This is a genomic window from Myxacorys sp. (assembly GCF_059501405.1).
The window spans coordinates 1-57671 of sequence record NZ_JCACCM010000163.1 but is presented as its reverse complement, the minus strand read 5'-3'; the positions used below and the strand labels follow the sequence as shown (position 1 = coordinate 57671).

General features: G+C 48.5%; 53 protein-coding genes, 1 tRNA gene, 1 other RNA gene and 1 riboswitch (1 of these 56 running past the window's edge). Of the genes, 31 read left to right on the top strand and 24 right to left on the bottom strand.

Annotated features, from left to right (window positions below):
* A protein-coding gene (gene pgmB, locus AC5I6P_RS22620) for a beta-phosphoglucomutase (protein WP_495696022.1) crosses the window boundary here: on the top strand, positions 1-2937 show its 3' portion. Its footprint begins 9 nt before the window's first position; the window shows 2937 of its 2946 coding nt (coding positions 10-2946); the start codon falls outside the window, past its left edge; the stop codon is at positions 2935-2937.
* Positions 2938-2949: 12 nt separating this feature from the next.
* Here the strand turns inward: pgmB and AC5I6P_RS22615 are convergent, their stop codons facing one another.
* From AC5I6P_RS22615 to AC5I6P_RS22590, 6 genes are all read right to left on the bottom strand, one after another.
* On the bottom strand, positions 2950-4674 hold the full coding sequence (locus tag AC5I6P_RS22615; protein WP_495696021.1) for an NAD+ synthase: 1725 nt from the start codon (positions 4672-4674) through the stop codon (positions 2950-2952).
* Positions 4671-5015 (bottom strand): HepT-like ribonuclease domain-containing protein, encoded by a 345-nt coding sequence (locus tag AC5I6P_RS22610; RefSeq protein ID WP_495696020.1) that lies wholly within the window; start codon positions 5013-5015, stop codon positions 4671-4673. The genes AC5I6P_RS22615 and AC5I6P_RS22610 overlap by 4 nt, the downstream gene beginning before the upstream one ends.
* On the bottom strand, positions 5012-5302 hold the full coding sequence (locus AC5I6P_RS22605; protein ID WP_495696019.1) for a nucleotidyltransferase family protein: 291 nt from the start codon (positions 5300-5302) through the stop codon (positions 5012-5014). The genes AC5I6P_RS22610 and AC5I6P_RS22605 overlap by 4 nt, the downstream gene beginning before the upstream one ends.
* 46 nt (positions 5303-5348) lie before the next feature.
* Positions 5349-6104 carry an NUDIX hydrolase gene (locus tag AC5I6P_RS22600; protein ID WP_495696018.1) on the bottom strand — a complete coding sequence of 252 codons (756 nt, stop codon included), beginning with the start codon at positions 6102-6104 and terminating at the stop codon, positions 5349-5351.
* Positions 6068-6664, bottom strand: coding sequence for a nicotinate-nucleotide adenylyltransferase (locus AC5I6P_RS22595; RefSeq protein ID WP_495696017.1), 597 nt, complete (start codon positions 6662-6664; stop codon positions 6068-6070). Before AC5I6P_RS22595 ends, AC5I6P_RS22600 begins: the two co-directional genes overlap by 37 nt.
* A 96-nt stretch (positions 6665-6760) precedes the next feature.
* Entirely contained in the window at positions 6761-8122 is a 1362-nt protein-coding gene (locus AC5I6P_RS22590; RefSeq protein ID WP_495696016.1) for a nicotinate phosphoribosyltransferase, read from the bottom strand.
* 588 nt (positions 8123-8710) lie between these two features.
* Between AC5I6P_RS22590 and AC5I6P_RS22585 the strand changes: the two genes are divergently transcribed.
* From AC5I6P_RS22585 to AC5I6P_RS22555, 7 genes are all read left to right on the top strand, one after another.
* Positions 8711-8860: a hypothetical protein gene (locus AC5I6P_RS22585; protein ID WP_495696015.1), complete on the top strand. Its 150-nt coding sequence runs from the start codon at positions 8711-8713 to the stop codon at positions 8858-8860.
* Positions 8861-8976: 116 nt separating this feature from the next.
* The gene (locus AC5I6P_RS22580; protein ID WP_495696014.1) at positions 8977-9114 is read left to right on the top strand and encodes a hypothetical protein; all 138 of its coding nucleotides are present in this window, start codon (positions 8977-8979) and stop codon (positions 9112-9114) included.
* Positions 9115-9576: 462 nt separating this feature from the next.
* Entirely contained in the window at positions 9577-10272 is a 696-nt protein-coding gene (locus AC5I6P_RS22575; RefSeq protein ID WP_495696013.1) for a hypothetical protein, read from the top strand.
* Between the two features lie 49 nt (positions 10273-10321).
* Positions 10322-10737: RNase P RNA component class A (gene rnpB / locus AC5I6P_RS22570), an RNA gene on the top strand.
* A gap of 275 nt (positions 10738-11012) precedes the next feature.
* The gene (locus tag AC5I6P_RS22565) at positions 11013-11627 is read left to right on the top strand and encodes a hypothetical protein (RefSeq protein ID WP_495696012.1); all 615 of its coding nucleotides are present in this window, start codon (positions 11013-11015) and stop codon (positions 11625-11627) included.
* Positions 11628-11751: 124 nt separating this feature from the next.
* Positions 11752-12465 (top strand): ribonuclease III, encoded by a 714-nt coding sequence (gene rnc / locus AC5I6P_RS22560; protein ID WP_495696011.1) that lies wholly within the window; start codon positions 11752-11754, stop codon positions 12463-12465.
* A 28-nt stretch (positions 12466-12493) separates the two neighbouring features.
* Entirely contained in the window at positions 12494-13540 is a 1047-nt protein-coding gene (locus tag AC5I6P_RS22555) for a Gfo/Idh/MocA family protein (protein ID WP_495696010.1), read from the top strand.
* Between the two features lie 17 nt (positions 13541-13557).
* Here AC5I6P_RS22555 and AC5I6P_RS22550 read toward each other — a convergent pair whose 3' ends face one another.
* Entirely contained in the window at positions 13558-15540 is a 1983-nt protein-coding gene (locus AC5I6P_RS22550; protein WP_495696009.1) for an ATP-binding protein, read from the bottom strand.
* Between the two features lie 629 nt (positions 15541-16169).
* On the opposite strand from AC5I6P_RS22550, the gene AC5I6P_RS22545 reads away from it, so the two are divergent.
* Both AC5I6P_RS22545 and AC5I6P_RS22540 read left to right on the top strand, forming a co-directional pair.
* Entirely contained in the window at positions 16170-17363 is a 1194-nt protein-coding gene (locus tag AC5I6P_RS22545; RefSeq protein WP_495696008.1) for a GNAT family N-acetyltransferase, read from the top strand.
* 63 nt (positions 17364-17426) lie between these two features.
* Positions 17427-17810 (top strand): DUF4346 domain-containing protein, encoded by a 384-nt coding sequence (locus AC5I6P_RS22540; protein ID WP_495696007.1) that lies wholly within the window; start codon positions 17427-17429, stop codon positions 17808-17810.
* Between the two features lie 45 nt (positions 17811-17855).
* Here AC5I6P_RS22540 and psb32 read toward each other — a convergent pair whose 3' ends face one another.
* Entirely contained in the window at positions 17856-18545 is a 690-nt protein-coding gene (gene psb32 / locus AC5I6P_RS22535; RefSeq protein ID WP_495696006.1) for a photosystem II repair protein Psb32, read from the bottom strand.
* A gap of 177 nt (positions 18546-18722) precedes the next feature.
* Between psb32 and AC5I6P_RS22530 the strand changes: the two genes are divergently transcribed.
* On the top strand, positions 18723-19157 hold the full coding sequence (locus AC5I6P_RS22530) for a peroxiredoxin (RefSeq protein WP_495696005.1): 435 nt from the start codon (positions 18723-18725) through the stop codon (positions 19155-19157).
* Positions 19158-19346: 189 nt separating this feature from the next.
* Positions 19347-20972: a C39 family peptidase gene (locus tag AC5I6P_RS22525; RefSeq protein WP_495696004.1), complete on the top strand. Its 1626-nt coding sequence runs from the start codon at positions 19347-19349 to the stop codon at positions 20970-20972.
* A 212-nt stretch (positions 20973-21184) separates the two neighbouring features.
* On the opposite strand, the gene AC5I6P_RS22520 is transcribed toward AC5I6P_RS22525, so the two are convergent.
* Positions 21185-21454 (bottom strand): GlsB/YeaQ/YmgE family stress response membrane protein, encoded by a 270-nt coding sequence (locus AC5I6P_RS22520; RefSeq protein WP_495696003.1) that lies wholly within the window; start codon positions 21452-21454, stop codon positions 21185-21187.
* 243 nt (positions 21455-21697) lie between these two features.
* Here AC5I6P_RS22520 and tgt point away from each other — a divergent pair, with 243 nt between their 5' ends.
* Both tgt and AC5I6P_RS22510 read left to right on the top strand, forming a co-directional pair.
* Entirely contained in the window at positions 21698-22807 is a 1110-nt protein-coding gene (gene tgt, locus AC5I6P_RS22515) for a tRNA guanosine(34) transglycosylase Tgt (protein ID WP_495696002.1), read from the top strand.
* Between the two features lie 78 nt (positions 22808-22885).
* The gene (locus tag AC5I6P_RS22510) at positions 22886-23023 is read left to right on the top strand and encodes a photosystem II reaction center protein K (RefSeq protein WP_162545730.1); all 138 of its coding nucleotides are present in this window, start codon (positions 22886-22888) and stop codon (positions 23021-23023) included.
* Between the two features lie 97 nt (positions 23024-23120).
* Here the strand turns inward: AC5I6P_RS22510 and AC5I6P_RS22505 are convergent, their stop codons facing one another.
* The gene (locus AC5I6P_RS22505; RefSeq protein ID WP_495696001.1) at positions 23121-23672 is read right to left on the bottom strand and encodes a glutathione S-transferase family protein; all 552 of its coding nucleotides are present in this window, start codon (positions 23670-23672) and stop codon (positions 23121-23123) included.
* Positions 23673-23696: 24 nt separating this feature from the next.
* Positions 23697-24161 (bottom strand): hypothetical protein, encoded by a 465-nt coding sequence (locus AC5I6P_RS22500; protein ID WP_495696000.1) that lies wholly within the window; start codon positions 24159-24161, stop codon positions 23697-23699.
* A 660-nt stretch (positions 24162-24821) separates the two neighbouring features.
* Here AC5I6P_RS22500 and AC5I6P_RS22495 point away from each other — a divergent pair.
* The gene (locus AC5I6P_RS22495) at positions 24822-25619 is read left to right on the top strand and encodes a tetratricopeptide repeat protein (protein ID WP_495695999.1); all 798 of its coding nucleotides are present in this window, start codon (positions 24822-24824) and stop codon (positions 25617-25619) included.
* A gap of 43 nt (positions 25620-25662) precedes the next feature.
* On the opposite strand, the gene AC5I6P_RS22490 is transcribed toward AC5I6P_RS22495, so the two are convergent.
* From AC5I6P_RS22490 to AC5I6P_RS22475, 4 genes are all read right to left on the bottom strand, one after another.
* On the bottom strand, positions 25663-27012 hold the full coding sequence (locus AC5I6P_RS22490; RefSeq protein WP_495695998.1) for an ABC transporter substrate-binding protein: 1350 nt from the start codon (positions 27010-27012) through the stop codon (positions 25663-25665).
* A 275-nt stretch (positions 27013-27287) separates the two neighbouring features.
* Positions 27288-27376 (bottom strand) — tRNA-Ser (locus AC5I6P_RS22485).
* A gap of 71 nt (positions 27377-27447) precedes the next feature.
* Positions 27448-28539 carry a phospho-N-acetylmuramoyl-pentapeptide-transferase gene (gene mraY, locus AC5I6P_RS22480; RefSeq protein ID WP_495695997.1) on the bottom strand — a complete coding sequence of 364 codons (1092 nt, stop codon included), beginning with the start codon at positions 28537-28539 and terminating at the stop codon, positions 27448-27450.
* A gap of 126 nt (positions 28540-28665) precedes the next feature.
* Positions 28666-28899, bottom strand: coding sequence for a DUF3134 domain-containing protein (locus AC5I6P_RS22475; protein WP_495695996.1), 234 nt, complete (start codon positions 28897-28899; stop codon positions 28666-28668).
* A gap of 300 nt (positions 28900-29199) precedes the next feature.
* Here AC5I6P_RS22475 and AC5I6P_RS22470 point away from each other — a divergent pair, with 300 nt between their 5' ends.
* The 4 genes from AC5I6P_RS22470 to recJ all read left to right on the top strand — a co-directional run bounded on the left by AC5I6P_RS22470 (position 29200) and on the right by recJ (position 33649).
* A complete protein-coding gene (locus AC5I6P_RS22470; protein ID WP_495695995.1) occupies positions 29200-29784 on the top strand; it encodes a PAP/fibrillin family protein in 585 nt (194 codons plus the stop codon).
* Between the two features lie 55 nt (positions 29785-29839).
* Positions 29840-30616, top strand: a complete 777-nt coding sequence (locus AC5I6P_RS22465; protein ID WP_495695994.1) for a PD-(D/E)XK nuclease family protein — start codon at positions 29840-29842, stop codon at positions 30614-30616.
* Between the two features lie 63 nt (positions 30617-30679).
* Positions 30680-31276: a GNAT family N-acetyltransferase gene (locus AC5I6P_RS22460; RefSeq protein ID WP_495695993.1), complete on the top strand. Its 597-nt coding sequence runs from the start codon at positions 30680-30682 to the stop codon at positions 31274-31276.
* 60 nt (positions 31277-31336) lie between these two features.
* The gene (gene recJ, locus AC5I6P_RS22455; protein ID WP_495695992.1) at positions 31337-33649 is read left to right on the top strand and encodes a single-stranded-DNA-specific exonuclease RecJ; all 2313 of its coding nucleotides are present in this window, start codon (positions 31337-31339) and stop codon (positions 33647-33649) included.
* 6 nt (positions 33650-33655) lie between these two features.
* Here recJ and AC5I6P_RS22450 read toward each other — a convergent pair whose 3' ends face one another.
* Together AC5I6P_RS22450 and AC5I6P_RS22445 are read right to left on the bottom strand one after the other, a co-directional pair.
* Complete coding sequence (locus AC5I6P_RS22450; protein WP_495695991.1) at positions 33656-35146, bottom strand: glycosyltransferase family 2 protein; 1491 nt, start codon at positions 35144-35146, stop codon at positions 33656-33658.
* 373 nt (positions 35147-35519) lie between these two features.
* Positions 35520-35957 (bottom strand): FKBP-type peptidyl-prolyl cis-trans isomerase, encoded by a 438-nt coding sequence (locus AC5I6P_RS22445; RefSeq protein WP_495695990.1) that lies wholly within the window; start codon positions 35955-35957, stop codon positions 35520-35522.
* Positions 35958-36057: 100 nt separating this feature from the next.
* Here AC5I6P_RS22445 and AC5I6P_RS22440 point away from each other — a divergent pair, with 100 nt between their 5' ends.
* The 5 genes from AC5I6P_RS22440 to AC5I6P_RS22420 all read left to right on the top strand — a co-directional run bounded on the left by AC5I6P_RS22440 (position 36058) and on the right by AC5I6P_RS22420 (position 41186).
* On the top strand, positions 36058-37563 hold the full coding sequence (locus AC5I6P_RS22440; protein WP_495695989.1) for a phytoene desaturase family protein: 1506 nt from the start codon (positions 36058-36060) through the stop codon (positions 37561-37563).
* A 5-nt stretch (positions 37564-37568) separates the two neighbouring features.
* Positions 37569-38471, top strand: a complete 903-nt coding sequence (locus tag AC5I6P_RS22435; protein ID WP_495695988.1) for a DMT family transporter — start codon at positions 37569-37571, stop codon at positions 38469-38471.
* A 224-nt stretch (positions 38472-38695) separates the two neighbouring features.
* Positions 38696-38968, top strand: coding sequence for a hypothetical protein (locus AC5I6P_RS22430; protein WP_495695987.1), 273 nt, complete (start codon positions 38696-38698; stop codon positions 38966-38968).
* 417 nt (positions 38969-39385) lie between these two features.
* Positions 39386-39541: riboswitch (cyclic di-AMP (ydaO/yuaA leader) on the top strand.
* Positions 39542-39675: 134 nt separating this feature from the next.
* Positions 39676-40326: a universal stress protein gene (locus AC5I6P_RS22425; RefSeq protein WP_495695986.1), complete on the top strand. Its 651-nt coding sequence runs from the start codon at positions 39676-39678 to the stop codon at positions 40324-40326.
* Between the two features lie 416 nt (positions 40327-40742).
* Positions 40743-41186, top strand: a complete 444-nt coding sequence (locus AC5I6P_RS22420; RefSeq protein WP_495695985.1) for a hypothetical protein — start codon at positions 40743-40745, stop codon at positions 41184-41186.
* Here the strand turns inward: AC5I6P_RS22420 and AC5I6P_RS22415 are convergent.
* From AC5I6P_RS22415 to AC5I6P_RS22400, 4 genes are all read right to left on the bottom strand, one after another.
* On the bottom strand, positions 41183-42301 hold the full coding sequence (locus AC5I6P_RS22415; RefSeq protein ID WP_495695984.1) for a histidinol-phosphate transaminase: 1119 nt from the start codon (positions 42299-42301) through the stop codon (positions 41183-41185). The genes AC5I6P_RS22420 and AC5I6P_RS22415 overlap by 4 nt on opposite strands.
* Positions 42302-42577: 276 nt before the next feature.
* Positions 42578-44404: a R3H domain-containing nucleic acid-binding protein gene (locus AC5I6P_RS22410; protein WP_495696074.1), complete on the bottom strand. Its 1827-nt coding sequence runs from the start codon at positions 44402-44404 to the stop codon at positions 42578-42580.
* A gap of 195 nt (positions 44405-44599) precedes the next feature.
* On the bottom strand, positions 44600-45742 hold the full coding sequence (gene ldpA / locus AC5I6P_RS22405) for a circadian clock protein LdpA (RefSeq protein WP_495695983.1): 1143 nt from the start codon (positions 45740-45742) through the stop codon (positions 44600-44602).
* A gap of 167 nt (positions 45743-45909) precedes the next feature.
* Positions 45910-46383 carry an NAD(P)H-quinone oxidoreductase subunit N gene (locus tag AC5I6P_RS22400; RefSeq protein WP_495695982.1) on the bottom strand — a complete coding sequence of 158 codons (474 nt, stop codon included), beginning with the start codon at positions 46381-46383 and terminating at the stop codon, positions 45910-45912.
* A 323-nt stretch (positions 46384-46706) separates the two neighbouring features.
* Here AC5I6P_RS22400 and AC5I6P_RS22395 point away from each other — a divergent pair, with 323 nt between their 5' ends.
* The 6 genes from AC5I6P_RS22395 to rnhB all read left to right on the top strand — a co-directional run bounded on the left by AC5I6P_RS22395 (position 46707) and on the right by rnhB (position 54252).
* The gene (locus AC5I6P_RS22395; protein WP_495695981.1) at positions 46707-47135 is read left to right on the top strand and encodes a hypothetical protein; all 429 of its coding nucleotides are present in this window, start codon (positions 46707-46709) and stop codon (positions 47133-47135) included.
* Positions 47136-47186: 51 nt separating this feature from the next.
* Positions 47187-47636 (top strand): YidH family protein, encoded by a 450-nt coding sequence (locus AC5I6P_RS22390; RefSeq protein WP_495695980.1) that lies wholly within the window; start codon positions 47187-47189, stop codon positions 47634-47636.
* A gap of 293 nt (positions 47637-47929) precedes the next feature.
* Entirely contained in the window at positions 47930-48265 is a 336-nt protein-coding gene (locus AC5I6P_RS22385; protein ID WP_495695979.1) for an STAS domain-containing protein, read from the top strand.
* A 66-nt stretch (positions 48266-48331) separates the two neighbouring features.
* A complete protein-coding gene (locus AC5I6P_RS22380) occupies positions 48332-51010 on the top strand; it encodes a TIGR03960 family B12-binding radical SAM protein (RefSeq protein ID WP_495695978.1) in 2679 nt (892 codons plus the stop codon).
* A gap of 413 nt (positions 51011-51423) precedes the next feature.
* Positions 51424-53571, top strand: a complete 2148-nt coding sequence (gene rne, locus AC5I6P_RS22375) for a ribonuclease E (protein ID WP_495695977.1) — start codon at positions 51424-51426, stop codon at positions 53569-53571.
* A 3-nt stretch (positions 53572-53574) separates the two neighbouring features.
* The gene (rnhB, locus tag AC5I6P_RS22370; protein WP_495695976.1) at positions 53575-54252 is read left to right on the top strand and encodes a ribonuclease HII; all 678 of its coding nucleotides are present in this window, start codon (positions 53575-53577) and stop codon (positions 54250-54252) included.
* Here rnhB and AC5I6P_RS22365 read toward each other — a convergent pair.
* Positions 54238-55170 carry a GNAT family N-acetyltransferase gene (locus AC5I6P_RS22365; RefSeq protein ID WP_495695975.1) on the bottom strand — a complete coding sequence of 311 codons (933 nt, stop codon included), beginning with the start codon at positions 55168-55170 and terminating at the stop codon, positions 54238-54240. The genes rnhB and AC5I6P_RS22365 overlap by 15 nt on opposite strands.
* 98 nt (positions 55171-55268) lie before the next feature.
* Positions 55269-55850 (bottom strand): DUF1997 domain-containing protein, encoded by a 582-nt coding sequence (locus AC5I6P_RS22360; protein WP_495695974.1) that lies wholly within the window; start codon positions 55848-55850, stop codon positions 55269-55271.
* A 196-nt stretch (positions 55851-56046) separates the two neighbouring features.
* Between AC5I6P_RS22360 and pheA the strand changes: the two genes are divergently transcribed.
* Positions 56047-56886: a prephenate dehydratase gene (pheA, locus tag AC5I6P_RS22355; protein ID WP_495695973.1), complete on the top strand. Its 840-nt coding sequence runs from the start codon at positions 56047-56049 to the stop codon at positions 56884-56886.
* Positions 56887-56888: 2 nt separating this feature from the next.
* On the opposite strand, the gene AC5I6P_RS22350 is transcribed toward pheA, so the two are convergent.
* Positions 56889-57545 carry an LON peptidase substrate-binding domain-containing protein gene (locus tag AC5I6P_RS22350; RefSeq protein WP_495695972.1) on the bottom strand — a complete coding sequence of 219 codons (657 nt, stop codon included), beginning with the start codon at positions 57543-57545 and terminating at the stop codon, positions 56889-56891.
* Positions 57546-57671 lie beyond the last annotated feature (126 nt).

The following is a 57671-nucleotide window of genomic DNA, read 5'->3' as shown; positions in this document are numbered from 1 at the left end:
ACCGAACGCCCTCAATCCCTGATTTACAGCGACTGGACGGTGATCGAGCCGAAGTTTGAGCCAGCCCTCCTTCAGACTAGAGAGACTGTATTCACAATTGGAAACGGCTATTTGGGCACACGCGGCAGCTTCGAGGAAGGCTACCCGCAAGCGACACCTGCCACCTTGATTCATGGAGTCTATGATCACGTTCCAGTGGTTTACACCGAATTGGTCAATTGCCCCGATTGGTTACCGTTGGTGATTGCGATCGAGGGCGATCGCTTTCGGCTCGATCAAGGCGAGATTTTGAGCTACCAGCGCAGCTTGAATTTGCAGCATGGCATTTTGAACCGTTCGGTGCGCTGGCGCAGTCCCACTGGAAAAACGATCGATTTACACTTTGAGCGGTTTGCTAGTCTAGCCGATCAGCATGTGCTGGCGTTGCGCTGTCAGATTACACCCGTCGATTTTGAGGGCGAGATTGAAGTCCAAGCGAGTATTAGCGGCTATCCCGAAAATCAAGGGTTCAATCACTGGGAATCGATTGGTCAGGGCACAAACAAACATGGCGTGTGGCTACGGGTGCGAACGCGCACCTCGCGGATTGAACTGGCAATGGCATCGGGCATGACGATGTCGGGAGCGGAGACATCGCCGCAAACAGCAAATGTTCCAGGATATCCAACGCTACTGACTACATTCACAGCATCAGCAGGACAAACAGTAACAATTGAGAACTTGATCACGGTTTATACGTCTCGCGAGGCAGAAGCACCAACACAAGCGGCGCAGACCAAGTTAGCAGAATTACCCAGCTATGACGACCTGCGATCGCAGCACCAAGACGCTTGGGACGGAACCTGGAGAAACAGCGATATCGTGATTGAAGGCGATGTCAAGTCACAGCTTGCGGTGCGCTACAATCTGTTCCAACTCCTGATTGCTGCGCCCAAACACGATGAGCACGTCAGCATTCCCGCAAAAACGCTGTCTGGATTTGGCTATCGCGGTCACGTCTTTTGGGACACCGAAATTTTCATTCTGCCGTTCTTCACCTATACGCAGCCCGCTCTCGCCCGAAACCTGCTCACCTACCGCTATCACACAATCGAAGGCGCACGACGGAAAGCAGCTCACTACGGGTTTAAGGGCGCAATGTATTCGTGGGAAAGCGCTGATACGGGCGATGAAGTGACGCCGCGTTGGGCGTTGCCTAATGATCCTTACGCCGACGATATTCGGATTTGGTGTCGCGATCGCGAGATACACATTAGCGCTGACATTGCCTATGCGTCTTGGAATTATTGGCAAGCCACAGGCGACGATGATTGGATGCGCGATTACGGAGCCGAGATTATTCTAGATACGGCTGTGTTTTGGATGAGCCGCGTGGAGTGGAGCAACCGCGACGAACGCTACGAGATCCGTGAAGTGATCGGCGCAGATGAATACCATGAACACGTTAACAATAGTGTGTTTACCAATCGCTTAGCTCAATGGCATTTAGAGAAAGCGGCCTATGTTTATGATTGGCTACAGCAATGCCATCCACAACGATTAAGCGAACTGAATCAGAAATTAAAAATTACACCAGAGCGGCGATCGCGGTGGCAAGATATCGCCACAAACCTCTGGATTCTTCAAAGCCCATCTGGCTTGATCGAACAGTTTGAGGGATTCTTCGACCTTAAAGACATCAATTTAGACGAATACGAACCCCGAACAAAATCAATTCAAGCGCTCATCGGCATCGAAGAAGGCAATCAGCGACAGGTGCTCAAACAGCCGGATGTGCTGATGTTGCTTTATCTCATGCGCCAATCGCAAGAGCCTCCCTACAGCCTAGAAACGGTCGAGAAAAACTGGAACTACTATGCTCCCCGCACCGATATTACCTATGGTTCTTCCCTCGGTCCAGCCATTCATTCGATTCTCGCGTCTGATTTAGGCAAATCTATTGAGGCATACGATCGCTTTATGCAAGCGGCCTTAGTCGATCTCGAAGATACCCGTGGCAATGCCGCAGATGGCATTCATGGAGCATCAGCAGGCGGCATTTGGCAGGTTGTGGTCTTTGGATTTGGAGGCATTCAATTGGGAGATCAAAGCCCGATCGCTCATTGTCATCTTCCCCCCGGTTGGACTCGCCTCAAGTTTCGTCTATACTGGCGCGGCAAATGGCACGACTTCGACCTCCGGCCCGAGCCTACACTAGAATCTATCCCCTCCCCATCAGACGCTATGACGACACCCAAACTTCCCCATCCCACGCCCAGTCTCCCCGTTCGCGGCGTCATCTTTGACCTCGATGGCGTCCTCACCGACACCGCAGAATACCACTATCGTTCTTGGCAGCGCCTCGCCGATGAGGAAGGCATTCCGTTTAATCGAGACGCGAATGAAGCTCTGCGCGGTGTGTCCCGGCGAGAATCGCTGATGCTGATTGTGGGCGATCGCCCCTATTCTGAAGCGCAATTGCAGGAGATGATGGATCGCAAGAATCGTTACTACGTCGAATCGATCGAACACGTTTCCACGGATGACTTATTACCGGGAGCGTTAACGCTATTAGAAGAACTACGGCAAGCGGGCATCAAAACCGCGATCGGGTCTGCCAGTAAGAATGCGCGACCTGTGGTGGAGAAATTGGGCATCGCCGATCGCGTCGATGCGATCGCAGATGGCTACAGCGTTGAGCGTCCTAAACCTGCCCCCGATCTCTTCTTGTTCGCCGCAAACGCCATTGAGATTGAGCCAGCCCAATGCCTTGTGGTTGAGGATGCGGCAGCAGGAGTTGAAGCTGCTTTAGCCGCAGGCATGTGGGCATTGGGTTTAGGTCCAGTCGAACGAGTCGGAGCGGCACAACTCGTCTTGCCTAGTCTCGCCGGAGTTCATTGGAGTGACTTGCAAGAAAAGTTGCAGCAAGCCTCTACAAAAGAATTCGCCAATTCATAGTTATCCTCTACGCTATGAAGATTGTTTAGCTGGATCAGGCGATTGCTCAGCCTCTAGATGAGCAATCCATCGACTGGCGATCGGCATTCTCCATCCGGTGCCAAAGGCGCGATCGCACACTTTCAATCCGGGAGGAGACTGTTTGCGCTTGAATTCGGCAATTTTGACGAGTTTCGCGACTCGCTCGACGGTCGCAGCATCGTGCCCGGCTTGAACAATCTGCGCGATCGTACAGCGCTGATGAATCAAGCGATCCAAAATATCGTCTAGCACTTCATAGGCTGGCAAGGAATCTTGGTCTTTTTGTCCGGGTCGCAGTTCGGCGCTGGGCGGTTTGCTCAGAACGTTGGGTGGAATCGGAGGATTGTCTTGACGGTTGAGCCATTCGCAGATGGCGTAGACTTTCGTTTTGGGAACGTCTGCGATCGCGGCAAGTCCGCCGTTCATGTCACCGTACAGGGTGCAGTAGCCCACCGCCACTTCTGATTTGTTTCCCGTCGAAACGAGGAGATGACCAAATTTATTCGAGACTGCCATCAGAAGCGTGCCGCGAATCCGGGACTGAAGATTTTCTTCAGCGAGCCCAAAGGACGTTCCGGCAAATAGCTCGTCTAATGTGTCGTCATAGCATTCCATCAACGTTCCGATTGGCAGCGTCTTGGTTTGAATGCCAAGATTTTGTGCCAAGGCGATCGCATCATCGATTGAATGATCGGAACTGTAGGGCGACGGCATAAGAATGCCTAACACATTTTCTGCTCCGACCGCTGAAGCGGCGATCGCGGCAATCAGCGAGGAGTCAATTCCGCCACTCAAGCCCAATACGATTTTAGAGAAGCCGCATTTGTAAGCATAATCGCGCACGCCAAGCACCAAGGCTGAGTAGAGTTCTGCGGCTTCAGTCTCCACATCGGGCACGATGGAACTGGGTAAAAAATCTTGAGACTCAAGACTATATTCGACCACGAGCCAATCTTCTTCAAAGCCACGGGCACGAGCCACAAGAGTTCCGCTGCGATCGCAGACAATGCTGCGTCCATCAAAAATCAAATCATCGTTGCCACCGGCTTGATTAACATACATCATCGGTTGATCAAACCGTGTTGCGCCATGTTGCAGCAACCGTTCTCTTAAGTGTTGTTTCCCGACTGTAAATGGCGAAGCAGAAAGATTCACTGTAAAGTTAACGCCAGCATTGGCAAGATCTGCAAGCGGGTTTAGATCATACGTGCGTTTTCCCCAAAATTCTTCATCGTTCCAAAGGTCTTCGCAGATGGTAACGCCAATGTGAACGGATGCAGAGTTTAGGTCAAGAATAAAATGATTCGCTTGATTGCCAGCTTCAAAATAACGCTCCTCATCAAACACATCATAGGTTGGCAGTAAGCGCTTGTGAAAGTGGCGAATCTGACCGTTCTCCAGTAAAGCGACGCTATTGAATAGTGGTTTTTCACCCGCTTGTCGCGATCGCGCATTCACCTCCACTGTTCCGACTAATACGGCCAATCCGTCAGGAATCGATCGCGCTAATTCCAACAGTTTGGTCGCCATTGCGCTCACAAAACTCGGATCGAGCAATAGGTCGCGGGGTGGATAACCACAGAGCGACAATTCGGGTGTGAGCAAAAGCCGGACTCCCTCTTGAGCCGCTCGACTGGCGGCAGCGAGAATTTTTTGAGCATTGCCGTCGAGATCTCCGATCGTAGGATTGAGTTGTGCGATCGCAATTTTCATCATGATCCTTGGTTTAATTCCTGCAAAATAGCGGTGATTCGTGCTTTAAGTTCTGGTACATCTTGCTTAATTACGCGCCAAACTTCATCTAAATCAACGCGGACATAATCATGAATCAAAACATCTCGAAGCCCTGCGATTCGTTTCCACGGCACGTCAGGATAAGACTGACGCAGGACAGGCGACATTTGCTTTGTTGCTTCTCCAATGATTTCAAAATTCCGGATGACTGCATCTTGAATCATTTCAGTCTGCATGAAGGCATCACGTCCGCTTGAAGTGTAAGACTCAATGCGAGTCATACAGTTTAGAATGTCATCTAAATAAAGACGATCTTCTCTCATAGAGCAATTGCCTCTTCTAGGACGCGATCGCGAATCAATCGGTGCAAGTTTTGAATTTTCGCCACATCCACTTTGCGTCCTAGTAGATCCTGAAGATCCTGAATTAAAGCAATGCGGTCTAATAGGCTTCTGCTTTCTTCAATCTCGACTAGAAAATCGACATCGCTATCGGCTCGTGCTTCGCCGCGTGCCACAGACCCGAAGACCCGCACGTTGTAGGCTCCGTGTTGGGCTGCGATCGCTAAGATTTCCTCTCGTTTGTCGGCTAATAATTCGTCGATTCCCATATTGATTTCTCCGAAGAGAGACACGATGTGTTGTGTTCCTATACGTTTATATAAATACCAACGGCTTGTCTTTAAATGGCGCAAATGCGTCCGCGTCGAATCGGTACAAACTAGCTGGACGACCTGCACCCCGCGATACTTTGACTTTCGTATCGGCTAAAAATCCTAATTTTAGAAGGCGCGATCGAAAGTTAGAATAATCGGAAAAATGCTCGCCTAGAACCGTGGCGTAAAGTTGATACAAATCACTCAACGTAAAGACTTCGGGCAACACGTCAAACGCAACTGGACTATACTCCAGTTTGTTTTTCAAGCGACCATGCCCATATTCCAAAATCTTGTTGTGATCAAACGCTAACTGGGGCAACTGATCTAACGGATACCAAGCAATTCCGCTCACACCATCGGCAATCAGTTCAGCTTCGGCAAATCGTACCAACGCAAAATAGCTGACCGAGAGATAGCGCACCCCATAACTATCTTCTGCCTCTCGCGGATCGCGATCGGGACCGCCAAATGTGTAAAGTTGCTCTAAATACAGATTGCGGACTCGGATCTTCTCTGACAAAATTCGATATGCGGCATCTTCTAGCGATTCGCCTTGGCGCACTAAGGTTCCGGGCAAGCTCCACTGGCCCAAAAATGGTTCCTCGTGGCGCATCACCAGCAGCACGAGGAGCCGATTTTGAGCCGTATCGACCGAAAAGATCGCGTTATCGACGCCGACTCTAAAATCTGCAAGACTCTCTCCTGGCAGTGAACTGGTTAATGAACTGGCTGTTTTTTTAAACGTGCGTCGCATCCGTAAAGTTGCTCCCGATCGATATACTCTTGAACTCGGTGGGTGACTCCCGTTAAATCTTCGTGCTGACGGTACGCTGTCGAGGAAACATCTGGAACGGCAATCGGCGCGATCGCAACCGTTGCCCCTAATTGTCGCAATCGTGCGATCTCACCTGAATTGAGGGAATAGCCCGATCGCGGCACAATCAACACCTTGACTTTCCGCAACAGTTCTTCGGCTCGAAACCAGCTTGAAAGCTGCCGCGCCACATCAACCCCCACCACCAGCGTAAAGTCTGCTCCCTGCCAGCGCTGCTGCGCCCGTTCAACCGTAATTAAGGTACGAGGATGGCTTAATTCTGGATAAACCCAGACATTTTGCCGAGGACGGTGCAAATCTTGAATCAACAGTCGCAGCATTTGAGTCCGATGCTGAAGCGGCGTCTGATGAGCCTTGAACGGGTTATCGGCTGCCCACACTGCAATTTCGTCAAACTGCTCCGAGAGCGATCGCAAAATCGTCAAATGTCCAATCGTTGGTGGATCAGCACTGGTTCCAAACAGGGCAATGTTGAGCATGGGTTTGAACGACGCGTGAAGGATTGTGAATCAGTACTTTGACAGTAGCGCATCTGGCAGGCAAACTCTTTCGGGGGCGAATGTCTACTGCGGTTTCTACGGAGTTGCGCTTGGCACAAATCGCTGGTGAGTGTGTTGGATTAGGTCAGCCAGGCTAGAGGAAAGCTCAACCGGAATTGAGGTAGGCTCATCAAGTTGACGAACCCAAGACGGCAGACTATGGATAGACTTGGCGGTGCGCTCTGCGATCGCGCTTAAGGATTCCGGTTCTTGCACACGATGTCCCTGCTTAAACACAAGCTGTAGAAGTGGAGTGGCTGACAGGGAATCTGAAATCAGCCCCAAGCAATCTTGCGTCACAACCCCCTGTTCCATCTGACGAAACACCTGCTTGCGTCCGGGATACGTAATTTTTCCAGGAGACTCTTTCATCACCGGAATCCCATCGATTTCCACTAACTTATAGACCCCATTTACCGGAGAGCCTGTCACTAACTGAGTTCCTAACCCATATCCATCAATAGGAGCACCTGCCGCTTTTAGCTGAGCGATCTTATACTCATCCAAGTCACCACTCGCAAAAATTGGGACTCCTGGCAACACGTCACGGACTTGCTGAGACAGAGAAAGCAATTCACCCGAGTCAATCCGAACCCCAGCCAAAGATTGATTGCCATCTCTTAAGTAAGTCGACAACTCACGAGCCGCCGCGATCGTATCGTAAGTATCAATCAACAGCGGTGCACCCGGAAAGTGGCGATGAAATGCAGTAAACGCCTGTGCTTCTGTTCCTTGAGTCGCGCTTAATGCCATGACGAGCGCGTGGGCCATGGTTCCAGTTGGCTGTCGTCCTAATTTCTGTGCAGCCAAAACATTAGAGGTCGCATCTAGCCCTGCCGCTAATGCAGCTCGTGCCGCCCAAACGGAGGCTTGAGGACTAAAGGCGCGGCGAGTTCCAAACTCTAGCAAAGTGGACTCGGCACCCGCTGCATCTCGCATCCGAGCTGCACGGGTGGCAACTAGCGTTTGATAGTTTACCGTGTTCAGCAGGTAGGTTTCCACGAGTTGGGCTTGCCACAATGGAGCCTCAATTCTTAGCAGTGGCTCATTCGGAAAGACTGCTGTTCCTTCTGGCATGGCCCATACATCGCCTGTAAAGCGTCCATCTTGCAGCAGCGTCCAAAATTCGGCGGGGGCATGGTCAAACAGTCCGCTAGTTTGAAGAAACTCGATTTGCGCGGCGCTAAAGTGCAGCTTTTTCAAATAATCCAACGCTTGAGCGAGCCCCATGGCGATCAAATAGCCAAATCCCTTAGGCAAGCGCCGTACCGTCAGTTCAAAACTTGCTCTGCGCTGATCCAAGCCCTCACCAACATAGCAAGCCCCCATTGTAAGTTGGTATAAATCGGTCAGCAGGCTGTAATCTTCTGGTTTTATGGTTAATTCTAGGTCTTCCACCCGTTTCTCCTAAATATCAAGGGTTTTATCAACGGAGTCTTGAGGGGCTGGGGAGACTCGCCTTTGTCACCTTACTTCTAAATTATAGTTATTTTAACCAAAAGTCAAGATATGAACTATTATGGTTTGCTCAATCTGGGAGTGCAAAAGAGGCGTAAGAAGGGCTACATCTCCTTAGAGAAGCGATTGGGCGCAAAATACAGTTATAGTGTTTTTTAATAAAATATTCTTGAGAAAGCAGGCGTCTATCGCTTTCACAAGGCTCTAAAATGGCAGCGAGCGACTTTATTATCCCTATTTGAAGAACTTTGCTGAAGAACTTTGCCCATTCATCAGCGCCATATCGAGCAACTGCGCTAGTAGCAACGGGCAATATCGACACTCACTTTCTGCATTGTTTTCTAAAGCAAAGCAAATAGAAACTTCAAACGTTGAAGAAATATGAAAAGTTAGGAGATTAACCTAAACAATTAATGCGATCGCTCGCAGATCAACAGACCACTCTGCATAATTGAAGTATTCAGATAGCCGCGCTACATCAAATCTGAAAATCGCTTCAGTTTAAACTCAAATTCAGAGGTTACCCCTATGAGCGTTCCTAAAGTCATTGATGATGTAATTGTTTACTTTTCAGGTGCAGTCAGTCGGATCTTCGCCCTCAATGACGATCATTACCCAAACACGGGTGTACAGCCCTATAGCGGCGATCCTTACGACAAAAAGCATTCTTCGGACTAGCCAAAAAACGAGCCACAAATAATTCTTTTGGTCTACTAAATCAATCTCCTAACTTGTGCTAAAAGTTGGCAGAAGACGCAAATTCTTCCGCCAATTTTTGTTGTCAGAGTGCTGATATGAATCCTACGACTTATCTTACAGAGAAAGAACTCAACCATGCTTACCATTTGTTAGAACACTACCCAGAAGCACAAGCCGGAATTAAAGTTCTAAAGAGGCATCGCGGAACCCAAAAACGAGCGTTGAAGAATTAGCAGGAGGAGAAGTGCAAAGTCTTGTACTCGCCACTCCAAAGTCGATATGGGAGATTTTATTAGAGCAACTATATTTAAGAGCAACTATATTCAGATGTCTGTGGTAGCAATTCTTCGGATCTTTGCCAGACGAATCGGAATAGTTTACGCAAAATTCTGAACGAATCGCAGTTGCATCCTGAAGGCGCTGCCTTGCTGAGCGGAGCAGTCGTTTACCTTGTACAGCTCTCTGGACTGGCGGTTAGTCCTGCCGTCGCTACAATTCTCGTACTCTACGTTCTTCACCTCGGCATCAATGTTTTCTGCGAGTACACGGCTCAGTTTCGCACATCCTAAACCCCATTCAATCCACCTTAAAAATTACAAGACTTAGAAATTACAAGACTTAGAAATTACAGAACAAAGTAAGCATGGTATAAGGACTAGAGATTCTGCTGTTTCTCCGCTTGCACAAGGTCTAGGATGACTGAACTTGATTTTGTACTGTTAACCGTTTACTTCTTGTGCGTTAGCTATGTGCTTTATCAAATCGTTAACTCATTTAACGATGAATTTACCATCCGCCTCGAACAGGACGACCTAAACCAATACCTTGAAGCCCATCATTTAAAAGACATCGTTGGTGTTAACTTTAGGTTTGACAATCGCTACGAGTTCGACAAACTAAAGCAACTCGCCATCCGAATTCAGAACAAGTCAGAGAACTATCTAATTTATGTCGATTGGGATCACTGCGTCCTTACAGATTTAGACGGGCGATCGCGCCGCGTTGCTCGCTTTTCACCAGGCGGCACGTTAGATGCATTTCAAAATCAAGTCTTCAGCATCATTGCTCCGAAGCAAACATTGCAAGAACTCATCTCTGGCGAAGACCAACTAGTGCGTAAGGGCGAAAGTGGATTTCTAGAAGTCGCGAAGACGGTCATTGACCTTAGCAAACCCGACCCTAAACGAGCGAGCGAAGCCAAACGAAAGCGCTACCGTGACTTCGTGGCAAGTCAGATTAAACTGGAATTTGAATTACACCTTGCCCTCCGAGTGGTAGGAGCAAACACCGCTCCGACGGGCGATCGCGCCCGCATCGTCTGCAAATTCACAATGATTAAACTCGATTGGACGGCGGGACTTCCCTGGAATCCCAAACGAAAACCGTTCTAATTAACACCTCCAAATCTTCGCTGTCTCCGACTACACTGAGCTATGGAGAAGAGGGAGCGAGGCGATTGCGAGCAAGCCACTTGCTTGAGGAAAGTCCGGGCTTCCGAAAGACCGAACCTGCTGGATAACGTCCAGTGCGAGCGATCGTGAGGAAAGTGCCACAGAAACATACCGCCGATAGGGAAGGAGGAAAAGGTTTTCCTATTTCCTCCTTCCCTATCGGTAAGGGTGCAAAGGTGCGGTAAGAGCGCACCAGCAGTATCGAGAGGTACTGGCTCGGTAAACCCCGGTTGGATGCAAGGCAGATGGGGCAACGGTTGGTCTTTTTCCTGTCCCGCGTTGCTGGTGAAATATCCAGCAAAGAGCCGCTTGAGGCATCTGGTAACAGGTGTCCCAGATAGATAATCGCCCTCTAGGAGCATTGCTCTCAAGAGAACAGAACCCGGCTTATGTCTCCCTCTTCTCCACCCCTTCACTCAACGATCGAGAAACTCACGCTAGCAAATCGGTTTCTCAACATTCTTTAAACTGAACCCCACAATATGTAGATTCGGCAAAGTCCTCTTCATGAACGAAAGTGACATTTTCAACCTGAATTACTATAAAGGTTCACAAAAGAAAGGTTCAAATAAAGCGCCCAAGCGTTCCATTAATCTTAAATTAATGGTTCTTAAACCGACTCCGGTTGAGGCGACTGCTCCGAAACAACTTGTGTTCCTACAGCAGTGTAGGATAGGTCTGTGAACAGCCAACTTCCCGTGCTCAATAGCTCAGAATATCTAGAGGTTTCTTCGTCGACTGGTCCGCTATTAGCGATCAGTGAGCAAAAAAAGAGCGGACTCATTCTCTGCAAAGATTATCATGCTGAATTTGCAGGTCCTGGAGCCGCTATTAACTGCTCGGTTGAGCCTGCTTATCGGGCTGTCATTGCGATCGGGTCACCAACCCTAGCTCCGATGTTTACTGTAGAAGATCGCCGCAGAGCCTATGGTCGGCGCATTCAGTGGGGACGCTGGCTGCAAAGAATTGTAGAAAATCCGGAGCCTACAATCAGAGCCGAGAAGCTGCTAGCGGGCTTTGAAGAGTTTTTTGGGCGGCAAGTTGTCGTGAGTTTACCAGGTGAAGTCTTGGCATTATTAGCAGGTGTCTTTCCAGGAACCATTGAAATGGTGCGATCGCAGCACTGGCGCACAAACCGCTTCGATGCCGCAGTCTATTTATCCTGCTCAGATCAACTCAAAGTAACGACCATTTCTCTGGAAGCTGGGCAGCGAGAAGTCACTTCTGTTCCGCTCCTTACTACAGCAACAGTCAGCGAAATTGAGCAAACTTACGCCGTACTTCGGTCTGCCTAGTCGTCCTCAATTGTGGTGAATCGTTAGGTCAACTAAATCGTTAGGTCAAGCACTAGACTATACGCAGTAGGCTAATCCCTTTAGGATGAGAAGAGTCCTCCCCTAATCTGATCCAAACGATCCCATGACCCTTGCATATCCTCGTCGTCAGCAGGAACTTGAGGCGCTAGTGCAGAGACTAGGCTTATCTCAACATTCGTCGCTCCGATGGGACTTGTTAGATTTGTCGCTGACTCACGCGACCTTCTCAGCCGACAAAAACTATGAACAGTTAGAGTTTGTCGGCGATGCAGTCGTTAAGCTTGCCGCCGCAGAGTTTTTGCTAGAAGTTTATCCTGAGCTAAAGGTAGGAGAATTTACAGCGTTGAGATCGGTGCTAGTAAGCGATCATATTCTCTCTCAAATTGCAGACCAGTATGGCTTTGATCGATATCTTCTGGTCGCATCAAGCGCTAAGTTCGACCAAGCAGGGCGAGAATCACGCTTAGCAGATTCGTTGGAAGCCGTGTTAGCCGCGCTCTATCTCAGCACTCATAATTTATCGCTGATCCGCTCGTGGTTGGATGAACACTTTAAGCGGTTAGCGAAAGAGATCCTAGCAGACCCCGCTCGGCAAAATTACAAAGCTGCCTTACAAAACTGGACACAAGCCCACCAAAAGATATTGCCTGAGTATCGCACCATCGAAACTGGGCACACTCACAATGATCCCCACCGCTTCGTGTCGGAAGTGTTAGTTGGGGGGCGGTCTATGGGTCAGGGCAGCGGGCGCTCGCGTAAAGCTGCCGAACAAGCCGCCGCCCAAGTTGCATTTTTAGCGCTGAGTGGTCAGTTGTAGAGGAACGTAGAGGAACAAGGGAAGCTCGATGAAGAAGCCTACTAGAATCGCGGTTTTCGGAGTTGGGCGATGGGGCACTCACCTGCTGCGGAATTTTTTGGAACATGCAGAGGCAGAGGTTGTGGCGGTTGTTGATCCATGTGCTGAGCAGCTTGCGATCGCAGCCCAACGGTTCGAGCTTGATGACCGAGTGTTTGTCACCACACAATGGCAGGATGCTCTAGAGTTAAGCGGCTTAGAAGCAGTCGCGATCGCCACGCCTGCCAAGACCCACTATGCTTTGATTACAGCCGCCCTTAAGCAAGGACTGCACGTTCTAGCAGAGAAACCGCTTACCTTAAGCACCGCAGAATCGGTTCAACTTTGCCGTCTCGCGGCTGAGCAGCACCGTCAACTTGTCGTGGATCATACTTACCTATTTCACCCCGCCGTTTTACAGGGGAGGGGGTTAGTAGAGTCGCTAGGAGACTTGCGCTATGCCTATGCTGCTCGAACTCATCTCAGTCCAGTTCGTCAAGATGTTGATGCGCTTTGGGATTTAGCGATTCATGATATTGCAATTTTAAATTATTGGTTAACCCAAACGCCTTGTGAAGTGCAGGCAAGAGGTCAGGTTTGGCTCCAGCCTAACGCGCTGCCCTGTGAATCATCTAATTTGTTTCCTAACGGTCTTGCTGATACGGTTTGGGCGACGTTAATTTACCCGAGTGGATTTCAGGCAACGCTTCATCTCAGTTGGCTCAATTCAGATAAGCAACGCCGGATGTGCCTGGTTGGTGAGCAGGGAAGTTTAATTTTTGATGAACTAGCAGCAGAACCGTTGATGATTCAGTGGGGACAGTTTGAGCGCCAAGGAAATCGGTTTAGGCCCGTTCATCAACGCCAAGAAGCCATCAAACTGTCTTCTGGAGAGCCTCTAAATCAGGTTTGTGAGCATTTTCTAGCCTGCGTGCGTTGCAATCAACCGTCTGATATCTCTCCCGGTTGGCTTGGGGCGGAACTCGTGCAAATCCTGGTAGCCCTATCAGAGTCGATGCAGCAGGGAGGACGAGTGATGGGCTTAGCCAAGCTCTAAATTGCGTGGGTTGCCTTTCAGCTATTTGGTACACTAACCGGATGTTTCACCTCAGAGTGAGCCTCCTCGATCGCAGGTAAGTCCGGCTTGCTTAGCTCAATTAAGGGCAACCAAATCCGAAAGATGCTGCCATTATTGGGGAAGGAATTGAAGGACAAGGTTCCTCCGTGTAGCTCTGCCAATCGCTTCGTGAGGGCAAGTCCAAGTCCGGTTCCTTCATGCTTGCGAGTCAGGGAAGAATCAATTTGCTGGAAGGGACGGAACAGCAGATGCCACCGTTCTTCAGGAATACCGATGCCTGAATCTGAGATTTCTAGACACAGGTAGGGCGTTTCAGGATTGATTGGGCTGCGATCGGGGCGCGGATCGAGTTGTAGCTGGCGTCCATAGCCCAACCATGCACCGAGTTTGACTTGGCCCCCTTCAGGGGTAAATTTCACAGCGTTGGAGAGCAAATTGATCACCATTTGCCGCACTCGCCGCTCATCCATCAAGACGCGCTCAATCTGGTCATCAAGGTTGATCGTCAACTTCAAACGCTTCATTTCTGCGCCTGGCTGAACCATTTTGAGACATTGATGGCAGAGGTTTTGAATCGAAACCGATTGTAGATTCAGTTCCACTTTTCCGGCTTCGACTTTGGCAATATCTAATAAATCATTGATGATTTTGAGCAAGTGGAGGGCGGCATCGTCCGCTTGCTGAAGAAACTCCAATTCTTCGTTTCGATCGTCGCAGCACCCGTCTCTGACCAAGCGAACGCAGCCAATAATCGCGTTTAGCGGCGTCCGCAATTCGTGAGATGTGGTGGCTAAAAACTCGCTCTTCATCTGATTGGCTTCCTGCGCCTCTTGCCAAGCTGCTTCAAGTTCTTTAGCGCGATCCTCCAGCCGATCAACCATATTGTCGAGAGCTTCTGCCAAGAGGTTCAGTTCTCGAACTTTGAAATCTTTGGGGGCGCGATCGCCAGCATACCGATGCCGAATTTGCATCGCATAATCGCTCAACTGCTCGATCGGACGTGCTAGGTCTCGCGTGAGATACAGGGTCGAGAGCAGAATTGCCGTCAGCAATCCCAGAGTCAGAATAATTAGGACTTGCTTAATCTCTTCTAGGCTATAGAGAGCCGTATCCAGCGAGATGGTTGCCAACACCGCCCAGTTCCGGGTTTCCGTGGCACTTAGGGCAATGGGGACAGCGCTGTAGCCTGCGAGCCATTCAGCCCCTCGTTCTTCAAATGCAAAGAGGGAGAGAGCATCTTGTTTTCCAGCGATCGCATTTGCGACTAAACTCTTTAACCGCTCTGCATCGACTTCCTGGTTGACGTTGCGCCCCACCTGCTCTGCGATCGGATGGGCCAAGATTTCGCCGTCTTGGTCAATCACCACCGTATAGCCAGTAATGCTGTTCGATTCGGGTTCGGGCTGCGGATAGAGTGCCGTCTTAGCGCTCAGGGCATAGCGGATATTGGAGCCGATCTGCACAGGGGCACTGAAAACCAAATTAAGCTGGTTGTTTAAAGGCGCTTGAGTTCTTGGAGGTCGAACCAGAGAGATTCGCACGGCGTTGGGCTTAGCAAATTCTCGTCCACCTATCGACGACCAATTGCTGCCTGATACGGGAATGATTGCAGTTTTGCCGCAGGTACTCGCTTTGATTTTTTGAGTCTGTAAATCAGTCAACTGAACGCAGCTCAACGCAACAGGTGAGGCTTGCTGAAACTGGTCTAGAAATTCGTACGCTTGGGATGGAGACCCCGACCGGAGGGCAGCCGAGCTGGTTGCGGTAGCCAAGTTCGATCGCAAGGCGTTGATGGTTCCCTGTAAACTATCGGCTTTTCGCACCGCACTCGCAGTCAGATTCTGTCGCGCGGTTTCTAAAAATCCCGATCGCGCTTTTTTGTATGCCACAACTTCTCCGGTCAACAACACCGGGATGCTGAGGAGTAACAGACGTCTCAGCAAAACTCGACGGAATGAGGACTGACGGGGCTTCGTCATAACCACTCTACTCAATACTCAAAACACTCAAGGCTTGGAACCACGGAACAGTAGATGCGAACCAAGATACAAACCACAAGCGGGCGGCTGAATAAGGGGTGAATCTTAAGCGCCATCAGATTTTATTTCGTCAGGAGCCTATTTCACACTTGTCAGTGCTCTAGGTGGTTCTAGAGTAACGGATATGCGTTGGCAATTGCGAACACAAACGATTGCGAACAACAAAAATAACAGGTCAATCTAGTCACAACTCTTAGCCTTCACGATTCTTAGACTTTGTTCTGCCAAGCACGAGGATAGCAGTAAGGCTAAGACATTGGATAAAACTGCAGTTTGTCGAGAAAGCTCACTCTTACCGCGTCATTTTGGGAACCGTCATACTGCGTATCGATATTGGGTATTAATCGCTTCAATAGGAACTATGACTCAACTCACCCGAAACTTTAGCTTTAGCCGTCACACTTCTTCTAACCATATAAGAAATTCTCTCGCCATTAACGTTAAGGTCTAACATTCCCTCAGAATCTTTAAGAGATTTGGTTAAGACATTCGGTTTAGCCAGCCGTATCTGTGGACGCAACAGCACTGAGAAATTTAGATTAAGCTGTATGAAGTGTTGATGTCTAGGTATGGTGGAACAGCTTAAGCCTCGCTATTCGGTTGCCTGGATTAACAAAATTTCTGAAATCCCTCAAGCAGCCTGGGATGCCCTCGCGCTCCCTTTAAAGACGCCTTTTTTTGAGTGGGATTGGCTCCACACAATGGAAACGTCGGGCAGTACAACGGCGAAATCAGGCTGGTTGCCAAATCACTTGACGATATGGCGTGACCATCATTTAATTGCGATCGCTCCGCTCTACGTCAAGGGACACAGCTACGGAGAATTTGTCTTTGATCACCAGTGGGCAGATCTAGCGAGTCGTTTGGGTATTGAATACTATCCAAAGCTGCTTGGCATGTCGCCGTTTACGCCGGCTGAGGGCTATCGATTTTTGATTGCGCCGGGCGAAGATGAGGACGAACTGACTGAATTGATGGTGGACGCGATCGAGCATTTTTGCACCCGAAACCGGATTTCGGGCTGTAATTTTCTCTATGTCGATCCAGCATGGCGACAGACAATGGAGCGTCATGGGTTTAGCAGTTGGCTGCACCATAGTTTTGTCTGGTCTAATCAGAACTATGAGACGTTTGATGACTATTTAGGTGCGTTTAACTCAAATCAACGTCGCAACATTAAGCGTGAACGAAAAGCGGTGACGAATGCTGGACTCCAGTTCAAGATTTTGACAGGTGAACAAATTCCCAAGTCGCTGTTTCCTATCATGTACAACTTCTACGCCGACACCTGCGACAAGTTTGGCTGGTGGGGAAGCAAGTATTTGACGAAGAGATTTTTTGAGCAGCTTTACCCGAATTACTGTCATCGAGTCGTCTTTTTTGCAGCTTATGCCCACGGGGATGATCGCCATCCAATCGGCATGTCGTTTTGTTTAAGGAAGGGCGATCGCTTATACGGTCGCTACTGGGGCTGCACTCAAGAACTGGATAACTTACACTTCGATGCCTGTTATTACACGCCGATTGAGTGGGCAATCAATAACGGGATTCAACTTTTTGATCCAGGAGCAGGCGGACGCCACAAAAAGCGGCGCGGATTTCCGGCAATGCCAAACTATTCGCTGCATCGGTTCTATAACAGTCGCCTGTCCCAAATTTTGCGAAGCCACATCGAACAAATCAACGATTTAGAACAGCAAGAAATAGACGCAATTAATCAGGATTTACCGTTTAAACAAGAGGCGATCCAATTTAAGATCTAGCGCTGAAAAGCAGATCAAATTCTCTTAAAATGTTAATCAGAACCCACGTTAGAACTTTGAACTATGGCTCAGTCTGTTGTTGACCCAACTGCGCTAGACGACAAGCTTTCCCAACGATTTATCGAACTTGATCCGAGCGGATATTTTATTATTTACCTCGATCGCGATGCCCGCCTCATCTATGCAGAACATTACACAAATACAATTAACGACAAAGGACTTGCTTGCGATCCTGAGACCGGAGAGCCACTTCCTTGCAATGGCAGCCTAAAGCGTCAAGCCAGTACGTTGTTTAAGGGCAGAACGGCTAAAGAACTATGCATCGAAATTTTTGAAAAACCTAAAACGTGTTTAGTGAGTCGTCTCGATCATGCTGCGTACTTGGGACGAGAATTTGTGCGGGCAGAAGAGGCGCTATTAAGCGGAGAGGAATATATCCAAGATTAAAGGGCGTAGCCATCCTGCGCCCTTTAGAGTTTTAGCGAAAAAGGGTTAGCGAACATACCAGTAATACGTCGCCATTGGAATCACGGTTGCGGCAAGCAGCAAGCCAATCACCCACGGAATTGCATTACTCTGTTTCGTTTCTTCAGGTGTCGCAAAGGTTCCTTCGACTTGAACGTTGTCAATTACCTCAGGCGGACCTGGATCAGCCGCACCTGAAAGGACGGCAACCAAGCGATCGCTGGCATCCAAAAAGGCTTGGTTGTAGCGATTGCCTTGGCGCAACGGCACTTGAATCGTCTCTTGGGACACGCTTTGCGCGATCGTATCGGGCATCAATTCTTTTACCTTGTCGCCTGTTGCGATCGCAGAATTATTCGTCAGGCTATCGATCACGATCAAGGTTTGATTTTCCGCTGCTTCAGCAGTGGGAAACCACTGTTTGAACAACTTTTCGGTAAACGAGTCAATCGTCTCATCATAATCGAGACGCCGAATCGTCACATAGCGAACGGTTTGCCCAGTTTTTTCTTTCAACTCGCTAAGCGTCGTATTGAGTTTCCCTTCATTGATGCGACTGATGATGTCGGCTAAATCAACAACGTGAGTATCATCCGATGCCGCGGGCACTTCATACAAGCTAGTTGCGTACGCTGGAGCAACCCAAACGAGAGACATTAGAATTAGAGCAAATGGCAGCAGCCAACGTTGATAAAACGGTGTGAGGAGCTTTTTCATAGCAGATCGATAGTTCGACAATCTTTTTCTCAAAATACAATGGCGGTAACTCGTTTGCGTTGACTTACCAGAAAAATTCGGTTTGTTCAAAAATTTGGTTTATTAACGCAACGCACTATCCCTAGTCCTTAAAGTATTACAATTATTAAGAAATTTGAAGGTCAAGGAGCGTTCATCATGCCTTTATCAGTTGGCGATACAGCCCCAGACTTTACGGTGAAAGACACGACGGGTACGACCATCAAACTTGCAAACTACACAGGTAAGAAGGTCGTTCTGTACTTTTACCCAAAAGATGACACACCAGGATGCACCAAACAAGCCTGTAGCTTCCGCGACAACTACGAGCAGTACTTGAGCAAAGGGATTACGGTTCTTGGGGTCAGCATGGACGATGAAGCGTCGCATCAACAGTTTACAGACAAGTTCAACTTGCCGTTTCCCCTGTTAGCCGATACTGACGGTGCCATCACCAAAGCCTATGATGTCGATGGCGGCGGTTATGCAAAGCGGGTTACTTATGTAATTGATGACGGTAAGATCGCTCAGGTTTACGAATCTGTTAAAACCGATACTCATGCATCCGATATTTTGGCAGGAATCGGCGCGTAGCTTTTGAGTTCAAGCCTTACCACTATTTCACTTTAGGTGTCCCAATCTCTTTCCAGATTGGGACATTTTTTTAGCACAAATTCCTGAAGTAAGATTGGGCATTCTCAACTAAGAAACTCCTGTTTTCTAAGAATACTGAGTTCCCTGTTTAGCATCGCTCATACCATTTTTATCTCAGGGATATCAACCATGACTACTACTGCTGTCGCTGACGTAATTAACACCCCGTATGCATCAATGGGTGTTGCGACGCCGCCGACTTACTCAGGTCCGAGAGAAGTGTTGGTGAATAAGCCTGTCAATCTCAAAGGCAGCTATGATGCGAGTCGGGTTGCCAAGATTGCGATCGCAGCCGAAGATAAATTTCCGCTTCAAGTCACGACCAGCAATGGAACCTGGCAAGTCTCGCTGCCAAAAGGATTTTCTCAAGCCGGATCACGTTGGATTCGCCTTAAAGGATTTGACACGGTTGGGAAGCTGATCGAAAACAAAGTGTTCTACATCACGGTTAGTACCGATCCGCTCACGGTGGGTCAAGCGTTGACGCTAAAAGTGATGCAAGACACTTACTTTAAAACGTCGCCAGCGGACTCGTCGCAATTAAATGGTCAGCAAAAGGTGTTAGTCAAAGCGGGACAAACCTTTCCCGTCAACCGCTATGGACTGATTGACGGGCATTTGAAGTTAGAAATTGGACGAAACATTGATGCGATCGGGAATTTTGGCTTCTTTTACGAGCCTCACGTTCAACTCAGCAAAGGCACTCAAATTCTTCGCTTCGCTCTTGATGACGTGCCTGATATTCCCTTGGCAGCTCAGTTGCTAATCACGTCTACAACACTGATCAAAGCGCAACTGGCAGATTCTTCAACGCTGGCGGCTCACCAAAAAGCTGATGTTCTGCAAGGTCAAACTCTCCAAATTATTGGATATGCTTGCACAGGTGGGCACTTTCGGGTGACTTTGGCAGAGCCAATTCCAGGATTTGGAAATCGAGGATATGTGTATTGGCAATACGCTCAAATTAAGCGTAATGGTAAAGAAGTTCCGTATGATTCTGGCGCTTTGACGGTTACCGCTGTAACCGATACGATGTTTAAAAAGCGTCCGGTAGATTCGTCGCAACTGCAACCCGAAGAGCGCACTAATTTTAATAAACATGCGTTCTACGGAATTTCGAGCTACATGGTGCAGGGCGGACATATCAAAGTATCGCTGACAGAAGAAATTCCAGGGTTTGGAAATACAGGCTACGTTTTCCCGGATTTTGCTCAGATGAAACGGGGAACGAAAGCCTTTAATCCAATTTTACCGAGTGTTGAGATGAATGTTCCTTATTTCTCTCAGCGAGATAATCCGCGCTATTACTGGTCAACGTGTAACGTAACGTCGATCGCGATGGTGTTTTATTACTACGGTGTGCGATCTCAGTACGGACAGCTAGAAGACGAATTATTACAGTGGTGCTTCAACAAAGACGGACAAGGATCTCAAACCGATCACAACACCCTTGTTAGCTTAATTCAAGCCTATGGCTTCAAAGCGAGTTTTGACACAAAGCGATCGTGGCGGGACATCAAAGAAGAACTGATCAATGGTAACCCTGTTATTCTATGCGGGCTGTTTACCCATGGGGGGCACATTGTTACCGTCGTTGGCTTTACCCCAGATGGTTTCATTGTGAACGATCCGTGGGGAGACGCATTGACAGGGTACACCTACACCGAAGGACGAAAAGTTCTTTACCCGTATAGCTACTGTCAGCAAGTTTGCGGCGGAGACGGCGACGTATGGGCACATTTTATTTCTAAGTAGATTTGATCTTCTAAGTAGATATGATCCACGTCGGCAGAGTGTGAGATCAATTCTCCGTTGGCGTGGATCAGATGTAGCCTGTCCTCTGAGAAGATTATGTAGGAAGGCTATGCTGATTGCAGAAGCTTAGACCAAATCAGAAAAAGCCTCTGCTTTTGCAGAGGCTTAAGAGAGTGTCTCAAGTAGGGAAAACGTTTGCAGTAGCGTAAAAATTAGACAGCTCGACGCGTCAGTAAGTAGTAGAAGAATAGGGCTACAACTGCACCAAGTACAGCCACAAACAGACCAGTCAAACTGAATGCCGTAGCCGTCAGAGCCAGCGTTCCTGTTTCAAAAAAGGTCACGAGCGATCCACCTACAAAAGCTCCAATTACGCCAAGTAGCATTGTGCCTAAGATGCCACCGCTCTGATATCCAGGGTAGATTGCCTTTGCGATCGCGCCTGCTAATAATCCTAAAATTGCCCAAGCAAGAATATTCATTGAAATCTCCAAAAAATTTGTATATTAAAGTGAACTCTGATTCAACCTGATGTGTTCAATTTAGCAATCATTTCTTTCCAAACCGACCTGTCTAGAGATAGAAAACAATTTGCTCTCAAAAAATAGATTCAGTCTAGAAGTAATCTTTCTGACAGTAGAGTGGACGCGAATTACTGCGGAAAATTTTCTATCTAGAATCTGCAACAATGGATAGTCTGTTTTGCGATCGCACATCAACTCGCTTTGAATCAGTTTTCCTTTCACTGCCAAACGACCTGTCGCCACACTCATGCACGGGCGGGAGTTTTTCACACGCCCCATGGAATCGTTGAAACCCCGCGCTTTATGCCAGTTGGTACGCTGGCAAATGTCAAAACCGTAACGCCCGATCAGCTAATAGCCACGGGCGCGCAAATGGTGTTAGCCAACACCTATCACCTCCACTTGCAGCCAGGAGAAGACATTGTAGAACGGGCAGGGGGCGTGCATCGGTTTATGGGCTGGTCGCAGCCGATGCTGACGGACTCTGGAGGCTTTCAGGTGTTTAGTTTAAGCGAGATGCGATCGCTCTCGGATGAAGGGGTGATGTTCCGCTCTCCCCGCGACGGACAAATGATTCATCTCACTCCAGAACGCTCAATTGAGATTCAGAATGCGCTCGGTGCAGATGTCATTATGGCGTTCGATGAATGTCCACCGCCCGGTGTGGGACGCGAGGCAACTGAGACGGCAACAGAACGTACCTACCAATGGCTAAAACGCTGTATTTCCGCCCATCGCCGACCCGATCAAGCACTGTTTGGGATTGTTCAAGGGGGCGAATTTTTGGATCTGCGATCGCAGGCAGTTCAGATGCTAAGTGATTTAGATTTGCCAGGCTATGCGATCGGAGGTGTCAGCGTTGGCGAAGCGCCTGACGTGATTGATCGAGTCGTTCAAGCCACTGCACCACTCCTGCCATCGCATAAGCCGCGATATTTAATGGGAGTGGGAACGTATCGAGAAATGGCACGCGCGATCGCGGCAGGAATTGATCTGTTTGATTGTGTCATTCCAACTCGTTTGGCGCGGCATGGCGCGGCACTCGTGCAAGGAGAGCGGTGGAATCTGAAAAATGCTAAGTTTCGTGAAGATTTTACTCCCCTCGATTCATCCTGTTCGTGCTACACCTGTCAGACCTTTAGCCGAGCTTATCTCAGTCACCTGCTGCGATCGCAGGAACTTCTCGGCTACACTCTCCTTTCCATTCACAACATTACTGAGCTAATTTCCTTTACTCAACGGATTCGTGTTTCTATTTTGAACGGTACATTTCACCAAGACTTTGCTCCCTGGTTAGTCCCCCTTCAATGAAACCTGCTTACCGTTGACCTATCGATTATGTTAAAATTCATGGCAATTATGAATCTGTGTTGAAGAGGTAAACGAGTCATGGAAGCAGCATTGCTTTTAGCCAAACTGCCCGAAGCGTACTCCATTTTCGATCCCTTGGTAGACGTTCTACCAGTTATTCCCGTCTTCTTTTTGCTGCTGGCGTTTGTTTGGCAAGCCGCGATCGGTTTCAGATAATCTGCATATAAAACCGAATATAGAAAACAAAAGGGGCATGATTCATGCCCCTTTTTTATGGATTGTGTTTGATCCGTTAACCTCACTTGGCAGCAGATTACTTGCGCCCACCGATCGCTTTTTGGAAGCAAGGACGTTCTGCCATCCGTTTGGTGTAATCAACCACGGCAGGATACTCGCTGAGATCCAATTGCAGCATCAGTGGAATGTATGCCAGCAAAGAGCCAACGGCGACATCTGCAACTGTAAAATGGTCGCCGCTAACACAGTGTTGCCGCTCGAACAACTCGTTCAGTGGCTTCATCAACCGCGGAAGTTCTCGGTCACGATTAGCCTCAACAAATACGCCAGGCCCTAATGTCGCATTGGCAAAAGTAACCCACTGAATTGAAATCATTCGTTCTTCAAACGAAGCTTTTCCGTACTTCTCTTCCAGGTAAAGCAAGATTGCCCCCGATTCCCACAGTTTGACCGTACCATCTACAATTCCTGGGACTTTGCCAAACGGGTTGATCTCTCGGTAACTTGGCTGCAGCTGTTCTCCTGCCTGAAGATCTAGCACTACAACCTCATAGGGAACGTTTAACTCTTCTAAATACCACTGCACAATAGACGCGCGACTCCGCACACCAGCGTAGAGCTTCAACATTCGGTCAAATCCTTCAATAATTAACTACAGAGTTTTGTGCGTGTACTCGTGCTGCTTAACGTTATCTTCTGTTTTCACGATGCGCTGAGAGTTGAGAATCCGTCTGCGTTCGGTTGAAAAATTAAAGTCAGCGCGGGACGTGCCCATAGGAATATGCTGCTGTGCGGCGGTCTTGGCTTTGTAAGTCCGAGCAGCAGCAGTGGCACGATAGGCAAAGTCGTCGCAAAACTGAGCGTCGGTCGGAAAATCAGATGGAAGTTGAGGCGTTTCGCCTGGCAAGACGGCTCCGATCGGGGTTGCGATCGCCAATGAATACGAGGTGGGGATGCCCTTCAGAATCGCTTCGAGTGCCGCAGATGGAATCGGCTCCACTACTTTAACTTCATGAATCTCTCCCTCGTCTTTTAGAAAGCAAGTGGCTAAGCCAAGGACAAGATAATCATCTGCGGAGACATCGGAAATATTGGGATACGAAGTGGCTGCTGTCATAGGATGTTTTGTCATCAACCAGACTAAACTCTGGTGTGTTTCGTTAGGGCGGAAGGATGCAAATTGCCTCACATCCGTCGCATTTTACCAAGTTCTTCCTGCGCCTATTCGGGATTTGTAACTTAACGTGATTTCTAAAGCCACCTATCATCAGTGGATCGAGGAATGAGCATAGAAATGCGAACCACCCGATGATTGGCTAATTTCTAGATTTGAAGACTAGCGATCGCGCCTTGTTCTGCGGAGCAGTCCCCTAAATGATACAGAGACTGATCGAGCAGCTTCAGCCTTTTTCTCCAACTGTTAAGAGTTCAGCAGTTGCGGGAACGTTAAGCTGACGCGAAGCAATATGAAGAAATAGCAAAGTTAGTTTAAAGAGTGATCCAATATTCCTGCGATGGCGTCTCAGTTTATTGAATATCACTTGACCAAATCTTCATCTTTCAAGGAAGGTCTGTTTCAGAAATGGAATCGCTCCACCTTGTAGTTAAAGTTCGCTCCTAAAATTCTCAAGTAAGTCGTAAGTCTTATCGTGCTTAGGCATTTCAGCCCTAATTATTCAAAATCTAACTGAAGACATATTCATGATGTAGCGCTTGGGCAGAAAAACTTTGGTTCGTAAGTCTGTAAGGTAAAGATCACACGCTGAGTGAGGATGATATGAACGTTCACAGTTCTCTAAATCGCGCCAATACAACTCATCACCTCCGCCCTGAGACAGTTGGCATAACAAAATCTTTTTCCCCTCGTCGTGGCTCCCTCGGAGTAACACGGGGTGTAAAACGCCGCCCTCAGCGTCGTGAATCTACTGAGCGTTTGATGCGAAATCAGGGCGTGTGGCTCGACGCTCATGAGCAGGATCGGCTGTTGCGCCAACGATCGCTTGAAGAAGCGAAACAAGGAAATTATCTGCTTGCTGTTGAAGGATTGAGTGTTTTGATCGATCGCAATCCTGAAAACGCAACAGACTATAACAATCGCGGCTTGGTGCAGTTCCAGTGGGGTGAGCGAGAAGCAGCGTTAGAGGATTACAATCGAGCGATTCAACTCAACCCAAAACTGGCGAATGCCTACAATAATCGCGCCAATTACTACGCTATTCAAGGACAGCTAGCCGAAGCGATCGCAGATTACGAGATGGCGATCGACCTCGATCCAACCAACGTGCGTGCGTGGCTTAATCAAGGCATCACCTTTCGCGATTTAGAAATGTATTCCCAAGCAATTGAAAACTTTGAACAGGCGCTCCACATCAGCGAGCTGCTGACTCGCACCTCGGAGGACTCTTGCGTACTCGATGCTCATATTTACGCAGCACGGGGCAGAACCCACCACATTATCGGTGACTGGAATTATGCGATCGCAGACTATAACCGTGCCCTCGATTGCTTATCTGAATGCGCGTCAGAGCGCCTCTATACTCAAGTGACAAGATGGATAGAAGCGCTGAAGGGCTGATTTTAGCTCAGCCCTTCTGAACTTGAAATGACTGTACTTGACGTTATTGTGCAGGATTGACCTTGCCAATCGTCTGGATTGCCCCGTCTTCTTTGACCGTCCAGACATCGTAGCTGCCGATCGCATCTCCATTCGCGTCAATATCAACATCGCCGCTTGCGCCTTGGAAGTTGATTTCTTTGCCCTGTCTCAGCAACTCTAGCCCTTTACACACGTCTGTCACTTCTTCGCCAGGTGCATTGGTTACGTCCCGAAGCTTGCTCTTGATACCTTCTCCAGTATTTGACTTGGCGGCTTCCGCAGCTAACACTAAAATGGCAGCCGCATCCCAAGAGTGAGGAGCATAAGCTGCAAGCGGGCGATTTTGCGTCTGTTGCCAAAGTTTAGAGAATTGATCGAGTCCTTTTCCACTCGCTCCAGGAACCGTTCCGATCGCGCCTGCCAAAATTGATTTACCATCTGAGGTTTTACCAACTTTGTTCACAAAGTCTTGAGAATAGACGCCATCCGTAAATAAAAGCTGGACGCCCTTACTTAGACCTTGCTCAAACGCAGACTTGACGAGCAAACTTCCAGTATCGGCGTACAAGACTGCCGCCACCGCATTTGGTTTCCCTGAAAATGCCGCCGCTGCCTCAGTTTCTAATGTGGTTGCTTTCGGATCGTACCGAGTGGGCTTTGACTGATTGGTGATCGACCCACCCAGCTTATCAAATGACTTTACAAATTCCTTCTCAAAGCCCACGCCATAGTCGTTGTTAATCACAACTGTACCGGCGGTCTTAAAACCTTTTTCGGCGGCTAATTTTGCTAACGCTTGGGCTTGATAAGTGTCGGGTGGAGCCGTTCTTGCCCAATAGCCATCATACTTGCCTTCTTTTGCTTGTTGCGTGAAAACGGGGCTAGTACTACCTGGAGAAATGAGAACAACTTTGTTGCGAACCGCAATGGGTAATGCTGCCGTAGAGACACTACTGGCAAATGACCCAACGACTCCCGCCACTCGTTCGACTTGGGCGAGGCGAGTCATTCCTTCTGCGCCTGCCGATGGCTCGGTCTGGTCATCGACCGCCACTAGAGTGACCGGCTCACCGTTTACACCTCCGCATTGGTTGACGGTATCCCTAAGTAGCGGTACGGTCGCCACCATCTGCTGCCCAATGGACGCCAAATCTCCTGTAGATGGCAGTAAGGAGCCAATTTTTAAGCCTTTCGTTGCTGTTGCGGCGGTATTAGAACCCGAAGGTGCGCCTCCTTGAGCGGTGGGAGCTTCTGCTTCTTGACAGGCAGCAGTCAATAACCCGGCGGCGAGGGTGACTCCGGCAAGTGCTACTGCGCTACTTAATTTAACCCTGCTCAATCTAACCCGATGTGCCGATGTCAATCTGCTCATGTTAGAGTGCGACTCCGTAGATTTGCTGTAAATGAGCCTCATCTTAAACCAAGAGCAGGATAATGCGTAATTTGTAGTTTGTAATTTGTAATTGCTTCGGCCAACATCAAGCGATCGCAGATGGAGATGATAATGCTTTTAGGAAGGTTTGAAGGAAGAATACGCCCGCCACTAGTTCTCATCAAGATCGATTTAGCGGAGACTAAACTGATGTTCAATCTCCAAGGTTGCATTCAACAAGTGCAAGCAAACCTTTGTTATTACAAATTGTTCAACGGAGAGAGAGGGATTCGAACCCTCGGATGGACCTAAATCCATCAACAGATTAGCAATCTGCCGCTTTCGACCACTCAGCCATCTCTCCAGGTCTAACGAGTCACTATCATAACAGATTTGAGTGACTCGATCTCAATTTTTAGGTGCGGAGTTAACCTGTTAACGAATCGCGAGACCGATCGCGGCTAAGACCGCTGCGATCGCATAAAACCAACCGACGACTTGCGTTTCTGTCCAGCCACTCAGTTCTAAATGATTGTGAAACGGAGACATTCTAAAAAAGCGTTTCCCAACTCCAGAACTATTTTTCGTGGCTTTGAAGTAGCTCACTTGAATAATCACAGAAATGGTTTCCCAGAAGAAAAGACCACTCAAGATCAGCAATGAAAACAGCGAGTTACTGAGCAGTCCTACAGCTGCTAAGCCCCCACCGAGCGCCAGTGAGCCCGTATCTCCCATAAACACGCGAGCGGGATTCCGATTATGGACTAAGAATCCTAGACAACTGCCGCTCATGCAGGCGCAGAAAATCATTAGGTCAGAATTGGTGGGAGCGACGATCGCGCCAAGCCCCAAAAATGCGATCGCAACAGTTCCTCCCGCTAGTCCGTCCATGCCGTCCGTTAGATTGGTAGCATTACTTTCTGCAACCAACACAAAGCACGCCAGCAGCGCAAACAAGCTTCCCAGTGGCAGCATGATTCCCAACGGCAACGCTAAGGTTGTGAGCGTTGGGTGCGTCATGATTAACCAGAGGCAGAACGCGATCGCAAATCCGATCTGCAATCCCAGCTTCATGCGCGGAGAAATGCCTTTATTGGATTTCTGACGAATGATCTGCCAGTCGTCTACAAAGCCGATCGCTGCATAACCAAGCGTTAGCAGAGAAACGGCCATCGCATCGCTCGAAAAGCCAGTCAACACCAACGCGATTAGGAGCGCAACGGGAACAAAAAAGGCTCCGCCCATCGTCGGAGTACCAGCCTTCTTCAGGTGAGATTGCGGACCATCTTCTCGAATAATTTGTCCTGCTTTCAGTGCCTTTAGAAAGGGAACCCCCCAAAAACCAACTCCAGCGCTCGCTAATCCACTAATCCAAAGCGGCGTGGTTAACGAAATCGCCTCGCTCCAACTCCGCCCACCAACTCGATCTAAAATCAAGGCAGCGATCGTCATGCCAACACTCAGGATCAGAAACAAAAAGGTTCCTGAGAGACTAACCGATCGATTGCTAAATAGCTTCGCATCCACAAGCTTCTACTTCACTCCGCACAATAACACCACAACACCTGAGAAGCCAACTTCGGAAAAAGAGCAAAAATTCTGACCTTAGTTAGGGGCTAGAGCTTTAATTTGCTCACCCCTAAGCTAATTTCATTAATCTTCTAAATCGAAGTCATCATCGTCATCATCGTCAATCGTATTGTCATCGCCCGCCATCAATGCATTGATTTCCTCTTCTTCTTCAAGGTAATCAACGTCTGAAGTATCTCGTGCGAGCAGACGACCCGAATTTTCCAGCCAGTCGAGAATTGATGCTTCTCGCCCAATTGGAATGATTGCCGCGCGCACATCGCGGGGTTCTTGACGTAAAGAGGGATTATGAACCATAAGTAAAGAAATGTTCCAGAGTCGGATCGTTACAACACAGATACTTCAGATTCTAGATCGAATGAAACACCCAGAGTGTACCACCGAGTCAGGAATTTGGTTCACGAACCATCGCATATTTGTTAGGAAAATGTCAAGATTTTTTTGCGGCCTAAATAATTGGTCGCGGTTGGTTCGGAATTGCGCAGGGGGACGCACCCGTTGAGGGGGTTAAAAAAGGTGTCAATCGGCACCCGGCTCTAGAGCCCAACCATTACTATTCTGCTGAGGGGGTAATTCTGTTTACACAAGGAGGAACCCATGATCGGGAAAGCTACATTACTAGAAGCGATCGCAGGCAAAAATCGAGGCTTGCTCACGACCGATGCGGATCGTCAGGGCGTCTTGGCCGCGATCGCCCAACTCGAAGATCGGAATCCGACACCGCGCCCTGTGGAAGCAACGGCATTACTCGAAGGAGATTGGCGGCTGATTTACACAACCAGTAGCGGAATTTTGGGTATCGATCGCGTTCCCCTCGTGCAGCTTGGACAGGTCTATCAATCGATTCGGACTGCCGATGCCAAGGTCTACAACATTGCTGAACTAGTCGGCGTACCTTTTTTAGAAGGAATTGTCAGCGTGGCGGCTCGGTTTAAGCCCGTGTCGGAACGGCGCGTCGAGGTGAAGTTTGAGCGCTCAATTGTTGGACTCCAGCGATTAATAGACTATCGATCGCCCGCCTCTTTTATTGAACAAATTGAAGCGGGACAAAAATTTGCCGCGCTCGATGTCAGCATTGAAAATCGTGACCAACAGGGCTGGCTCGACATTACCTATCTCGACGAAGATTTACGCATCGGACGCGGCAACGAAGGAAGTGTGTTCGTCTTAACCAAAGGATGAACATTAAAATATGAACATTGAAATGAAGCTGATTGGTTGCTAACTCTTTACATCTATGCGGCTCTCTCAAGGTCAGTTGAATCTGCTTGAAGTTTGTCCTCGCAAGTTTCAGCACACCTATTTAGAACAACTCGGCTCTCCGACCGATCTTGAGCAGCAAGAGCGATTGTTAGCAGGGAGCCGCTTTCACTTATTAATGCAGCAGTGGGAGATGGGACTGCCGATTGACCCGCTGCTGAGAGAAGACGAGCAGTTGCGACGCTGGTTTGGGGCATTTGTTGAAGCGGAGCCAAAAATTTTAGGCACGATTGCCTCACAAATGGATGACAGTGCTTACCGTCAAAGTGAACACCTCCGCACGCTCGCCGTTGAAGGGCATCTCCTCACCGTCATCTATGATTTATTAATTCTGTCTCCTACCCAAGCTCAAATTCTTGACTGGAAAACCTACCCCAAACCAGGACGCTCAGATCGATTGGCGCAAAACTGGCAATCTCGCCTCTACCCCTTTGTTCTTGCCGAAACGAGCCAATATACACCTGATCAGATTTCAATGATCTACTGGTTCTTTCAGGCAAAGGGAGAAGCGACCGAACCGCAAAGTCTGACCCTCAAGTACGATCGCACGAAACACGAGCAGACTTGGCAAACCTTGATCCAGCTTCTAAAGCAGTTAACCGAATGGCTCGATCGCTACGAAATGGGGGAGCCATTTCCTCAAGTTTCTCAAGCGGTGGGAGAGTGCGATCGCTGTGGTTTTGCCGTGCGGTGTCACCGACAAGAAGACGTGGTGATTCCAAGTCTCAGCGCGATCGCCGAAATTCCGCTGTAAGTTCTCTGTGACACCATAGAAGCATCAGGCTACTTTTACTCAGCCACAGTTTACTCCGTCCTGATGACTTACATTTTTATGAGTATTGAAAACAGTTTTGACAATGAGCGCTCTGACGCTGGATTAACGGTTCGGGAGATGGAGATTGACGATCTTGCAGGAGTATTTCATCTCGGTGAATTGCTCTTCACCAGTGACTTATATCCCTACATTTACCGCACTTGGGATGAATGGGAAGTGATTGGCTCTTACAATACCGAGCCGGATTATTGTTTGGTTGCCGAGGTAGACGAACAGCTTGCAGGCTTTATCTTGGGCACGATTATTAGCAAAGGGACGTTGGTCTACGGCTATATCACCTGGCTTGGCGTTTCTCCTAGCTTTCAGCGGCGCGGCATTGCTGACCAGCTTGTAGACCGCTTGGTTGAACGATTGATTAACGATGGAGCGCGGTTCATGATGGCAGATACTGACCCTGAAAATGCGCCCGCCGTTAAATTTTTCGATCGCAAGGGCTTTCACGATGCCCGCCGCCATATTTTCTTGTCAATGGATTTAAGTCAGCATGAATATTACGGAAAACTGATTGCCTATGAGCGCGAGAAAGCCGATCGCAAGGTCTGGAAGCGTCCTCGGTTGCGTCCAACTCCAAAAACGTGATCCCGGGTTATGGTACAGAAATACTTCTAACTCTAATACTTCTAACTCTCTGCGAACGATATGCCTGAGCAATCCTTTCAGTGGCAAGTTGAATCGACGATCGCACTTCCAGAGAAGTTTGTTCAAGCGGTTTGGCGGTGCGCTCCAGAAGTAGACGGGCGTTATATTACTCAGCTTTTGTGGCAGCGAGGCATTCGAGATGAAGCTGCGATCGCGCCCTATCTGCACGTGGATCACTATCAGCCTCAATCTCCATTTGAGTTTGGCCAGGAAATGGAGTGGGCCACAAAACGCCTGATCAGAGCTTACGAAATTGGAGAAATAGTCGGGATTTGGGGCGATTTCGACGCCGATGGCGTCACCGCAACCTCAGTGCTTTGGGATGGACTAGGACAGTTTTTTCCTAAACATCATCAGCTTTTCTACTACATTCCCAATCGCTTGACCGAGTCTCATGGCTTGTCCTATCAAGGACTCGACCAACTGAAAGCGCAAGGCTGTCAGCTCATTGTGACGTGTGATACGGGCAGTACAAATTTGGATGAAATTCAGTACGCTCAACGGTTAGGAATTGATGTAATTGTTACAGATCACCACACGTTGCCCGACGATCGCCCGCCCGTGATTGCGATCGTCAATCCGCGCTACCTTGCACCCGAGCATCCGCTAGCAACGCTTTCCGGCGTTGCCGTTGCCTACAAACTCGTCGAAGCACTGTACCAGAAGCTTCCAGACGTGGCAGAGCGATCGCTAGAAGAATTGTTGGATCTCGTTGCGATCGGGCTAATTGCAGATCTTGTTGAACTAAAGGGTGATTGCCGATACCTCGCCCAGCAGGGCATTCAGCAACTCCAAAAGCAATCTAATCCCAAGACGATGACTCGTCCGGGCATTGCTCGGCTCTTAGAATTTTGCAAGCGATCGGGCGATCGGCCTACCGATATTTCGTTCGGTTTAGGTCCGCGAATCAATGCCGTGAGCCGAATTCAAGGTGATGCTGGATTCTGCGTTGAGTTGCTCACAAGTCAAGATGCTCAATGGTGTCGAGACTTAGCAGAAGAAACAGAACTCGCCAATTCGCGTCGCAAAGCCCTGCAAAAAGATGTGACTCAGCACGTCCAAGCAAAACTATCACAGCTAGATCTCTCAACAACCAGTGTGATTGTTCTTTGGGATGAACAATGGAGTCCAGGCGTTTTGGGTCTCGTTGCAGGTCAAATTGCTCAAGAATACGGTCGTCCGACTATTTTGCTCAGCGCACCAAGTGAGCCAGCCGTACCGTCTACACCTCAACTTGCAAGGGGGTCTGCCCGTTCTATCAATCAGGTCGATCTCTATCAACTCGTCAAACATCAAGAACACTTACTTCATCGCTTTGGCGGCCATCCCTTCGCGGCGGGACTCAGTATTTCGGTCGATAACCTACCCTTGTTTAAAGCTGCAATCAATCAACGGCTACTGCAACAAGGTATCATCGCATCGCCCACGCTGCGAGCCGATCTCTGCGTCACGGTTTCAGAACTTGGACTAGAGCTATACAAAGAATTGCGCTTGATCGAACCTTGTGGGATGGGCAACCCGATTCCTCGATTGCTAGTTCAAAACTGTTGGCTAGAAGCAGACAAAAACCGCAAAATTCAGGACTTACGGGGACGAAAAGTTGAATACATTCGCACCTCTTTTACCCTTTGGGATGACTCGGCGACGACCGGATTTCCTGGGCTTTGGTGGGGGCACTATGCTAATGAGATTCCTCCAGGTCGCTGCGACGCGATCGTCGAACTGGAAAACAACACCTATCATAAACGCTACGAAGTCCGCCTCATTGCCTTGCGTCCCTGCGCGGATGCTGTCACTCAGACGACTCGCCTCGATTGGATTCTCGATTGGCGCACTCAATCCTCTTCCAGTGATGTTAAACCGCTTCAAGTCCAAACCTGTCCAACGAGCTGGCAGGAGTTGCAAGTATGGTTTCGGCGAGCGGCACGAGAAGAAAGGCTGTTAGCGATCGCCTACTCTGCCCCAACCCTTACTCCTCCGCAAGACACGTGGCAAACCCTGATCGGCATTGCCAAATACTTAAGCCGCACTGAGCAAACTGCCACTCGCCGACAACTCTACGATCGTTTGGAAATTGGTGATTTGCCTCTAAAAATGGGCTTTCAAGCGTTAGAACTGCTTGGCTTCAGCGTCTCCTATACCGAACAAGGTTTTAGCATCGTTTGGGCAGAAAAAAAGCCTCAAGCCGAAGCAAGAGGCAGAGTTGAGCAATTTCTAGATGCAGTGCGCGAAGAACAATTCCGTCGCCAGTATTTCTATCAAGTGCCGCTTGCTACGATTAAAGCCGTCGCGGTTCAAACGCTAAATGGATAAGCTCCTCTATCCCGCTTTACGTAAGAATCCAGTCGGCAGCGACTCCATGAATCCTCGACGCGTGACAACCCATTCTGTATTGCCTGCAAAATGATCATAAATTGCAGTAATGGCAATTACGCTCTTTAACACGCAGTAGAACGGAATGAATAGGCAAAACGCTAGATAATCCCTGCGGGGCTGATGTACGAGGTCGGTTCGCACCAGCCAAGCGGCTAAAGTTTGAATCGGACCACTCAGTAGCGTCAATGCAGTGGTCGCCCAGAAATACTCTGGTGCAACTTCGGGTGCTGTTGTGCCCGTCAAGGTCAGGCTGATCATCATTGGAAACATCTGGAGTGCAACAAAGTGAAACCCTGCACTGTAGACCAACAACAGCGACCAGTAGAGTTTTTGCCAGTGGTCAAGCTTTGTCGAAAGCAGCAGCGAAAACTGGTGTCTCAGGGTGACCTCTAGCCAGCCTTGCGCCCATCGCTTTCGTTGGAACCAGAACGATCGTAGATCAACCGGAGCCAATTCTGTCGTCAGAATCGTTGGATCGTGAACAATGTTGTAGCCACTAAGCAGTGTTCTGAGTGACGCATCAATATCTTCCGTCAACATCGTCGACGAAAACCGTACCCGCTTCAGAACCGATGTCCTCCAATAGCCGTTAGAGCCACAGAACATGCCAGTGTCAGCCAGAAGCGACTTAGCCGGGTGGCTTACTCCATACATGCACTCAAACTCAACCGCAATCATCCGAGTCATAAAATTGACATCGTGATTGCGAATCACATTCCGACCTTGAACGACAGAATAGCGATAACTCTCTAACCAGCGCCACGCTCGATCGAAGCAGTCTGCATTGGGGTAATGATCAGCGTCTAAAATGCCCGTGATTTCTCCAGTCGCGACTTCTAATGCGGCGTTCACGTTCTCTGCTTTAGAGTGGCTGTCTTCGACACACAGGAGCTTCAAATCGGGATAACGCTCGGCGAGCTTTTCTAATTCATCCTCGATCCCCAGTCGCTCCGGTCGGTTGTATGCCAGAATCAGCTCTAGTCCATCCTTTGGGCGATTAAGCGTTGCCAGAATGTACTTGAGAGTGCTGAGAATAATATGCTGTTCGTTCGGCAGATATGCCGCCACAATGAGTGAGCTTCTGGGCGTTCCACTTTGAAGTTCTGGGACTTCCCTGCGATCGCTGTCATATGTGCGCGGCGTCCTTAAGAATCGTTGAATCCAGCCAAACTTTGGCTTACGCAATGTCTTAGACCCAGATCTTCTATACCCGTAGGTGAGCGCTGTAGAAACCGCTTCCCCAATTACCACCAGCGAAGTGACAAAGTACAGCACCGGAATCACAATATGCATCGGCAGCAGGTTTCCACCGCCACTGATCACGTAGTAGTACAGGACTGTAGGTAAGCCGATCACGACAAGGTGAGTCAAAATGATCTTGTCAAGAATCGGACCAAAGACGTTAATGGGGGTGCGCGGCAGTCCTTTTCGCATAGCTACTTGTTAAAAAATAGAAGGGTCCTTCATAGATAGAAACCATGTGTAACAAGTCTTGTCAAATCTTTATGGACAGTTGAGTTGGCTGGAAGGCTTAGTCAAAATCACTGAAACTGCAACACACCCTAGCTTTGACGCTGTAGGTAAGATTGCTCAAAAGATATAACAAGTTTCTTTAATATTTCTCTACCGAAAGGAAGAAACGCCATGGTTGTCACTAGATGAAATCTTCATCTTCATCCCGAATCATTACGGAAACTTGACAAAAAATCTGGCTCCGTGGCAGAACTGTGTCGCTGCGGAGCCAGATTTTTTTGCTACAAGTTCAAAAAATGCTGATACGTACCAAGTACGATTCACTAATTTTGGATTAGCCTTCTGCCTCAATGTCCACTAGCTGAATGTCAAACGTTAAGTCTTCTCCAGCCAATGGATGATTTGCATCCAGCGTAATGTCTGCCTCTGAAACTTCCGTCACAACGACAGGAATCGGCTGTCCAGTCGGCTGCTGAATTTGAAGCTGCTGACCAATTTCTGGCTCTAGATCTCCTGGCATTTGAGCGCGATCGACAATCACGACCATATCTTCGCGATGAGGACCATAAGCTTGATCGACGGGAATGAGTTCCGTCTTTGAATCGCCCGGACTCATGCCTACTACCGCCTGCTCAAATCCAGGAATAATTTGTCCAGAGCCAATTGTAAATTCTAAGGGAGAGCCATCGGTGGAAGAATCAAAAACGGTTCCATCGTCAAGCTTGCCCGTATAGTGGACTTTGACCATATCTCCAAGTTTTGCCTGAGCCATAAGCGCAGTTCTCCTAGGGTTGATTTCATCCTTTTCACTCTAGCGGGAATGGTCGGAAACGGTTTACTTCTAAATATTCATGTAATCTTCTAAATTTTTCATGCAGCAAGCCGATGTGATTGTGATTGGAAGCGGCATTGGTGGCTTGGTGGCAGGGGCGCTCCTCGCTCGCTACGGCAAACAAGTCCTCCTCTGTGAAAGCCATACGATCGCGGGTGGAGCCGTCCATGGATTCTCGCGTCAAGGATTTCATTTCGATTCGGGCGCATCGTTTTATTGCGGGCTATCTGACCCAAATTCGCTCAATCCTCTGCGACAGGTTTTAGCCGTTTTGGGAGAAACTATTCCCGCGATTCCCTACGATCCGTTTGGACACTATCATTTTCCTGATGCAACGCTGCCGATCTATGGTGACTCTGAAAAATATCGAGCGGCGATCGCAGCTATCACTCCTCAAGGCGCAACAGAATTTGCTCAACTAGAAAAACGCTTCTTGAGTTTGTATGAGGGCTTACGCGCTATTCCTACTTTGGCACTGCGATCGGATCTCAACCTCATTCCCACGCTGATCCGCTATTTTCCATCGTTGCTAAAGCTGTTGCCAAACCTGGGTTTGATTCAAAGCTCGGTCGGGGCGTTGATGGATCAAACGATTCGTGATCCCTGGGTACGACGGTTGATCGATTTAGAGTGTTTTCTCTTGTCAGGATTAAAGGCTCACGGGACGATCGCCCCCGAAGTTGCGTTTATGTTTGGAGAGCGATCGCGATCCGTCATTGACTATCCGATTGGAGGCAGTGCTGCGATCGTGGACGCCTTGATCCGAGGCTTCAAGAAGTGGGGCGGACAGCTTCGCTTGGGAACGCATGTCGAGCAGATATTGGTGGAAGCAACCATTGTGAAAGGCGTTCGACTGCGAAACGGGGAGACCCTAAACGCCCCGATTGTCATCTCCAATGCCACGATTTGGGACACCTATACTCATCTGCTACAGCCGTCTGATGTCCCTACTGCATATCGTCAATCCGCGCTAGCAACTCCCACGGTCGATAGCTTTATGCACTTGCATTTAGGCATTCGAGCCGACGGATTAGAAGCGTTGACCGGGCATCATGTCGTCGTGCATGACGCTGATCAAGACATCACTGAGCCGGGGAACACCTGCATGATTTCTATTCCTTCGGTGTGGGATAAAAGCCTTGCGCCTCCAGGACATCATGGGGTTCATGCCTATACCCTCGAACCGTATGAGGGATGGATGCGCGACGAGCAGTACGAGTTGAAGAAGAGATCGCGATCGCACTCCCTTTTTCGCGCCCTAGAGCGAGTCATTCCAGATATCAGGCAACGGATTGTGCTAGAACTCATTGGCACGCCATTAACTCATGCTCGGTATCTGCGTCGTCATCAAGGCACTTATGGAGCCGCTATTGCTGCCGGAACAGGACTGTTTCCCAGTTGCCACACTCCGATTTCAGGACTCTATCGTGTTGGTGACAGTACGACTCCCGGTATCGGCGTTCCTGCCGTCGCCGCTTCTGGAATTCTCTGTGCCAATACGCTAGTTCATCCCAAACAGACCTTAGAACTGCTAAAACTTCTCTAAAATTCATGTTCCAGGTTCTTCACTATCGAGGCGAAATTGCGGCTCTTAGCGCTGCCTTCATTTGGGCCTGTGCCTCGCTGGTTTACACCGGAGTCGGACGTCAAATCTCGCCTCTAGCGCTCAATTTGACGAAAGGATGGATTGCGATCGCGATGCTCGGTCTCACTCTATTTGCAATCGGTCAACCTGTGCCATTGATCCATCTCAAGAGCGTCATGCTGCTGTTGCTCAGTGGTGCAATCGGCATCGGATTTGGCGACACGGCTTATTTCAATGCACTCAACTCGATTGGCGCGAGGCGCACTCTCTTATTTGAAACCCTCGCGCCTGCGATCGCCGCCCTTTTAGCGCTGTTTTTTTTACAAGAAAGACTCTCATCACAATCCTGGTTTGGAATTGTGATGATCTTAACAGGAGTAATTTGGGTTGTTCTTGAGCGCCTTCCTGAATCAACAGAACCGTCTCATCACCTCAGGCGCGGTGCTTTATTTGGGTTGCTTGCCGCTTTAGGACAAGCGATCGGTGCTGTCCTCTCTCGATTTGCCTTTATCGACTCTGATGTTGACCCACTGTGGAGTACGTTAATTCGCTTAATTGGCGGAACGATTGTGCTACTGGTTTGGGGCGTGGCGCAAAAGCAGTCTCACGAAATCGTTAAACCATTGCGCTCTCAAAGCCTCTTTTTCGTTGTTGCTGGAACTGCTTTCGTTAGCACCTATTTGGGAGTCTGGCTCCAGCAAATCTCGCTTAAATTTGCTCCTACTGGAGTCGCTCAAGCCCTCACCAGCACCAGTCCTTTGTTCGTTATTCCGCTCGCTCGAATGTTGGGCGATCGCGTTAGTATTCGATCAGTGTTTGGTGTCCTGATCGCTTTAGCAGGTGTGAGTTTATTGTTTAGTAGAGCGTAACTTACAAGACTACAGCTATTACGTTCTGTGCGAAGAGTAATAAAACAAACAGAAAACGATTTAGTATATTCACGTGCTTTTGCAACTTCCCGTCTCATGCTTCGGTATTTATGCCAATGAGAAAGACCTGAATAACTTAGTATTTTGTACATCAAGGCGAATTAGCTAAACGCCTCTCACAAAAGCTTCGGATCGAACTTTGGACTTTCATTGAGATGTTGGTTATGCAAACCCTGTTCCTACTCCCTGTTGGCTTCTACCTTCTAGTAATGCCGATTTTGTTTTCCGCTTGGATGACTTTCTTCCGCCGCGATGAAGAAATGTCTGATGAAGAAAGAAAAACATCTTGGTTTGTCATTGCGATCGCAACAATGCTTTGGCCGATTGTGCTTCCCTTCGCTTACTTAGAACTTTTGGGCAAGCTCAAGCGCTCCACAAAAACGGCACGTCTCTACCAACGTATGCTTGAGACAACTAATTCTCAGCAAGCAGCCTAGGACAAGGTTTTTCAGTAAGCTAACCCCAATTTTTCTAGCTTGTAAGAATCTATTTGTAAAAAATATTAAGAATTTTCTGTCGGTAGTCTTTGCTAGGCTAAAAATTAGTGTAGATGACTGCTTGTTTTTATTTATGAGAAATCACACTTTATGAAGAATCGCAGAGTTGGCATGCACTGATATACTATTCAGAGTGTCTCACGATTGAGCAAACTCATGAGCTGAAGTGGTTTTGTTTTGCAGATAGCAGTTCTCACACCTTAATCTGTAATAAGTTGGTTATTAACGGATTTAGAATCAGATTGTCGAGCTTAAATTCTGGCACATCTTCTTAATTCTTAAATCTGATACGTTCTCACAGTGGAATGTTTTAGCGTCAATTTCTCATATGTGGGTAGCCTAATCTGAATTGAGCAACGGGGTAAAGCTCCGGGTTCAAATTCAAGCGGAGGAACCAATGTTTCTGGGGCGAATTTTAAGCGTTTTGAGGTTTAGGTCAAACCTCTCTGCGTTTGAGAGAGACACCTTCCAGTCTTAGCCCGTCAGCTAACTCCGTCGGCAATGGGAGGAGTGCCCAAGACTTGTGCTGCCCAGTGCAGTAGTCGTTGTGGTCTCCTGGGAGTTACAGGTGTCAGCGTATAAGTTTGACAACTGTAACTTTGCCCGACCCACCTCTCGCACACCGTCGTTAGGAGAGGTTTGTTATCGTGAATATTTTGTCAATGTTGGCACGGCTTCAGGACACGCTGGGTTGTACTGATTTGGTCAACCAGATGTTGCTCTTGCCGCAAGCAAAATCGCCTGTAGGTTCCCACAACGCTTCAAGCTCAGAAATTAATCTAGTTGTTGGTTATTCTCACTCGCCTCGCAGTCAGACGGCGCTGGATCTGACCTTATGGATTGCCCATCAGACCCGCTTAGCTACGGGGAAACAAGTGACTGTGCAAGTGGTGTATGTGATCGACGAATGGATGCAAAGACTGGCCGATTTGCAGCCTAGCCGACCCTACTGCGATTTAGAGCGCTCTGTAGGAGGAAACAGCACGACTGGTGGAACTGCCGTTGCTGAATGTCAAGAGGTAGACTTACAAGCAGCTCCAGCAAGTATGGCGGAGGTGTTTGAGCAAGCCGATCGCATTCTTTGGCACGCGCGTTGTCTTGCAGAGGAGTGGCGAGGTTCTCTCAAAACTCACTTGCGATTTGGCTCCGTTGCCGAAGAGCTAAAAGCGGTGGTCAAGTCTGAGTCAGCCTCGCTGATGATTTTGGGCTGTGAATCTAAACATCATTCATTGGTCAAGCAACTGGGGCGACTCCCATGCCCGGTGTTAGGAATTCCATCCAATGTGGAAGACCACTAAGAACATAAGTCATCGCTTCTGCGTTTTTTCTAACGCGCAATAGGCTGATTTAAAGTTGTGCTAACAGACTTAATTAGCAAAGGAGAATCGTGAATTACCCGTTCTTCTAAGAGAGGTTCTAAAAACTCTTCACATCTCCTAACTTCTGGCAGTTTAAGGTCTATCTTTTCTAGAAGTTAGGAGATAAAGGGAGCGAATGCTAACAAATTGAAAATGAGACCTCTTGCAGAAATGCTCAGGCACTTCACAGGGCAGAAAGAATGAGTGCGAGAGAATGTATAACTTCCGCTAGCGCTCCAAATTACGAATGTGTATTATCAGTCGCTTTGATTTCCATCACGTACAGCTTCTTGCTCTCTAGTTCCATGCCATAGAATAGGGGGGCAATTTTCATAAATCGTAATTCTTTAAGCAAAGTGGCTGATATTCTGACTCAGCTTAGTAAGGGACAGTTGCTGATCGTCAATAGCCGTAGACGAAACGGCTTAATCTTATATAAGCGCTTTCATGCTGAGTTCGCTGGACCTGGAGCCGCTGTCGGTAGTTTCTTTGATTTGGATTGTGAACGAGTGTTACCCATAGGTGATTTGGCGTTGGTTTGCCCAAAGTCCCCCGAAGAGCGCCAGAAGGCATATTTAATCCGCCGGCAGTGGATTCGGTTGACTCAACAGTTGACTGACAATCCATTACCAACTCAGCGAGCACAAATGATTCTGAATCAGTTTGACAATTATTTTGGTGCGGAAATCGTAGCTCAAGTGCCAGATGATGCCTTCGCGCTTCTCGTTGGGGTGTTACCTCAGACGATTGAACTGATTCGTCGAAACTCCCAAACGTCTTATATGGGCGGCGCAGGCTAGAGCATTTCGACTAGAGCTTGTTTCATTCGATCGCAGGTGCGCTGATTTTCGTCTGGAGTTCCTACGGTAAGCCGCAACCCACCACCCGTATACCGAATCAGGGTGCCTTGCTGTTTGAGCGATCGATAAATTGCTTCAAGTTTAGAGTCAGCCTCATTTACATTCTGCAACCGAATATGAATGAAGTTGGCATCACTATTCCAAAGGCGAAGCTGTTTGTGTTTTGAGAGTTCTGCAATGAGTTTGCGACGTTCTGTTAGCAAGACATCCACGATCGCGAGGAGGTGCTGTCGTTCCGATAGGGCAAATTGTGCAGCGGAGATCGTAAAGCTTGGCAAGTTATAGGGCAATCGGACGGTCTCTAGCGTGGTGATTAGATCGGGATGAGCGATCGCATAACCCACTCGATGTGCCGCTAAGCGAAATGCCTTTGAGAACGTCCGTAACACGACCCAATTGGGATGCTGTACCAGTTCATCTGCTAATGTTGTCTGGCTAAATTCAAAATAAGCTTCATCAATGACAATCAAGATGTGCTGAGGAAGGCTCCTTAGCCAAGTAATTTCAGCTTCAGTTAGAGCGTTTCCAGTGGGCGAGTTGGGATGCACCACAAATACAACTCGAATCGGTGGCTGTTGAGTGTCGATAATGGCGGCTTGTGCAGCGGTCAAATCTATCTCGAAGGTGTCCGGAGATCGCGCGATCGTAACCACTGGAATTCCTAATGTCTTTGCCAAAATGCCATACATCGAGAATGTAGGATTTGCGACGAGAATAGAGCCTTCTCCGTTGAGGCACGTCGCAATCAGCAGAGAGCGAATCAATTCGTCGGAACCGTTGCCAACGGAGATATTTGCAGCCGCGAAGTTGGCGTTGGAGGAGTCTGTTGCGTAATCTGCGATCGCCTCCTTCAAGGCAAGATAACCTCCGTCGGGATAACGATTCGATTCGATCTGTTGTTGCCACGTCCAGGCCAATTTTTCCTTCAGTTCTTCGGGCAGATCGTAAGGGTTCTCGTTCACATCTAAGCGATCGAGATGCACGGCTGAATTATCGGTATGGTGAGTACTGTAAGCAGTGAGCTGCGCTAAATCTGACCGAATAAACTGGAGCATGGCAGAAACGATAGGTTTTGAGTGAGAAGAGGTGCATTAAACTGCACTCCACAAATTTTGCCGTCAGGAACGCTGTCTTTGCGCCCTTAAGACTTAAAACTTGAGACTTAAGAAACGGCGCAAAATCTCCGATTTCTAGTGATGTGTAGACCTGTTGATTAGCTTCGATGGTGTGTCTGTAAAGACACGATCCATCGCGTCTTTACAAGGGCAATGCGACCGACCACAGGTTTACAACACTAGCCAATTTCTCAAGAAATTGGCTAGTGTTGCACATTAGGCAGGATAGATTCGCAAACGGCGATTTGGCTCCTCGCCAAAGCTGTTCGATTTTAGACGATAGTGTTCGACCAACTCATGCTGCATCTTGCGAACCATCGCCGATCGCGGCAACAACTCAACAGGCTGTCCTTTTGGAATGACAATCTGTTCAACCGCTAATCTTGCTTCTTCTAACGCTTCGATTTCGTCGGTGCTGTCGCCGCGCACGAGTAAATCTAATTCTGCATCGGTGGGCGCTCCTAAATCATCTATGTTGAGCGCATGACGCAAGGAAAGAGCAATTTGAGGAACGCTATTTGATTTGACGGTGTGAATCGGAATCTGTCGTGTTTGAGCGAGATGCCGGAGCTTAGAGTGATTCTTGACGTGCGATCGCAGGGCCAACACTGTGTCAGCATCCTCGATATTTTTGGTCAAAACAATTGGTAAGTTCAGCGTCCGGATCACCTGATCGAGGTTTTGCCGACTCACCCCATATGGGTAAACGTGCAAGGGCAATTCTTCCCCATTGGGACCGGGGAAGTAGCGCTGTTCAGTTGCGCTTTGATAGGGAGAAGCGGCGCTTCCGTTAGGGCTACGCATTGCGCTAAAGGGATCAGACTGCTTGCCTAAGGATTCGTCAAGCAGCTGCTCAAAGGCTTGCTGTTCGGGCGAAAGCGGCGCTCTGCTTTGACTGGAGACGGCTTTCATACGACCCGACGATCGCCATCCCCGGCTCTGTGGTGCCGCAAACTGGCTCGATTCTTGAGAGGGAAACCCTCCATGAACCACGTTAGAACGCAACTCACTCCGAGATCCTAGCCGTGCCGTTGCCTGTTCACTAACGGGTTCATGGCTAACAACCACTTTGCCCGTTTCATCAACTGTCCTGACTTGAGGATTGGGAACTCGCCCTCGCAACACGCTATCCACGGTTTCAGCGACCTGTTCGTGGACTACCCACTTTTCTCGTTCTAGCATTTCCACCGCAATATCGAACGTCGGTGGTGCTTTGCGCTCTAAAACGCTTTTTTGAGTTCCGCGCCGTCTTGCTTCGTCGTCTCCCAAGGTGACAGATTGAATCCCACCAATGAGATCAGATAGCGTTGGATTTTTGATCAAATTTGCTAATTGGTTGCCGTGGGCTGTTCCCACAAGCTGGACGCCCCGTTCTGCGATCGTTCGGGCGGCTAGGGCTTCTAGCTCCGTTCCAATTTCATCAATGACGATGACTTCAGGCATGTGGTTTTCCACTGCCTCAATCATGACCTGATGCTGCAACTCAGGACGGGCAACCTGCATCCGTCTCGCTCGCCCGATCGCGGGATGCGGCACATCTCCGTCTCCTGCAATTTCGTTAGACGTGTCAATGATGACGACGCGCTTATCCAACTCGTCTGCCAACACCCGAGCGATTTCTCTTAATGCCGTCGTTTTGCCAACACCAGGACGACCCAGCATCAAAATCGAGCGACCACTTTCTACCAAGTCGCGAATCATGCCAATCGTTCCGAAGATGGCTCGACCCACGCGACAGGTTAAACCGATTACATCGCCACGTCGGTTCCGAATGGCGCTAATCCGGTGCAAGGTGCGCTCAATCCCAGCTCGGTTGTCTCCCCCAAAATCGCCAACTTTGGTGATGCTTTCATTTAACTCGTCTTGAGTGATCGGATCTTCCGATAGGTACTCTGCTTTGCCTGGAAATCGGGCTTCAGGACGCCGTCCTAAATCCATGACGACTTCGACTAAACTGTCTCGCTGCGGATGTTGATTTAAGCGATCGCGCAGAGCATTCGGCAAAATATCTAATAATTTCGTTAAGTCGTCGGTCACTTGCATTCTTTTAGGTGAGGAGATGAGTCCGGTGTGACGGTCGTTCTGGTCGTAGTCAGAATCGGGGACTGAGGAAACGTTGATCTCGCTGGGTTGCACCATAAGTTGTTCAACAAGCTCCAAAAAGAACGGGGAACGGAAGTCCTTGAGGGTAGGGTACGGGATCGCAATCTAGCACTGGTGTATGCTAAATCACTTGTATCAATAGATTGGAGAAGAACGGACCTGGGAAGGTTTGATTTGGCTGACGAGTGCATCCGCGATCGCAACGGCTTGCCACAATAAAGCGGGAGTTGTCTCGATGTGGACGGGGAATTGTGAGTCGGAAGGCGTTCTCATCGCATTTGGTGGTAATGTTGATGGCTGCATTTCCAGTACCTCAAGCTGATTCAGAATGGGTAAAAGTAGACTCCGGGCATAGCTTCCATAGGCAATTCCTGCAATAGAGCTAGATACAAACGTACTATTTCTATTGTGCAACAAATTTAACGCTTCTAGCTTGGGAACAGTCGATTGATTCGTTCCTCCTGCCAGTTGCACATACCCTGGAAGATTAGCGGCAAGAACTTTCTGACCAAGTTTTAAGCAAGCTCTTGTGGCTCCGTCGCCGATATCGCCGCTCATCGGTCGTCCATCGGTTTGCCAAATCAAGGCGCAGGGCAGGGGCGATATCAAATCGTGTAGTGCTTGCAGGTAGTCAATCAGCTCCTCACCATCGGGACAGCTAATGGCAACAAGTTTGAGTTGATGTACCCACGGTGCAATCGCACTCCACAATCGCTTAAAGTCTTCAAATCGCCCTACTTGGGTATGAATCTCGATCGCGTCCACCGCGGCTTGCCGTAAAATTGGCGAAATTACTTCTGGCGTGTAGATATATGATCGCGTTGAAATTTGTTGATCAGGACAAATAGGAATACATCGTCCGCACCCATAACAGAGTTCATCAATCACACCGGAGTAGTGGCTAAATCTGATCGCTTGTGCTGGGCAAACCTTCTCACAAGGCTGCGGACAATCCGTTGGACAGTCTGATGCAATAAATTCTGCTTTGCAGAAATGTGGATCTTCTCCATCATTAAGGCTGACCATGAGCCAAGGTGATGAAGCGTGAAATCCTCGACGGCGGGCTTCATCAGAAAGAGTGTGCGCGATCGCAAAACCTTCTCGTGCTGTAGCGACGATCGCTGGATCAGCAGCGACATCAATACAATCCGCACCAGCAAGGGCATATGTGAGGGCGAGTGTGCGAATGGCAGGAAGATGCTGAAAGCTGGCTCCGCAAATGAGTTTAAACCAGTGACCTTCCTTAAGGGAGTGTAGAGGGTGAAGATATTCAGTCACCCCTTTATGCTAATGTGCAAATCGCAAATAAAGCTGATTTTTAAGAAAAATTGACTCCTAGGACATAGGTAGGGACGAGGGATGAGGCGGAAAAGGCTGATCAACTTTCAACAGTCCAGAGTTCTGTTCCATGTTTCTACTTCCATCCCTCATCCTTCATCCAACTCTTACGCCGCGATCGCATCAGTCAGCGGCGTCCACCGAAAATAGCGTTCTCCACCCACTTCAACCACAAGCTTGACACGAGGCTCTAGTTTCGGAAGGTTTGCCAAGTATTCAAGTTCTTGGCTAGAGAGAATGTGTCCTTCAATAATCCAGAGCAACAGCCCTTTGGATTTGGGAGGAAGGTTGTCAACGTAAGTGGTGACAATAGGAGGAGCAAAATATCGATATCCGACAGCCGCTCCAGCCCCTGTACTCTTCTTACCCAAGTGAGCTGGACGAACGCCGTGAACGCCCGTTAAATAAGCGGCAACGTCCCCTAATCCCCGTGCGGTGATACTGACTGAGGTGTATCCAGCAGCGCGTATCCGACGGCGATAGCGTCCCTCAAAGCCCCCTTCTAAAGGAACGTACGCGGCAATTGCGCCGTGTTTTTCAACATCTTTAATCAGTTGTCCACCTGTTGTAATAAGTGCCATCTACGATCGCTCCTTTTCCCATCCTCTCTACTGTAATAGATACTGCTGATCAGAACTTCTTCATCTTTCACTAGAAATCCTTTAAGCTTCAGCCAACTATTGGTCAGCCGCTTGTTCGTTCCTAATTCTATTCATTGCTTCTGTTTCCTGCGCTCAGAAAAATTTGAACTCAGCAATTGGTATACCTCTATAGATTTTGTAGTGCTAGAGAGCAAATGCTGTAGTGTCAGAGAGCGAATGTTGCGATCGCAAGTGATGATCTGCTAACTCAATCTCTTAAAATTAAAATGTAAGATACCGTTCATAAAACTCAATTGATACCCATGAACTCTGCTGCATTTCAGGCAGGGAAAGACAAAGCGCTCATCTTTCATCCCTCTCAAATCGTTTACCTAGAACACGATTCAACTCGGCTTTATGCAGAAGTAGTCCAGTTTGTGGAATCGAGACGCCAATGCTGGGTGCGTCCATTGGCGTTAGCATCTCAGTCAGATGCTGCCATAGACTGGACAGATTGCAACTCCTTAGCTCTACAAGACTTACGGGACGGTTCCGATCTAATGTGTCCTGCCGTTCTGTTCCGACAAGCATTAGATACTGACGTCATTCCGCTCCTGTCCTGGCTCTGCAGCTTAGATGCTAATCCTGAACTTAAAGTACAAACCAAACCTGCATCTCATCAACTGCACCAGTTTATTCAAAAGATTTGGCAAGCTTACCCTGAGGTATTCTCAAGCGATCGTTCCAAATAGATTGTGACATCCAGTTATTCGCCTGCATGATATTTTCTGTATGACATTTTCATGACAAAAGAGCCAAAGATCGACCGTCAACGAGAACATCAGGCGAACGAACGCACCTTTTTGGCGTGGCTACGGACCTCGATCGCATTGATTGGTTTTGGATTTGCGATCGCTCGCTTTGGTTTATTTCTCCGCCAACTACATCTCGCTCTAACTCAGCAAGAGTATCAAGCAGATTCACTCTTTAACTCGGAAAATTTGGGCGTTAGCTTGGTTGTGTTCGGCATTACGATGGTTGCATTTGCGGCATGGCGATATAACCAGGTGTTATGGCAAATTGAACAGGGCAATTACCGTCCCAGTCCTCTCTCCATCTGGGTAATAACAGCGGTTGTCATGATTCTAGGAACGCTCAGTATTCCACTAATCTTGTCGCGCACCAAACTACCCAGTCCTTCTCCTGCACCTACCCGCTCTCACACGAACTGTCCCTTTATCAGTCGGAACTAGCAAGAACAGATCCGGGAATTTATCGAGAAAGATCTGCATAGAAATGCAATTGAGTTTGCCTTATCTGCCTCATCTCAGCAGCTTTGACAAGACTAGATTGTGAGTCGCATGGAATGTGTATTTTTTTACAGTTTAAATTCAACCTCTTACTGAAAAGTTTATAAAATAGCCATCATCTAATAAAGATTCTGCCAAACTCGACAACCGCTCTAGGCAATGTCAAGGATACCTAGCTATCGTCAGGGGCATTGGCATCAAAATTCTTGGTTTTGGACTTTATTAAAGGTAACGTTATGCAGAGTGTGCTTGTCCGTCCTCAAACTGCTATTGTTCGTCCTTGCGGTTGCCTAAATGCCGCCAGCGCACCCCAGTTTCAAACTCAGTTAACAGCCGCTATCCTATCTGAGCATCATTCCACAGTGTTAGTAGATCTGAGCCAAGCTGAAGCGCTTGATAGTGCAGGCTTGATGGTCTTGGTCGCTGCTCTCCGGCTAGCGCAACGCAGAAGCAAGCGCCTGAGTCTATGTTCTGTTTCTGCCTCAACTCGTATCATTTTTGAGATGACTCAACTCGATCGCGTCTTTGACATCTTCGAGAGCTTTACTGCTTTTGAATTAGTCACCGCTTAGTTCCATCGGTTGAATCGCGTGACAATCGTCCGCAACAGAGTAGGTGAGTCAGTATACTGATAGTCTATGTCCTCTCTGCTAGGCAAAGTCATCGTGGTAATTCCAACGGATGCTCCCCCTAAGAAGCGCGACCAAACTGTTGCTGTCGAAGAACTCCTCACCTCGGATATTCTTCGTCCGGCTCGGTATTTGGGAAATGAGCTAGGCGCAGTGCATAAGCCGTGGCAAGACAGCACCATCCGCTGGGTCTTAACGTACCCAGAAGTGTATGAAGTGGGTGCGTCTAATTTGGGACACATCATTCTCTACAGCATTCTGAACACCCAACCCCGGCAATTGTGCGATCGTGCCTACCTCCCTGCTTCCGACTTTGCTGCCAAGCTTCGCGCTACGGGCACTCCGTTGTTTGCGGTCGAATCCCGCCGTCCACTAATTGATTTCGATATTCTAGGGTTTAGTCTAAGCTACGAGCTAGGGGCAACTAATATTTTAGAGATGCTCGACCTAGCAGGCATCCCGTTAACTTGGCGAGAGCGATCGGGGACTGATTACCCCTTAATCTTTGCAGGTGGACAGACGGCAACTTCTAACCCTGAACCCTACGCCGACTTCTTCGATTTTGTTGCCCTTGGTGATGGTGAAGAACTGTTGCCTGAAATTGGGCTAGTGCTTGAGGAAGGCAAAGCAGCAAAACTGAGTCGTGAAGAGATCTTGCTCGATTTGGCACAGGTTCCAGGCGTCTATGTGCCACAGTTCTATGACATGGCGGCTGATGGTTCGATCCATCCAAATCATCCAGATGTTCCAGCTCGAATTCTGCGTCGGGTTGCCGATCCGATCCCGGCTTATTCAATTGGCTTAGTTCCCTATGTGGAAACGGTTCACGATCGCCTCACAATCGAGATTCGACGCGGCTGTACTCGCGGCTGTCGGTTTTGTCAGCCCGGAATGCTGACTCGCCCAGCGCGGGATGTAGAGCCAGAAAAGGTCATTGATGCGATTGAGCAGGGAATGCAAGCAACGGGGTATAACGAATTCTCGCTCTTGTCGCTCAGCTGTTCAGATTATCTCGCGCTGCCTGCGGTTGGAGTTGAAATCAAAAACCGTCTCAAAGACGAGAATATCTCGCTGTCTCTGCCAAGTCAGCGTGTCGATCGCTTTGACGAAAACATTGCTCACATTATTGGTGGAACTCGCCCGATTGGCATCACCTTTGCCCCGGAAGCAGGGACTCAACGGATGCGAGACATCATTAACAAGGGCTTGACGAATGAAGAACTGCTTCGCGGCATCAAAACAGCCCATGAGCAAGGTTGGGATAAGGTCAAGCTTTACTTCATGATTGGGTTGCCGGGTGAGACAGATGAAGATGTGCTAGGAATCGCAGACACCCTGCGCTGGCTGCGCCGCGAATGCAGCCAGCAGGGCAGACGACGGTTGGATTTTAATGTGACAATTTCTAACTTCACACCTAAACCCCACACGCCTTTTCAATGGCATTCTGTCTCGACCACAGAGTTTAAGCGCAAACAGAATCTTCTCAAAGACGCTTTTCGTTCGATTCGGGGCGTCAAAATTAACTTTACCGATGTCCGGATTTCTGCAATGGAAGATTTTGTCGGTCGGGGCGATCGCAGGTTAGCACCCGTCGTTCGACGGGCGTGGGAGCTAGGTGCGGGCATGGATGCCTGGTGGGAAAGCCTCGATCGTGCGTATGACGCGTGGACGCAAGCCATCGAAGAATCGGGTGTTGGCTGGAAATATCGCCAGGTTGAAAGCGGAGAATGGAATGTTTTTGAACAGGCGGCAGGTGCAGCTTCGCTGGATACTCCGTTGCCGTGGGATTATCTCAATACTGGAATCGATAAGCAGTGGTTGAAAGATGACCTCCAAAAAGCTTTAGAAGCGGCAATCGTGCCAGACTGCTCCTTTGACGGGTGTTCTCACTGCGGGGTGTGTAGTAATGATTTCGGCCACAATGTGATTGTTCCGCCTCTACCAGTTCCTCAGTTCAATGGACATTTCAAGCCGGTTCCCGATCGCGTGCAGCGCATCCGGGTGCGGCTGGGCAAGGTAGGAGACATGGCGCTATTAAGTCATTTAGATATGATGCGCTTATTTGATCGGGTCGTACGACGTGCGGCGATTCCGATTGCATTTACGCAAGGATTTCATCCCAGTCCTCGAATTGTTGCCGCAAATGCATTGCCGCTCGGTGTTACAAGTTCGGGTGAAATCGTTGATTTTGAGTTGACGCGATCACTAGACCTCGAAGACTTCCGCCATAAGCTAAGTACTCATCTTCCGGCTAACTTACCTGTGTATGCTGTTGAAGAGGTCAGTCTCAAAACCCCTGCTGCAACTCAAATATTAGAAAAAGCAGAATATGAAATTACGGTAGATGTTGCCGCTCAGTCTGCATTCTCAAACTGGCAAACTTGGGTTGAGTCGGTTCTATCGCAGGCCGAAGTGTGGTTAGAGCAAAAAACGAAATCTGGCAAAGTGCATCAAATTAATGGGCGCGATCGCTTATTTTCACTTTCCCTGATCAATATCTCGCCCAACTCATCCAAAGCTGTGCTTCGCTACATTGGAAGCTGCCGTAATGACGGCACAATGCTTCGTCCAGAGCAAGTTGTGAGGATGTTAGAACAGGTTGCTGAGCAGGAATTCTGTCTCCTCTCAATTCATCGCTGCCAACTTTTTCTAGCAGCAATCGGTCAGATAGAGGATGCGATCGCCTAGTCTATTGCTATAAAATCTGTAAAGTTTGTGCATATGTAGGTCTGCACGCTATAATGCAATGCATCAGAGGCTGAATATAGGCTAAACGTTCTCCGTGGTCGCCGCCGGAAGATCCGTCTTTAGACTCCTCAGCTTTCTTGCTAGACTTTTCGCGCATTCTTCATAACGTACAGTGGTTGCTTCTGGGTAGGAGTTCACTGTTCTACTAGCCGAAGCTCACGAATTGACTCGTCTGTTACGGTAGTAGCTTCCTTGATGGTAGCGTCTTAAGCATCTCAAGCGATGAGTCGCCCAGTTTTAGATGGTAGTCGGGGTTTAGCTGAATAATCTCACACCTAATTCCACCTAATTCTCTGCGAGAAGAGCAAAACTTCAGTAATGGCTTGATCGCAACCAAACTTTGAGGAAATTGAATGCCAAAGCAGATTGTTATCGCGGAGCAGCATCGAATTGCTGCCGTTTTTTCAGAAGACCAAACTCAAGAACTAATTGTTGCAACCGGTAGCCACCAGGTTAGTGATATCTATTTAGGTGTCGTAGAAAACGTCTTACCCGGCATTGATGCCGCTTTTGTTAATATTGGTGATTCTGAGCGCAATGGATTTATTCATGTTTCTGACTTAGGACCACTACGATTAAAGCGCTCGGCAGGTTCCATTACTGAACTGTTGGCTCCGCAGCAGAAGGTATTGGTTCAGGTGATGAAAGAGCCGACTGGTAACAAGGGACCTCGCTTGACCGGCAACATATCGATGCCTGGGCGCTATTTAGTCTTAATGCCATTCGGTCGTGGCGTGAATTTGTCTCGCAGAATCCGCAATGAAAATGAACGCAATCGCTTAAGAGCCTTGGCGATTCTGGTAAAACCTGCGGGAATGGGCATTGTCATCCGCACAGAAGCTGAAGGAATGCCCGAAGAAGCCATCATGGAGGACTTAGAAAATCTCCAGCGCCAGTGGGAATCGATCCTTCAAGAAGCAAATTCAACTCGTGCCCCCGCCTTGCTGAACCGGGATGATGATTTTATTCAACGCGTGTTGCGTGATGTTTACAACGCTGATGTTAACCGAATTGTCGTGGATTCCCACACAGGGCTAAAGCGCGTCAAGCAGCAGTTGATGAATTGGGGCGGCGGAAAGCTACCCCAAGGCGTATTGATTGATCATCACCGCGATCGTGTTCCTATTTTGGAATACTTCCGCGTAAATGCTGCCATCCGCGAAGCTCTGAAACCTAGAGTAGACTTACCTTCAGGTGGCTATGTCATTATCGAGCGAACCGAAGCTCTGACCGTGATTGACGTTAACTCTGGTTCCTTTACTCGTTCTGCCACCGCACGAGAGACAGTGCTGTGGACAAACTGTGAAGCTGCTACTGAGATTGCGCGTCAACTGAGGCTCCGAAACATTGCGGGCATCATCATTGTCGATTTCATTGATATGGATGCGCGTCGCGATCAGTTGCAAGTGCTTGAGCACTTCAATAAAGCCCTCCGCAGCGATAAAGCAAAACCCCAAATTTCCCAACTGACGGAACTTGGACTGATTGAGCTGACTCGAAAGCGTCAAGGGAAGAATATCTATGAGATGTTTGGGCGACCGTGTCCGACCTGTGCCGGTTTGGGGCAGTTGGTACATCTTCCTGGAGAAACCCATGATGAAGAGGGAGAGAGCATAGAGCGTTCTGCAGTGGCTTTGCGAGAGCGGGAACCTCGTCGGGTAGAACCTCGCCGCGATCGAGAGCCTGTTGCAGCTGAAGCATTTTGGGATGGAGGTGAAGAGCCAGAGCTTGAAGGCAATGACCAAGAATTAGACATTCTGCATCATCCCAGCTATCAAGAACGGAATCGTTCTAATCAAAGTCGTCGTCGCCGCAATGGTGCCGGTAATCGGCGTGAAGGGTTTACTCGCGAGGTGCCTTCAAAAGCAACTCCATGGGAGGAGCCGAATCGTTACACTCCCACTCCTGCCCCAACGAGAGCAGAATACCCAACTCGTACAGACGCTCCAATGAGAGCAGAGTATCCAGCCCGTGCAGAATATGATTTGGAACTAGAAGAGTCGGCTCCAGTCGAGGAGACCTTTACGCCACGAGAGCGAGAGCCTCGATTTTCTGAAGAACGGCGTGGGCGATCGCGGCGGGGTAGCATGAAGCCTGTTCTCGATCCACCCGAAGTCATTCACGTTGAGATGACGCCGGAGGAACAAGACGTGTATGCGTGGATGGGAATTTCTCCACTCATCTTGACCGACAAAGAAGTGAAGAATCCTAAGTCTGCGATCGTCGCGGTTACTCTTCCAGGCGAAGCTCCTCCAGTCTCCATCGTATCTCCGGTTGAGCCTGAAGCCGACGTGGAGGATGAGGAAGAGGATGTTGCGGTTCGTGTCGCACCTGATCTAATTGAGTCCAGTCCGGTTACATCTGATGATCTTGAGTCCAACGCAACATCTTCCGAAGTCGATGATCAACCTGAACAACCCGAATTAGAGCCAGCGGTATCTGATGAGAAGGAACCGCCCCGCCGTCGTCGCCGTCGTTCATCTGCGGCGGTAGCCGAATAGCGCGTGAGCCAAGCACCAAACCTTGATGCGGAGTCTATCCTTTGGCAAGAAGGAATACTCCGCCTTGTGGGTGTGGATGAGGTGGGTTTGGGCTGCCTTGCGGGTCCAGTTGTGGCTGCCGCTGTCGCCATCCCTGCGTTCTGCACGCCGCTTGAGGGTGTTAAAGACTCAAAGTTGCTTTCTTTAAAGCAGCGAGAACGGTTATTTGCTCAGATTCTTGACCAAGCGATCGCTGTTGGGATTGGAATTGCCACTGTTCGAGAAATCGAGCAAATTAACGTGCTTCGAGCGTCCTATTTAGCGATGCAGCGATCTCTCTCCCGCGTTGTGCCTTACGATCATGCCCTAATTGACGGACGCACTATTAAACAAGCCGATCTCGGAGCGCATACGGCAATTATCGATGGCGATGCAACGTCTTATGCGATCGCTTGTGCTTCGATTGTGGCGAAAGTTAGGCGCGATCGCTTCATGCAGCGATTAGCCAAGCGCTATCCAGGCTATGGCTGGGAGAAGAACGCTGGATACGGTACAAAGCAGCACATTCGAGCAATGCAAAGCCTGGGAATTACTTCTTACCATCGTCGAACGTATGCGCCTGTGCAGCAGGTCATTCAGCAGCTAGAGCTACTAGATCGAACAGCCGAAGCAAATCTAAACAGCAAGTTAAGCCCAAATTAAAGTTTTCAGCGATCGCTTTACACTCTGCTTAAAGCTCTGCGCTGTTAAGCTTGCCCTTAGCGAAAGCGGGCGAGAGCCTAACTCTGCAATTAGTCGTGTATGGGTCGCGTAGTGCCACTTGTAGGACTCACCGCCAATAAGGAAATCAAATTCTGTGTGTCCCTGTTTAAAGCTCTCCTCCAGAAGCATTTCGAGAAGCAGGCGTCCTGGCGAATAGGAGGCGAAGGCTACATCGTAGGTTGGAATCCAATAATATACCCGTCCATCGGCAAGCAATCCCATATGTGCTGCAATCACTTGGTCGTTTGAACTTAAGCTAGAGACTAGCAGCAGGTTTCTATCCGCTAACTCCTTAAAAAAATGAATGTGCTGCTGATGAAGGAAGTGATCTGTGCATTTTGATCTTTGATATTGTGCAGACTTTAATTTCATGCAAGTTGCCATAGTTTCTGGTCTGCGATCGTCAAACAGGAAAGTTAAATTTCCCACCTGTTTTTCTAGCTTGCGATGCCGCCGACGGGAATCAGCAAAAGCATTAGAACGATTTTGCTGGACGTGGTCAACAAAATTACCCCATGTCTGAAAGTTCTTCCACAAAACTGTAGGCGCTGCCGTATAAGTCTGCTCTAGCTGCCTCTCATGCCACTCTGCTGTAGTGACCAGGCCATGAGATACTGCCGGCAAATAGGTTATTTGGCGCAGGTTAGCCCCTTCAGGCACCTCTAAAGAGGGATAAGGTTCGTAAAAGTCAATAAAAGAGGTCGAAAAAGAATCAAGAACGATAGGTCGAGTTGAGTTTACAGCAGGTAGTTGCCAGACTTGATTCCCCAAACTGAATAGTGCAGGTTTGGTATCTGTATCCGAGTAGTAGGCGGCACGAAATGCCTCAGCAAAACCTTCACAGGAGTAAACGTTCATCACTTTCCACCATTTTTATTGGTCAAAAGTATAGCCAATTACTGGTTGTAGAGACTAGAACGCTAACTCTGATCACTCAATTCATCACATTATTTTCATTAATAAGAAAGTTTGGTAGAGACAGATGCGTTCGTTTTCTGAACTGAGTTGACTTGAGAATCTACCCACTGCCGATAATCTAAAATTAATTGGCGCAGCAGACGCTGCTTGAACCCTCCTAAAACACTAGCAAGAAGACCATTGCCAGCCGCTTCGAGCAGCGATCGCGGCGTCAAGGAAAATGGCGGTGGTAAATCGACTTCTACAGCTAAATTCGCCTGTCCAGTTAAGTAAGTAGATCCATGTTTTTGAAGGGGATAAAGCTGTCCCTTCAGGTCAAGCATAAATCGCTCATTAATGTATTCCATACCTTGCAATTCGCAGTTCACAGATTGAACATTCACTCTTGCGTCATTATCTGCCCATACCTGTAGATCAACGGCAGGCTTAATGCTAAGTGACATGAATTTGAGCGGTCGCATCGTCAAGCGGTAGCAACCTTCCGCCACTTTTTCAATTTGGCTAGATGCCGCTAATGCATTAACCACTCTTTGCGGTTGACTGAGATAGTTTGCAATGTGGATGGGTTGCTCTGGAACAAGGAGTTCAACCGCTTGGGATGCAGTAAACCGGATATGCATTTAGATTTGTTAAGAGATAAAGATTCTCGAAGCCATTCATCAATCTTAAAGGTCCTCTTATGATTTCAAGTCAATCTTTTGAAATATAAACATAAATAGTTGATCTTACGGTTGGAGAAACCTGAGAAACTTTGTTAAAGCACATACTTTTATGTCACAAGCTCTTGATATCTTTGCTTGACGCAGATTAACCATAATGACAACCGCGATCGCTCACCTAGGACCTAATGGCACGTATGCTGAAGCTGCCGCTCTAATTTTTCTAAATTGGTTTCAAGTGCAAACCGGGCAAGAGGCGGATTTGTGTCCTTATCCTAGTATTGCTCAGACGCTAGAAGCAGTAGCCCATGGTAACGCTCAATTGGCAGTCGTTCCGATTGAGAATTCAATCGAAGGCAGCGTTACCATGACGATGGATGCCCTTTGGCGACTGGATCGACTACAAATTCAACAAGCACTCGTGTTGCCGATCAATCACGCCCTGATTACCCAATCAACGCACCTAGATACAATTCAAGTTGTGTATTCTCACCCTCAAGCCCTTGCTCAATGTCAACAATGGTTAGACAAGTACGTTCCAAAGGCTCAGCGCATTGCCGCAAATTCGACAACAGAAGCATTGCAACATCTGGATGAAGATGCGACAAGTGCTGCGATCGCGTCTCAACGTGCCGCTGAACTCTATAATCTTTCGGTTCTGGCATGTCCTATTAATGACTACCCAGATAATTGCACTCGTTTCCTATTACTAAGTTTAGCTCCTTCTTCCGGTGGGACCCACACTTCATTAGCATTTAGTCTCAGCGCAAATCACCCTGGAATGCTGCTTAAGCCTCTCCAGGTGTTTGCAGAGCGCAACATTAACATGAGCCGAATTGAATCACGCCCCAGTAAGCGATCGCTAGGCGATTACCTATTTTTTGTAGATTTAGAAGCAGACGTGAGACAGGTTGCAACTCAAGGTGCTTTGAGAGAACTACTAACGTGTACCGAGACGCTCAAAATTTTTGGCAGCTACGATTTTCTGCCTCAATAGCGCTACTCTTCAATCACATCGCCCAATGTATCCTTTAAGACAGTTCGAGCAGCAAGATGATTGCGAGTAGACATTAAAATTTCAGATTCGCGCTCAAGTCGAGCGGCAGTATCTTGAAGTTGCAGAAGCGCCTGCTGCTCATCCGCAACTCCATATAAATTGCTAGCAATCCAGTAAGAGAGCTCCGTTGGCAAATCAGGAATCTGCTCTGGCAACTCAATTTCCTGACCCGTCAGTTTTGCAGAGAGCCGCACTACATCTTGCAGCAACTGACTAACATCATTTGCCATAGGTCTAAGATCTTGGCTTGGAGCCTCATCTTCAATCCATTCAACTAGCCCAACTCGGTAAGGCTTCTCACGCACGTACTCCAAAACTCTAAAGCGTTGCTGCCCAAGAGTCAAAACCTTCATTCGATCGTCCGGCAACCGATGAAACTGCACAATTTCGGCGCAACATCCTACAGTTGCAGGCTCACCTTTCACTGGATCCCACATCAACACACCAAAGCGCCGATCCGCTTCTAGAATCGTATTCATCATGATGCGATAGCGAAATTCAAAGATGTGAAGGGGTAACGGTCTCCCAGGAAACAGGACAACTTCAGGCAATGGAAATATTGGAAGTTCGCGGACTGCGATCGATGAGAAGGAAGTCATTACCTACGAGTTAAACGGTGTCTTCTATTTCTACTGTAGCCCATTCGCTCGGGAAAATGAGGCGTTAAAACTTTCGGCGTTGCATAATGGAGAGATGAATAAGGTGATTCTCTGCAGTGCCCGGAA

Coding starts and splice junctions, on each gene's coding strand:
- AC5I6P_RS22445 (WP_495695990.1), bottom strand. CDS start 35,957: ATGGCTCAGGCAAAACTTGGAGATATGGTCAAAGTCCACTATACGGGC.
- AC5I6P_RS22525 (WP_495696004.1), top strand. CDS start 19,347: ATGACTACTACTGCTGTCGCTGACGTAATTAACACCCCGTATGCATCA.
- AC5I6P_RS22470 (WP_495695995.1), top strand. CDS start 29,200: ATGATCGGGAAAGCTACATTACTAGAAGCGATCGCAGGCAAAAATCGA.
- AC5I6P_RS22510 (WP_162545730.1), top strand. CDS start 22,886: ATGGAAGCAGCATTGCTTTTAGCCAAACTGCCCGAAGCGTACTCCATT.
- AC5I6P_RS22595 (WP_495696017.1), bottom strand. CDS start 6,664: ATGCTCAACATTGCCCTGTTTGGAACCAGTGCTGATCCACCAACGATT.
- AC5I6P_RS22435 (WP_495695988.1), top strand. CDS start 37,569: ATGTTCCAGGTTCTTCACTATCGAGGCGAAATTGCGGCTCTTAGCGCT.
- AC5I6P_RS22440 (WP_495695989.1), top strand. CDS start 36,058: ATGCAGCAAGCCGATGTGATTGTGATTGGAAGCGGCATTGGTGGCTTG.
- AC5I6P_RS22410 (WP_495696074.1), bottom strand. CDS start 44,404: ATGCAAGTGACCGACGACTTAACGAAATTATTAGATATTTTGCCGAAT.
- AC5I6P_RS22475 (WP_495695996.1), bottom strand. CDS start 28,899: ATGGTTCATAATCCCTCTTTACGTCAAGAACCCCGCGATGTGCGCGCG.
- AC5I6P_RS22350 (WP_495695972.1), bottom strand. CDS start 57,545: ATGACTTCCTTCTCATCGATCGCAGTCCGCGAACTTCCAATATTTCCA.
- AC5I6P_RS22580 (WP_495696014.1), top strand. CDS start 8,977: ATGAATCCTACGACTTATCTTACAGAGAAAGAACTCAACCATGCTTAC.
- AC5I6P_RS22365 (WP_495695975.1), bottom strand. CDS start 55,170: ATGAACGTTTACTCCTGTGAAGGTTTTGCTGAGGCATTTCGTGCCGCC.
- AC5I6P_RS22575 (WP_495696013.1), top strand. CDS start 9,577: ATGACTGAACTTGATTTTGTACTGTTAACCGTTTACTTCTTGTGCGTT.
- AC5I6P_RS22545 (WP_495696008.1), top strand. CDS start 16,170: ATGGTGGAACAGCTTAAGCCTCGCTATTCGGTTGCCTGGATTAACAAA.
- AC5I6P_RS22465 (WP_495695994.1), top strand. CDS start 29,840: ATGCGGCTCTCTCAAGGTCAGTTGAATCTGCTTGAAGTTTGTCCTCGC.
- rnc (WP_495696011.1), top strand. CDS start 11,752: ATGACCCTTGCATATCCTCGTCGTCAGCAGGAACTTGAGGCGCTAGTG.
- AC5I6P_RS22500 (WP_495696000.1), bottom strand. CDS start 24,161: ATGACAGCAGCCACTTCGTATCCCAATATTTCCGATGTCTCCGCAGAT.
- AC5I6P_RS22380 (WP_495695978.1), top strand. CDS start 48,332: ATGTCCTCTCTGCTAGGCAAAGTCATCGTGGTAATTCCAACGGATGCT.
- AC5I6P_RS22400 (WP_495695982.1), bottom strand. CDS start 46,383: ATGGCACTTATTACAACAGGTGGACAACTGATTAAAGATGTTGAAAAA.
- AC5I6P_RS22490 (WP_495695998.1), bottom strand. CDS start 27,012: ATGAGCAGATTGACATCGGCACATCGGGTTAGATTGAGCAGGGTTAAA.
- AC5I6P_RS22610 (WP_495696020.1), bottom strand. CDS start 5,015: ATGAGAGAAGATCGTCTTTATTTAGATGACATTCTAAACTGTATGACT.
- rne (WP_495695977.1), top strand. CDS start 51,424: ATGCCAAAGCAGATTGTTATCGCGGAGCAGCATCGAATTGCTGCCGTT.
- AC5I6P_RS22360 (WP_495695974.1), bottom strand. CDS start 55,850: ATGCATATCCGGTTTACTGCATCCCAAGCGGTTGAACTCCTTGTTCCA.
- pheA (WP_495695973.1), top strand. CDS start 56,047: ATGACAACCGCGATCGCTCACCTAGGACCTAATGGCACGTATGCTGAA.
- AC5I6P_RS22460 (WP_495695993.1), top strand. CDS start 30,680: ATGACTTACATTTTTATGAGTATTGAAAACAGTTTTGACAATGAGCGC.
- AC5I6P_RS22605 (WP_495696019.1), bottom strand. CDS start 5,302: ATGGGAATCGACGAATTATTAGCCGACAAACGAGAGGAAATCTTAGCG.
- recJ (WP_495695992.1), top strand. CDS start 31,337: ATGCCTGAGCAATCCTTTCAGTGGCAAGTTGAATCGACGATCGCACTT.
- AC5I6P_RS22615 (WP_495696021.1), bottom strand. CDS start 4,674: ATGATGAAAATTGCGATCGCACAACTCAATCCTACGATCGGAGATCTC.
- AC5I6P_RS22550 (WP_495696009.1), bottom strand. CDS start 15,540: ATGACGAAGCCCCGTCAGTCCTCATTCCGTCGAGTTTTGCTGAGACGT.
- AC5I6P_RS22430 (WP_495695987.1), top strand. CDS start 38,696: ATGCAAACCCTGTTCCTACTCCCTGTTGGCTTCTACCTTCTAGTAATG.
- AC5I6P_RS22395 (WP_495695981.1), top strand. CDS start 46,707: ATGAACTCTGCTGCATTTCAGGCAGGGAAAGACAAAGCGCTCATCTTT.
- AC5I6P_RS22600 (WP_495696018.1), bottom strand. CDS start 6,104: ATGCGACGCACGTTTAAAAAAACAGCCAGTTCATTAACCAGTTCACTG.
- AC5I6P_RS22555 (WP_495696010.1), top strand. CDS start 12,494: ATGAAGAAGCCTACTAGAATCGCGGTTTTCGGAGTTGGGCGATGGGGC.
- AC5I6P_RS22385 (WP_495695979.1), top strand. CDS start 47,930: ATGCAGAGTGTGCTTGTCCGTCCTCAAACTGCTATTGTTCGTCCTTGC.
- AC5I6P_RS22520 (WP_495696003.1), bottom strand. CDS start 21,454: ATGAATATTCTTGCTTGGGCAATTTTAGGATTATTAGCAGGCGCGATC.
- AC5I6P_RS22540 (WP_495696007.1), top strand. CDS start 17,427: ATGGCTCAGTCTGTTGTTGACCCAACTGCGCTAGACGACAAGCTTTCC.
- AC5I6P_RS22585 (WP_495696015.1), top strand. CDS start 8,711: ATGAGCGTTCCTAAAGTCATTGATGATGTAATTGTTTACTTTTCAGGT.
- AC5I6P_RS22415 (WP_495695984.1), bottom strand. CDS start 42,301: ATGCTCCAGTTTATTCGGTCAGATTTAGCGCAGCTCACTGCTTACAGT.
- AC5I6P_RS22505 (WP_495696001.1), bottom strand. CDS start 23,672: ATGTTGAAGCTCTACGCTGGTGTGCGGAGTCGCGCGTCTATTGTGCAG.
- AC5I6P_RS22495 (WP_495695999.1), top strand. CDS start 24,822: ATGAACGTTCACAGTTCTCTAAATCGCGCCAATACAACTCATCACCTC.
- AC5I6P_RS22530 (WP_495696005.1), top strand. CDS start 18,723: ATGCCTTTATCAGTTGGCGATACAGCCCCAGACTTTACGGTGAAAGAC.
- AC5I6P_RS22450 (WP_495695991.1), bottom strand. CDS start 35,146: ATGCGAAAAGGACTGCCGCGCACCCCCATTAACGTCTTTGGTCCGATT.
- psb32 (WP_495696006.1), bottom strand. CDS start 18,545: ATGAAAAAGCTCCTCACACCGTTTTATCAACGTTGGCTGCTGCCATTT.
- AC5I6P_RS22390 (WP_495695980.1), top strand. CDS start 47,187: ATGACAAAAGAGCCAAAGATCGACCGTCAACGAGAACATCAGGCGAAC.